Genomic DNA, 48862 nt, shown 5'->3' on the forward strand with positions numbered 1-48862 from the left:
GACGAGGGGTCGATCGAGCTCGACGGTGCGTCGGTCGACCTGCCGCTGTCCGCCGTGGATCGGCGCAAGCACCGGCTGCGGTTCGTCCACCAGGACCTGGCGCTGCTGCCGTCGTTGACGGTGCTCGAGAACCTGCTCGCCGACGACGTCGCGACGGGGCCCGGCATCCGGCCCCGGCGCCGGCGCGCCGAGCTCGCCCGCGCCACCGCGCAGTTCGACCGGTTCGGGATCTCGCTGCGCCCGGACACGCTGGTGCGGGACATCTCGCGCCTGGACCGGGCCAAGCTGGCGATCGCCCGCGCCGTCAGCCACCTCGGTGACGATGACGGTGACGCGGACGGCGCGGGTCGGGGGCTGCTGGTGCTCGACGAGCCGACCGCCTTCCTGCCGCACAGCGAGGTCGCCGAGCTGATCGCGCTGATGCGGGCGGTGGCCGCGCAGGGCACGGGCGTCCTGTTCGTGTCGCACGACCTCGACGAGGTCCTGACGGTGACGGACCGCGTCAGCGTCCTGCGCGACGGCCAGCTGGTCGGCAGCGAGGACACCGCCTCGCTGGCGCGCGAGGATCTCGTCCGGTTGATCGTGGGCCGGCCGGTCTCCGTGCTGAGCGCCGGCTCCGCGCCCGTCTCCGCGAGTCAGGAGCGGCCGCGGCTCCAGGTGAGCGCCCTGCGCGGTGGGGCGGTCCAGCACCTGGACCTGAGCGTGCACCCGGGTGAGGTCGTCGGCGTCACCGGCGTGATCGGGTCCGGGTTCGACGAGGTGACCCAGCTGCTCTTCGGGGCGCTGCGGGCCAGCGGCGGGTCGGTCGCGATCGACGACCTCGAGCTCGAGGCGCGCCGGCTCTCGCCGGCCACGGCGATCAAGGCCGGCGTCGCCTACCTCCCCAGCGACCGTGCGGTCCAGGGCAGTGCCCCGAGCCTGACCGTGGGGGAGAACGTCGCGCTCCTCTCGCTGCGCAAGGGCGGCGGTCCCTTCGCCCTGACCGGCCGGAGGCTCGAGCGGCACGCGGGCAAGCTGCTCCGCGACCTGGACGTACGTCCGCCCGAGCCCGCGCTCGCCTACGCCTCCCTCAGCGGCGGCAACCAGCAGAAGGCGATGATGGCCAAGTGGCTGGTGACCGGCCCCAAGGTCCTGCTGCTCAGCGAGCCCACCCAGGGTGTCGACGTCGGGGCGCGCGAGCAGATCTTCACCCTCATCGCCGAGGCCGCCCGGCAGGGCTGCGCGGTCGTGTGCTCGAGCTCCGATCTCGACCAGCTGGCCCAGATCTGCAACCGCGTGCTGCTCATGCGGCGCGGTGTCGTCTCGGACGAGGTGCACGGTGAGGCCGTCACCAAGGCCGGCCTGACCGAGATGCTGTTCGCCGACGCGGTCGTCAGGTCGCCGCGCGCCACCTCCGACGCCTGATCAGCCCCATCACCGCCCGTGAAGAGAGTCGACATGTCAGTGGGTACAACTACCGGTCACGACACGGACGCCGTCGCGCCGACCCGGCCGGGCGCTCGTCGCTGGACCTCGCGCATCGAGGCCGGCGCCCTGCCCGCGGCCTGGCTCGTCGTCTTCGTCGTCTTCGCCGTGCTGCTGCCGGACACGTTCCTGAGCACGGCGAGCGTCTCGAACATCCTGGGATCGCAGGCGGTTCCGCTCGTGCTGACGCTGTGCCTGGTGCTGCCGCTGGTGTGCGGCGACTACGACATGTCGGTCGCGTCCGTCGCCACCCTCACCGCCATGGTGATCGGCATCTTGAACGTCAACCACGGCTGGTCGATCGGCGCCGCGATCGTGGCGGGCCTCCTGGCGGCCCTGCTGGCCGGGTTGGTGAACGGCGCCGTGATCGTGATCTTCGGGGTCGACTCGCTGATCGTCACGCTCGGCACGGGGACCGTGATCCAGGGCCTGGTCCTCTGGATCAGCGACTCCACGACGGTGAGCGGCATCTCGACCTCGCTGGTCGACCTGGTGATCGGCTACAAGCTGTTCAGCGTGCCGGCGGCGTTCTACTACGGCCTCGCGCTCTGCGTCGTGCTCTGGTACCTGCTGCAGCACACCGCGCTGGGGATGCGCATGCTCTTCATCGGCCGCGGCCGCGACGTCGCCCGCCTGAGCGGCATCGCGGTCCCCCGGGTCCGCATGGGTGCCCTGGTGGCGTCGGCCGGCCTGGCGGGCGTGGCGGGCACCCTGTACGCCGGCACCACCGGCTCGGCGGACCCGAGCTCGGGCACCTCGTTCCTCCTGCCGGCGTTCGCCGCGGTCTTCCTCGGCGCGACCACCGTGATCCCGGGCCGGTTCAACGCCTGGGGCGCGTTCATCGCGGTCTACTTCCTCGCGACCGGCATCACCGGGCTCCAGCTCCTGGGGGCGGAGAGCTTCGTGCAGCAGCTCTTCTACGGCGGCGCGCTGGTCATCGCGGTCTCCCTGGCCCAGCTGGCCCGCCGCCGCGAGGCGACCAGCGCGGGCACCACCTCCTGATGGCGGTGCCGATGCTGCCGGTGGCGGACTGCCACAACGACCTGCTGCTGGGTGTCCTGCACCAGCGCGAGCGGGGCCTCGCCGACCCGTTCGGCGACTTCTGGCTGCCGCAGCTGCGGGCCGGCGGCGTGGCCCTGCAGGTGCTCCCGGTCTTCACCGAGGAGCAGCACGTGGGCGAGGGCGCCCTGCGCCGGAGCCTGCAGGTGCTGGAGGAGGCCCGCCGCCTGGCCGACGTGCACGCCGCCGACGTGGCGATCTGCGAGCGGGGCGACCAGATCCGGCCCACCATCGAGAGCGGCCGCATCGCGCTCGTCCTCGCCCTGGAGGGCTGTGAGCCGGTCGGCCACTCCCTCGAGCTGCTCGACACCTTCCACCGCCTCGGCGTCCGGATCGCCTCGATGACCTGGAACCGCCGCACGATGATGGCCGACGGGGTCGGCGAGCAGGATGCCGGCGGCCGCCTGACGACCCTCGGTCTCGAGGCGGTCGCCGAGATGGAGCGGCTCGGCATGCTCGTCGACGTCAGTCACCTCTCGGAGACCGGCTTCTGGCACCTGGCCTCGGTCGCGACCAGGCCCTTCGTCGCGAGCCACTCCTCCTGCCGGGCCCTGCAGCCGCACCCGCGCAACCTCACCGACGAGCAGATCCGGGCGGTGGCCGACAGCGGCGGCTTCGTCGCCGTCAACGGGTTCGGCCCGTTCCTGTCCGACGCCGCCACGGTGGACTCGTTCCTCGACCACGTCCAGCACGCGGTCGCGCTGGTGGGCCCCGAGCGCGTCGCGCTCGGCCTGGACTTCATGCGGGACCTCGTGGACGCGGTCGACCCCGTGCTCTCCGGTGCGCTCGTCCACCCCGACACCCCGCCCTGGGTCGCCGGCCTCGAACGGCCCGCCGACCTCGCCGCGCTCGCGGCGCGGCTGGAGGAGACGCTGGGACCGCGAGCCGGCCGCCAGGTGGCTGCCGACACCGTCATCGACACCCTGACGCGGCAGCTGGCTCCGGCGCCGCGCTGACCGCGGGCCGCCGGCGGGCACGACCCGCCGGTGGGACCGGGGCGCGCTCCCCGGCGGATGAAACCGGGTTCGGCTTTCGGGGACGTTCTCCTGTCGCGAACGCGACGCTTGAGCCACGGTGGGTGCGATGCGACCTTCCTCACACCGCGTCCGTGAGACTTAGGAGAGCCGCCCATGGCCACAGTCGTCCCCGTCGACGAGTTCGTGACGGATGAGTGGTACCCCGGCTTCAAGCCGGCACTGGACCATGCAGGTTGGGCGGTCGAGCCGTTCCGGACCTTCGACAAGGCCGACGAGGAGCGGTTCTGGTTCCTCGACTTCCACTGGCCGCGGGGCCTGACCCCGATGGGCCTGATCTGGAACGAGGACGGCTACTCCTGGGGGACCCAGCTGGCCGCGGAGTCGCTGCCGCTGCCGCCCGGGCGCGGCATCACCCAGCGGATCGCCGGGACGCACACCTACGCCGCCGCGATCGACGTGACGGACGAGTGGGAGATCGGCGAACGGGCGCGCCGGATGATGCAGAACCTGCCGCGCTTCCTCGAGAACTTCGAGGGCACCTGGGCCGAGCGCCGCGCGGAGGTCGACTCCTGGTGGACGCACCTGCAGTCGGTCGACCTGCGGTCGCTGCAGCTTCCCGAGCTCGGCGGCTACCTCCGCAAGGCGCGCCAGTTCCACAAGCGCGCCTTCGAGATCCACTTCGAGATCATGTACCCGCTCCTCGCCAACTACGTCGGCTTCTACGGCGCCTGCACCGAGATGGGTATCGACCCGGGACAGATCGCCAAGTTCCTCCAGGGCTACGACACCAAGATCATGGAGACCGACCGGGCGCTGTGGGACCTCACCCGCAAGGCGCGGAACGCGGGTCTCGGCGAGGTGTTCGCCGCGCACGACGCGACCGCGATGCGCGCGGCGCTGTCGGCACACGGCGGGGCGGCCGCCGGCTGGCTGACCGAGTTCGACGACTTCCTGCAGGTCTACGGCTACCGCACCGAGGGCTCGTGCGACATCGCGCTGCCGTCCTGGATCGAGGACCCGACCCCGGCCCTGGGCATGGTGAAGACCTTCCTCCTCAAGGACACCGACCACGACTTCGAGGCGGCCCTCGCGAACGCCGTCGAGGAGCGGGAGGCCGCGATCGACGCGGCCCGGTCGTCGCTGTCCCGGGAGGAGCAGGAGGTCTTCGACGCCGGCCTCGCGTCCTGCCAGGCGGCCAACTTCCCCTGGTGGCAGGACGACCACAACTACTACATCGACCTGCGCGTCTCGCTGCCCATGCGATGGGCCACCCAGCAGATCGCCGAGGTGGTCGGTGCGGACGCGTCCGACGACACGATCTTCCTGTTCTGGCCCGAGCTCCTGCAGGTCGTCGACGGCGAGCGGAACTTCGCCGAGTTCAAGGGCATCATCAACGACCGCAAGCAGTACTTCGACCACTGGTACGGACGCCGGGCGAGCATGCCGAAGGTACTCGGCACCATCCCGGAAGCGGTGACCGACCCGATCCTCATCGAGATCTTCGGGCTGAACTCGCACTTCCTCACGGCGGTCCAGGCCGCGGGCGACGACAGTGACGTGAAGACGCTCTCGGGGGTCGCGGCCTCGCGGGGCAGGGCCCGCGGCATCGCGCGGGTGCTGACCGACGCCGACGAGCTCCACCGGGTGCAGCCGGGCGAGATCCTGGTGTGCGAGTCGACGTCCCCGAACTGGACGCCTGCCTTCGCCAAGATCGCCGCCTGCGTGTGCGACGGGGGAGGGACGCTGTCCCACGCCGCGATCGTCGGCCGGGAGTACGGCGTGCCGACCGTGACCGCCGTGGGCCTGGCCACCGTCGTGATCAGCGACGGCGACGAGGTGGAGGTCGACGGGACGAACGGCACGGTGACGGTCTTCAAGCGGGCCGAACACCCGGACGAGGTCGTCTCGGCGTGAGCCTCGTCCTGGACCTCGACGAGCTCCGGCCGGACACGGCGACGTCGGTCGGTGGGGCGAAGATCGGCAGGCTGGTCGAGATGGGCGCCGCCGGCACCGTCGTCCCCGGCGGCTTCGTCCTGGGCGTCGACGCGTACCGCACCCACTTCCGGGCCTCCGGGCTGGACGACTGGATCGGCGGCATCGTCCGGTCCCTGCCGGCGGACCCCTCGGACGACCGGGTCGCGGCGGCGTCCGAGGAGATCGTCGGGGCCATCCGGCAGGTCGCGCTGACCGACGAGCTCTGCGACGCGATCGCCGACCGGTACGCCCAGTTGTGCAAGCGGCGGGGCGACGACGCGCTCCCGGTCGCCGTACGGAGCTCCGCCACCGGCGAGGACGGCGTTCAGTCGAGCTTCGCAGGCATCTTCGAGACCTACCTCGGGATCAGCGGTGCGGTCGAGGTGATCGACGCGGTGCGTGACTGCTGGGCCAGCCTGTTCGGTCCCCGGGCGCTGTGCTACCGCCTGGAACGCGGGATCTCCCACGACGACATGCCGATGGCGGTCGGCGTCCTGGAGCTCGTCGCGGCGAAGGCGTCCGGCGTCGCGTTCTCGGTGCACCCCGTCAGCGGCAAGCCGGACCGGATCGTGGTCGAGGGCTCGTGGGGATGGGGGGAGGCCGTGGTCCAGGGGCTGGTCACCCCCGACCGGGGCGAGGTCGGCAAGTCCGACCTGCGTCCCCTGCGCTACACGGTCGCCACCAAGAAGGTGATCTCGGACTACGACCCGGCCAGTCGGCGGGTCACCGAGCGCGAGATGCCGCCCGAGCTGCGGGACGCGCGCGTCCTGGACGACGAGGAGCTGTGCGCCGTCGCCGACGCCGTCCGGCGCATCGAGCAGCAGTACGGGCACGCCGTCGACGTCGAGTGGGTCCTCGCCCGGGACCGGGCGCCCGGGGGCCCCGTGCACGTCGTGCAGTCGAGGCCGGTCACGGTCGCGGGTCCAGCCCCGGCGCCCGCGGCGTGGAGCCCGGCGTCCTTCGCGCTGAAGTACGCCTTCCAGGGGAACCGGTGACCGGGCACTGGACGGACTCCTCTCGCCACGATGTACTCGGGGGCGTGGACGAGCTCGCCGCCCAGGCCCCCGGCGGCCTGCGGTCGGTGACGATCGCGATGGGCGTGCTCGACTGCTTCACGGGTGCCGACGAGTGCGGTGCGTCCGACATCGCCCGGCAGCTCGGCATCGCCAAGAGCACCGCCAGCCGGATGCTGGCGACCCTGGCAGCAGGGGGACTGCTGGAGCGTCGGCCGAACGGCCGCTACCGGCTCGGCATCCGGCTCTTCGAGTACGGGCAGCTGGCGGCCGACCGACTCCTGCTCAAGGAGCTCGCGCTGCCCGTGCTGGGCGAGCTCCGCGACCGGGTCAGCGAGACCGTCCAGCTGGGGATCCCGCTCGGCTCGGAGGTGCTGTACGTGGACCGGCTCGAGGGAACCCACGGGTTGCGGTTCCACACCGAGGCGTTCCGCAGGGTCCCCGGCCACTCGTCCAGCTGCGGGCGGGCGATCGCGGCGTTCAACCCGTTCGTCGAGCAGGCCGTCCTCAACGCCGGGTTCCGGCGCTACACGCCGCACACCGTCATGGACCCCGAGCGCTACCGGGCGGGCCTCGCCGTGGTCCGGGACCGGGGCTGGGCGAGTGCGGAGGAGGAGTTCGAGATCGGGCTGTCGTCGATCGCGGTGCCCGTGCTCGTCCCGCGGGGCGACGCGCCGCGCGCGGTCGGCGCCGTCTCGGTCGCCGGCCCCACGCAGCGGGTCCTCGGCGCTCGACGCAACCACATGGTCGCGGCGCTGCTGCGTGCGGGGGAGCAGATCTCCCGGGCGCTCCTCGAGATGGCCGACGGGGTGGAGACCGCGTAGGGCAGCCGGGCCTGCGCCCGGGCTCACCCCACGGACTGCCGGAACCCTCGAGCCCACTCGGCGGTCGCGCCGACCCCGCCGAACGTGTAGAAGTGCAGCCGCAGCTCCCCGTGCCGGTGCTCGTCGTAGCCCGCCCCCAGCGCATCGACGAACCGGTCCGGCCCGGCGCTGCTCATCAGGTTGGTGAGCGAGAGCCCGTACTTGGCGGCGATGCTCGCACTCGTACCCACGCCGAACCGGGTGGCGTAGCTCAGCAGCCTCCGGGCGCCGGCCGGCCCCGGCACCCCGACCCGCACCGGAACCGCGACGCCGCGCTGCCGGACCTGCTCCACCCACCCGAGCACCCGGTCCGCGTCGAACCCGAACTGCGTGGTGACGCTCGCCCCGATCCCACGCTCGGCCAGCGCGGACACCTTCTGCTCCAGCGCGCGCCACAGCACGTCGTCGGGGATGTGCGGGTGTCCCTCGGGGTAGCCGGCGATCCCCACCCGGCCGACGTCGTGGTGCTCGAGCACCCCGGACTCGATGACCGCCAACGTGTCGGCGAACGGGCCCGCGGGCGTCCGCGGATCACCCGCGACGAGGAAGAGGTGCTCGGCATTGCCGTCGGCCCGGAGACCGCCGACGAACTCGTCGAGCTCGGCGCGGCTGCCGAGCCGCCGGGCCGACACGTGCGGCACCGCCACCAGCCCCAGCCGGCGCACGGTCCGCGCCGCCGCCACGCGGAGCGCGAGGTCCTCGTGGGCCAGGTAGGTCACGTGCACGCGGGTGCCCGCGGGGATCGCGGCCCGGGCACCGCTGAGGGCGTCGGCGTCCTTGCCGGTGATCTCGAGGGAGAAGTCGTGGAGGAGGTCGGTCGGCGCCGACGTGCCCTCGCGCGGCGTGCGGTACACCGGCGTCTCAGTCGGCGTAGCTCTTGACCACGGTGGCGCGGATCTCCATCTGCCGGTGCGGCTCCAGCCAGGGCGCGCTCTTCGCGCCCCCGTCGGGCTCGCCCCACACCAGGGTCAGCTCCCTCCCGGGTTCCGCGTGCTCCGCCTCGACGACCGCCACCGACAGCATGGCCCGCTCGTTCCAGCTCGCGCAGGTGTAGTTCGCGACCCCGACGGTGCGACCCCGGTCGTCCAGCACCGCGTCGTACTGCCACGTCGAGTAGTTGGCGCGCGGCAGGTCGATGAACTTGCCGGGGGTCTCGCCCGGGGTGAGGTAGGACGCCCAGACGCGGCCGAAGTCCTCGGCGTTCCACTCCAGGGTCACCTTGCGGCGGTGGTCCTCCCCGGCCATCCGCTCCAGCGCCGCTCGCCCGACGAAGTCGTGGTTGAGCTTGATGAGGTGGCCGTAGCCGAGCTCGTACGGGGTGAAGTAGTAGTCCTCGATCCGCGGGGAGTAGAAGCTGCCGCCGATCGACCAGTTGGCCTCCTCGCAGGTGGCGGGCAGCCACTCGCGGAAGGGGCGGAGCGCCTCGTCGGTGAAGATCCCCGGGAGCGGGCGGGCGATCCAGCCGAGCTCGACCGCCGTGGTGAAGTAGGCCATCGAACCCACCTGGCGCAGCTCGAACTCCTCGCCCGCCTCGACGATCGCGGCCTTGACCGCCTCGCGCTCGTCCCAGGGCCCGTAGAGCTCGTAGCCGGGTCCGCCGGCCATCGTGTGCCGCAGGGCCGAGACGCGGTGGCCGGCGATCGTGAGCGGGATGATGTGGAAGGCGCGCGTGTCCGGGAGGGGCTCCCCGGTGAGCTTCTCCAGGAGGTCGAAGGCGTGCGGTCCCTCGAGCTGGAACCGGTACACCTTCCGCCGGCCGGCGGGGTTGGCGGAGAAGATCTCGTCGCGCTCGACCTCGACGTCCCAGCTGCCCGTCTCGGCCTGGAAGGCGATCCAGTTGTGGCCGGCCGCGCGGCCCACCAGCGCGATCTCCTCGGGGTTCTGGCAGTACAGGATGCCGTCGCCGATGACGTGGCCCGCCGGCGTGCAGGGCAGGAAGTGGCGGGCCCGGCCGGGGCCGAAGGTCTTGAACCCGTTCATGCCCAGGGACTCGAAGAAGGCCATCGCGTCCGCGCCCCGCACGTAGGTCTCGGTCATGTGGAAGGACTGGTCGTAGAGCGCCACGGTCTCCCGCCAGGCTCGCTGCTCGTCGCGCCAGTTGGTGAACTCGGGGGCGACGAACTGGGCCGGCTGACGCTGGACCGCGTCGCGCACGACCGAGCCCTTGCGGTTGCCGTACAGGTGATCGACCAGGTTGGGGGTGCTGTCGATCAGGTCCTGGAGCGTCTGGGGCTCGCGATGGTCGCTCATCGTGGTCTCCTCGTGGCAGCGTCTCGGTGGCGGCGCGCTCCTCCCGCCTCGCCTTCCCAGGGGCGGACCGCGTCCCGTCCGGCGACCGTAGGAGCCCACCGCTGCGCAGTGGAAGGTCCACGTTCGGCCAGGACGAACGGCGCTCCCGGATCGCGGCCGGCGTGCCTCAGAGCTTGTAGCCGATGGCGCGGAGCAGCTCCCTGCGGGCGGTGACGTCGGCATCGGTCTCCACGCCGGCGGGAGGGCTCCCGTCCACCACCCCGACGATCGCCCGGCCCAGGTCGGTCCGGGCCACCACCAGCTGGACCGGGTTCGCGGTCGCGCAGTGGATCCCGCACACCTCGGGGACCAGCTTGAGCGCGTTCAGCACGTTGACCGGGTAGCCGTCCGCCAGGAGGACGACGAAGGAGTGGCCGGCGCCGATCGCCAGCGCGTTGCGGACGGCGAGGTCGACCAGGCGGTCGTCGTTCCCCGAGCGGCGCACCAGGCAGGGGCCGGACGCCTCGCAGAACGCCAGCCCGAAGCGCAGCCCCGGACTGGTCCCGGCGAGGGCCTCGTGGACGTCCTCCACCGTCTTGATGAAGTGCGCCTGGCCGACGATGACGTTCATGTCGTCGGGCTTGTCGACGGGTACCAGTGTCAGCTCCACGCTCGCCTCCCGCGCTAGTGGTACGCCGTCATGGTCCGCCCGAGCCCGGGTCCGCGGTCAAGGGGACGAGCGGGTGACCGGGGGACGCGTCGCGTCCGCCGAACCGGGACCAAGGTCCCTTGCGGCGGCCCCGGTCCGGGCGTAGAACGAACCTCACGGACCCCGTACAGGGGCCCGGGACGACTCGGACGAGAAGGTCCACACGGAGGGGCGACCCGCCACGGCGGCACGGTGACGACGCCGCCGGGACCGGACAGGAAGAGTCGCCGACCGGGAGCGTCACCGGCACCGGTCACAGAAGGGCCCTCGCGACTCATACTCTCGAGGGCCCTTCGCCAACGTCGGGCGCGTCGGGTGCTGTCCGGTGGGCGAGAGTCAGGCGGTGCCGGTCACGAGGAGCCGATCCTCAGGGGGCCGGGGTCGGGCAGCCGTCGGCTCGCGGGCCATTCGTCGGTGCGCCGGAGCCGTTCCGGCGCCTTCGGCATGGCCCGGAACTGCTCCATGTCGTGACCGGTGACGATGACGGCGTCCGTGGCATCCGCGAGGGCGGTCAGGCGGCGCATCGAGAGCCCCGCCGCGACGGCGTCGGTCGTGATGCCCGGTGGGACGTTCGAGTCGATGTTCTCGTGGCTGTTGATGGCGTCGCCGGCGAGGATCACGTTGCCCAGGTCCGGCGCCTCCCACACCATGACCGACTGGTGACCGGGGGTGTGGCCCGGCGTGAGGACGAGCGAGATGCCCGGCAGGACGTGCCAGTCGCCGTCGGCCAGACGCCAGGACCTGGGCTCCGCGAGGTCGGACGCGACGTACGCGCCGGCCGCCTGCGGATCCGGGCTCATCGCCCAGCGGTGCTCGGTGCGTTGAACCACGTGCACGGCGTCGGGGAAGAGGCGCCCGCCGCCCGCGTGGTCGTGGTGCAGGTGGGTGTAGATCACCACCTTGACGTCGGTGGGCGACAGCCCGAGGAGCTGCAGCTGCCGCGCGAGGTGGTGGTGGCCGGCCATCGTGGGGCGGGCGCTGTCGGCGAGCTTCTGGCCCCATGCCCCTTCGGGGTCATCGATCACCCGGGGGTCGTTCCCCGTGTCGACCAGCACGTACCCGTGCGTGGTGCCCACGAGGAACATCTGCACCGGGACGGTCAGCCGGGTTCCGTACCTCGTGCTCGGGATGACGACACTGGACTCGACGTCCAGAGTCCCGCCGTCGAGCAGGTGCAGGGAGGTCACCGATGTCTTCATGCCGGCTCAGTGTTCCGCCCGGGACGCGTCATCTCGACGCCGTGGCGACGTGGAGCGACCTGAAGAGCTGGGCCATCGACGTCGCTCCGGCGTCGATGTGGCCGAGGCTCCGGTCGCCCAGGTAGCTGCCGCGTCCCACGCGGGCGGCCATGGCGGCAGTCGCGTCCCGGCCGGTCTCCGCGGCGAGTGCCGCCCGGTCCGTCCCGGTGCCGAGGTCCAGGTGCGCGGCCGACGCCTCCCGCAGGGCTTGCGCCGCCGGGTGGATCGCGTCGAGCAGCGTCTTGTCGCCGGGCGTGGTCCTGCCGAGCTCGCTGACGCCGGCCGCCGCCGAGGCGAAGCCGTCCGCCAGTCGGGAGAGGTCCAGCTCGGTCACCCCGGCGCCCGCGTCGCTGAGCCTGAGGAACACCGTGCCGTACAAGGCGCCGCTCGCGCCGCCGACCGAGTTGACGATGGCCATGCCGACGGACGAGAGAAGCGACTGTGCGTCGGCGAAGGACTGATCGGCGAGCGCGCGCCGCATGGCTGCCACGCCTCGACTGAGGTTGGAGCCGTGTTCGCCGTCTCCCGTTGCGGAGTCCAGCTGGTTCAGCGTCGCCTCCTGGCTCACGACGGCATCGGCGAAGTGCTCGAGCCAGCGGCGGAGGTCGTCGAGCGAGAGTGCTTCCGCCATCTCATGCCCCCCATCGCAGCGCCGGGGTGTGGACCGGCTGGTCCCAGAGATCGATCAGCTCCTCGTCGACCACGAGGACGGAGAGGAGCGCCCCCAGGGAGTCCAGGGAGGTCAGGTAGTTGCCGACGAGCGAACGCTCGACGACGGCGCCGGAACGCGTGAGCCGGTCGTGGATCGCACCGTAGAGGCCGAACAGCTCGATCTCGGGTGTCGATCCGAGGCCGCTCAGCATGGTGATCAGGCGGCTGCCCGTGGCGATGCCGAGCTCGGCCATGATCTTGTCGAGCAGCACGTCCGCGACCCGGTCGGCGGTGGGAAGTGCTGCACGCGCCTGCCCGCGGTCCCCCCCGAGGCCGACGCCGACCTCGTAGTGTCCCGCGGGCAGGTCGAACGTCGGTCGACCGAGCCGCGGGGGAGTGCAGGAGCTCAAGGCGACCCCGAAGGTCCGGCAGCTCGCGACGGTCCGGCGCGCCACCGCGGCCACCTCGTCGAGGCAGCGCCCCCGCTCGGCGGCGGCCCCTGCGATCTTCTCGACCAGCACCGTCGCGCCCAGGCCCCGGCGCTGCCTGCTCAGGTCGGGCGGGAAGGAGGCGTCGTCGTCGACGAGCACCTTCTCGATGCGGGTTCCCTGCCGGGACAGGATCTCGGCCGCGAGGCCGAAGTTCATCACCTCGCCGCCGAAGTTCTTGATGATGAACACGACGCCCGAGCCGTGGTCCGCCGCGCGGGTCGCGGCCATGATCTGCGCGGGAACCGGTGAGGTGAAGACCTCGCCGGGACACGCGGCGTCCAGCATCCCGGGCCCGACGTAGCCGGCGTGCAGCGGTTCGCAGCCCGAACCACCGCCCGAGACCAGTCCCACCTTGCCAGCGGCCGCAGGGGTCGCGCGGACCACGATGCGCTCCTCGGCTCGGAACTCGATCAGCTGCGGGTGCGCGGCCGCCAGGCCGGTCAGGTAGTCCGCGACGACCGTGTCCGGGGCGTTCATGAACTTCTGCATCTCGCTCCTTCGTCGCGCCTGTCTGGTCGGGACCCATGACGCCGAGATCGATGCTTGACAGCGCGGAATGTGATCTCCACCATATTGGTCCTACCACCCGATCACAAGATGACACGACATCGCCGCTGGCGTCCGATCGGTCGATCCGGAAGGGGACGAGGATGGGCACGACGACCACACCGCTCGAGCACGACCCCGCCCTGGCCCCGGCTGCTCCGCTGCTGGAGATGTCGGGGATCTCCAAGCGCTACCTGGGCGTTCAGGCCCTCGACCGGGCGAGCCTCAGGGTCAACCGCGGCGAGATCCACGCCCTCCTGGGCGGGAACGGCGCGGGGAAGTCGACCCTCCTCAACGTGCTGTCCGGCACCGTGAAACCGGACGAGGGGACGATCGAGCTCGACGGGGAACCGGTCAGCGTCGAGCATCCGCGCGAGGCCCACCGCCTCGGGATCGTCACGATCCACCAGGAGCTGTCCACGCTCCCCGACCTGACGGTCCTCGAGAACATCCTCCTGGGGAACGAGTCGGCACTCGGCGCCCGCGGGGGCGTGCTGGTGAACCGGCGGCAGGTGGCCGCCCGAGTCGCCCCCCTGGCAGCGGAGTTCGGCATCACCCGCGCCGAGCTGTGGCGACCGGTGGCGGAGTTCGGCGCCCTGAAGAAGCGTGCGATCGAGATCGTCAAGGCGCTCGCCGCCGGCCCGAAGATCCTCATCCTCGACGAGCCGACCTCGGGCCTGGAGGAGCACGAGAAGACGCTCCTCTTCGACCACATGCGGGGACTGCAGCACCGGGGCGTCGCCCTGATCTGGGTGACCCATCACCTCGACGAGCTCTTCGGCCTCGCCGACGTGGCGACCGTCATGCGCGACGGGAGAACCATGGCCACCGTCCGGGTGGAGTCGGTCAGCCAGCGGGAGCTGGTCTCGCACATGTTCGGAGGCGAGGCCGCCGAGCTCCTCGCCGCTCCCGCCGCCCACCGCCGGTCGGGAGACGACGGCCGGCAGGCGGGTCCTCGGCTGCGGGTCACCAACGTCTCGCGCCCCGGCGTCCTGCGGGACGTCTCCTTCGACCTCTACCCCGGAGAGGTGCTCGGGATCGCCGGCCTGGCCGGCGCGGGACGCACCGAGCTCGTCAGGGTCCTCATGGGTCTGGACAAGGCCAGCTCCGGTCACATCGCGATCGACGGCAAGGTCCGCAAGCTCAACCACCCCCGCAAGGCGTACCGGGCCGGGCTGGCGATGGTGCCCGAGGACCGCAAGCAGATGGCCGTCCTGACCGACTTCTCGGTCGCCGAGACGATCTCGATCTCGCGGCTCCGCGCCGTCTGCGTCGCGGGCCTCCTCAGCGGCCGTCGGGAGCGCACCATGGCGAGGTCCTTCGTCCAGCAGCTCGGCATCAAGACGCCGAGCTCGCGCGAGAAGGTCCGCAACCTCAGCGGTGGCAACCAGCAGAAGGCCATCATCGCCCGCTGCCTGAACACCAAGCCGTCCATCCTGATCTTCGACGAGCCCACCCAGGGCATCGACGTCCACGCGAAGGCGGAGGTGCACCGGCTGGTCCGGGAGCTCGTCGACGGAGGCACCTCGGTGATCCTGATCGCGTCCGAGTTCTCCGAGCTGATCAGTCTCAGCGACCGAGTGATCATCCTCAATCGAGGCTCGTTGGTCGGCGAGGTCGACGACATCGGGCGGCGAGTCACCGAGGACGGCATCGAGGCCGTCAAGGACCGCATCATCGACCGCGCGTCCAGGGCGTCGAAGTGAGCACCGCCGGAGCGCGCCTCTCCCGAGTCCTGGGGATCGAGGGTCTGCCCATCGTCACCGCGCTGGTCGCGGTCTCCGCGTACTTCGCCCTGACCGTCCCGGCGTTCGTCGACGGCGAGGCCATGCGGTACTACCTCAACGAGGAGGTCCCGGTCTTCATCATCACGGCGGGGATGGCGCTCGTCATCATCGCCGGCGGCATCGACCTGTCGGTCGGCGCCGTCCTGGGGCTGAGTGCCGGTACCTCGCTGCTCGCCTCCATGCACGGGGCCGACACCGTGGTGGCGGTGCTGGTCGGGGTGGGGACGGGAGCGGCGTTCGGGCTCCTCAACGGACTCGTCATCGTCAAGCTGAAGCTCAACGACTTCATCGTCACCCTGGGCACGCTGAACGTCGCCGCCGGGCTCCTCGTGGTCCTCACCGATCACGTCCAGATCACCGGGACCCAGGACGCCGGCTACCTCGCGATCGCCAACACGTCGGTGCTCACGGTGACCAGCGCGCTGCTCGTGGCCGGCATCATCGTCGCCGGCCTGCAGTTCGTCCTGGTCAAGTCGGCCTTCGGTCGCATGGTCCGCGCCGTGGGAGGCGGCACCGCACCGGCTCTGGTGGCCGGCATCGATGCGGGCCGGGTCAAGGTCTGGGCGTACGTCATCTCCGGCACCCTCGCCGGCGTCGGCGGCGTCCTGCTCGCCTCGCGCCTGAACTCCGTGCAGCCGGGCATGGCCGGGGGGTACGAGCTGTCCGCCATCGCCGCCGCCGTCCTCGGCGGAGTCAGCCTGGCCGGCGGCCGGGGAGCCATCTGGCAGGCGGCGGCCGGCTGCCTCCTCCTGGCCACCCTGAAGCAGGGCTTCCGGCTGATGGGCGTGGACCCGCTGGTCTTCTCGATCATCATCGGCGTCTGCATCCTCGTGGGCGTCATCGTCGACCGGAGCGTCTTCCGCCTCGCCGTGTCGCTGGGTTCGTCCGCGCGCTCGCAGGCGGCTCTCCCACCCGTCCAGGAGGGTCGAATCTCGTGAACCGTGCCTCCACTCCGTCCCACGCCGCGGGAGAAGCACTCCGCCGCCGCGTGCTGGCCGACCCTTCCATCGGCATCCTCAGCCTGTTGGCCATCGCCTCGATCGTGATGTCGATCGTGGAGCCCACGTTCGCCACCGAGGGCAACGTGACGAACATCGTCAACACGATGATGACGGTCAGCTTCCTCGCGATCGGGATGACGGTGGTCCTCATCGCCGGGGGCCTGGACCTGTCCGTCGGCGCCGTCATGGGCCTGTGCGCCGGGGTCGCGGCCAACCTGTTGACCCAGGGCCTGTCCATGCCCGTCGCCTTCGCCGGCGCCCTGGCCGTCGGCGCCGGGATCGGGCTCGCGAACGGCCTGCTGATCACCAAGCTCGGCATCCCCGACTTCATCGCGACCCTGGCCATGATGGGCATCGCGGGCGGTGTCCTCCTCTACTGGACCGCCGGCGTTCCGATCCTCGGCTACATGAACCAGACCTACTACTACATCGGTGGCCTGACCCGCATCGCCGGGCCGATCACCTTCCCGATGATCCTCGTGGTCGTCATCGCGGTCGCCGTCGGGCTGCTCCTGGGTCGCACCAGGTTCGGCATGATGTTCTATGCCGTCGGCAGCTCCCCCACCGGGGCCCTCCACGCGGGCGTTCGTGTCGACCGGGTGAAGATCGCGGCCTACGTCGTCAGTGGCCTGATGGCTGCCGTGGCGGGCATCCACATCGCCGGACGGACCACCACCGTCCCGCCGCTGATCGGCAACGGCTACGAGATCACGGCGATCGCGGCCGCCGTGATCGGCGGTGCCTCGCTCACCGGCGGCAAGGGCCATGTGTTCGGGGCGCTCGTGGGGGCCCTCACGCTGACCATGACGCGCAACATCATCAACCTGACCGGGGTCGAGTCGAGCTGGCAGGCCGTGGTCACCGGGCTCGTCCTGATCCTGGCCGTGGCCGCGAACCAGGCATGGACCGTGCTCCGCGCCCGCTCGCGGACCAAGGCGCTCGCCAAGGGATCTGCCGCGACGAGCCCTCCCCTCGCTTCTCGGACCTCTCGGGTTCACCACCCATCACCGACCCCAGACGACGGCGTCGGAAGCGACGCACCGGCGGCTGAGCGCCGCCCCGAAACCATCGCGTGAACAAGAAGGAGCCCGAAATGAACCAGAACGGTGGAATGTCTCGCCGCGCGGTGCTGCGAACCAGCAGCCTGGTCGGCGCAGGAATCGGCGCCATGGCGCTGACCGGATGCACCGCCGGCGGCGGCAGCGCCGCAGCGGGCGGCGGAGGCGGCAGCGCGGGCTCCCTGAGCTACGACGACGCGATCAAGAAGGTGGTCGCCGGCCGGGAGATCAAGGTCGGCTTCACGCCTCCCGTGCTCTCCGAGAACTTCACCCAGATCGAGCACGCGGCGTGGCACAAGATGTACGAGTACGAGCAGCGGTTCGGGTGCCGCTGGGTCTGGGAGCGCCAAGCGCCGGTCGGCGACTTCAACGCCGTCCAGGGCACGCTGGGCATCGTCCAGTCCTGGGTGTCCCGGAAGTTCGACGCCATCGCGGTCTGCACGGGTGCGAACTTCGCCACGGTCCAGGCTCTCTACCAGGACGCCTCCGACAAGGGCGTCAAGATCTACCAGTTCAACCAGCCCGCCGAGCTCTACCCGCCGGAGGAGCTGCGCACGGTCACCAACGTCGGTTACGACAACCGGTGGCAGTCCGGCTACCTGGCCGGTACGTACATCGCGGAGAAGCTCGGCGGCAGCGGCAACATCCTGCAGATCTGGGGACCCTCCGGCTCGGACTGGACCCGTGGCCGCAAGATCGGCTTCGACAAGGCGTTGGCCGAGAACCCGGGGATCAAGGTCGTCGGAGAAGCCGACGGTGGCTACGTCCGGGACAAGGGCTTCGCCGCCGCGCAGGACCTGCTCACCAAGAACAAGGACGTCGACGCCATCTACGGCGAGAACGAGGAGATGGCGCTGGGCGCCTCCCAGGCCATCGACCAGGCGGGCCTGAAGCACTGGGACGGCGAGGACGGCATCCTCACGATCGGCGCCGACGGCCTGGTCTCGGGCTACGACCAGATCAGCGCCGGCAAGCTGACGGCGACCGTCGACATCGGCGGCGTCGACCAGGGCCAGAACCTCATCGAGGCCATCTTCGCCACCGCCGTCCTGGGCGAGACGGTCACGCAGATCATCAACAACCCGACCCAGGTCGTCGACAAGACCAACGTCGACTGGCACCGCGCGTACACCAAGTGGGCCCTCGACGTCCCGAAGAAGTACGGCGACTGACGTCCCGCGGTCGGCCACGGCCCACCACATCCCAGACCACCCACCCGCGAGACCCGACGAGGAGGCGAACCAACGATGATGTCGGGTGAGGCACCGACCGCGATCGTCCCGGTCCGGCAGCTCCGTCTCTCCGACGCCGTCGCCGCCCAGCTCGAGGCCCTCATCAACTCGGGCCACTTCGGTGCCGACGGCCGCCTGCCCTCGGAGCGGGAGCTCGCCGAGCGGTTCGCCGTCGGCAGAGGCAGCATGCGCGAAGCCATCCGCAAGCTCGAGGCCCTCGGCATCATCACCCGCGCACACGGCGTCGGAACGTTCGGGGTCGCCGGTGCCGCCTCCGCCCGGATGGGACTCCTCACGGCCGGGGACGTCTCGGCCCTGGAGCTGTTCGAGGTCCGCTACCGGCTCGAGCCGCTCGCTGCCGAGCTGAGCGCAGAACGGAGGACGTCCGCAGACCTCAAGAGGCTCAAGGAGATCCTCGACCACTCCCTGCGCCCCGACCTCTCGGACGAGGACTTCGTGCGCCTGGACTTCGAGTTCCACTCGTTGGTCGTCCACGCCGCGAAGAACAGCCTCCTCGCCCAGATGTACCAGCAGCTCGAACCGCACCACGCCATCTACTCAGCGAAGGTCATCTCGCTGCCCGAACGGCGCTCCCGAGCCCAGGAGGGCCACCACCGGATCCTGGCGGCCGTGTCGCAACGCAACACCGCCGAGGCCCGAGAGCAGGCGCTCGCCCACCTCCTCGAAGCCGAGGGGGACCTGGTCAGCGCCGTCGAGAAATCCGAGTCACCCCACAACCGATAGGAACCGCCATGTCATCGCTCGACTTCACCTACGACCACATCGACGACGTCCTGCCGCGAGGGGCGTGGGTCGCTCCCACGATCGACCCCGCGCGCACCATGCTGCTCGTCCTCGACGTACAGAACCTCATCGTCAGCGAGAGCGGCGCCGCCTACGTCAAGTCAGTCGGCGGCGCGCCGGAGGGCAAGGACACCATCGAGCCCATCAAGCGGGTCCTCGAGGCATGCCGTGACAAGGGGATCCCCGTGGTCTGGTCGCTGTGGGGACTGCGTCCCGACGGGATGGACGCCGGTCTGGCCAAGGCGAAGTGGCCCGGCCTCGACTGCGGGTCACCGGCCTCGCCGGCCAGCTGGGGCAACGAGTCCGGCGACGACCTCCTGCACCCGGAGATGAAGCCCCTCGACGGTGAGCCGGTCATGTACAAGCACCGGTTCAGCAGCTTCTACAACACCCCGCTGGAGGAGTACCTCCGCGAGAACGACCGGGACACGCTGATCATCATCGGCGTCACCTCCGCCAACTGCATGCACGCGACGACGATCGACGGCTGGAACAAGAACTACAAGATCATCTGCGTCGCCGACACCACCACCGCCGTTCCGGCGCCCAACGAGGACCAGCCGCTGGGCTACGGCCAGCACTGGGAGGCGCTGCGCAACATCCAGATGAACTACGGCGATGTGCTGCTCAGCACCGAGCTCATCGAGAAGCTGAAGTAACCCCCTCGGCAAGCCCCGCTGCTGAACCCAACTGAAGGTGGAACTGACGTGAGCATTCAAGGCAAGCGCATCGCCCTCATGATCGAGGACGACTACCAGATCCTCGAGGGCTGGTACCCCTATCTGCGGCTCACCGAGGCCGGTGCGGTCGTCACGGTCGTCGGGAACGGCGAGAAGAAGTCGTTCTCCAGCAAGGAGCACTACCCGATGGAGGCCGACACCTCGCCCGGGGAGGTGACCGCCGACGACTTCGACGGCGTCGTGGTCCCGGGAGGCTTCGCGCCGGACAACATGCGGCTGCACCGCCCCATGATCGACCTGGTCCGAGACATCGCGGCCCAGGGCAAGATGACGGCGTCGATCTGCCACGGCGGGTGGATCCTGGCCTCCGCCGACGCGGTCCGCGGGCGCCGCGTCACCGGCTACGCGCCCATCGAGGACGATCTCGTCAACGCGGGCGCGACCTGGGTCTCCGACGAGCCGGCCGTCGTCGACGGGCACATCATCACCGCCCGGACGCCTCCGGACCTGCCGGACTTCCTCAAGGCGATCGTGGCCTACTTCGACCGATGAAGCGACGGGAGTGACAAGCCATGGCTGAACACAAGAAGCCCGACCCGGTCGACGTGGTCATCGTGGGTCTGGGCGCCAGCGGCGGGACGGCTGCCAAGGTCCTGAGCGAAGCCGGCCTCAAGGTCGTCGGGCTCGAGCGGGGGCCGTACCTCCGGAACCACGAGCACTTCTCCGGAGACGAGCTGAAGTTCGTCAACCGGAGCTACATGTGGCCGGACGCCAAGCTCACGCCGCGAACCCGGCGCGTCGAGGAGGACGAGGAGGCCCAGCCCTACCCGTTCTCGATGACCCCGCAGCTGGTGGGTGGAGGGACGAACCACTGGGCCGGCTGGGTTCCGCGTCCCCGACCCTCGGACTTCCTCCAGCGCACCCTGCACGGCGACGTCGACGGGCTGAGCCTGGCCGACTGGCCGTTCCAGTACGAACACCTCGAGCCCTATCTGACCAAGATCGAGTGGGAGTTCGGGGTGGCGGGCATCGCCGGCGCCGACAAGGGGGAGGGCTTCCGCAGCAAGCCGTTCCCCAGCAAGCCGCTGCCGCCGACGCGATGGGGCAAGAAGTTCTACCAGGCCGCCAACGAGATGGGGATCAACGCCTTCCCCATCCCGCACGCCATGGTGACCAACGAGCACAAGGGACGGCAGCCCTTCAACCGGACGAGCTTCTGGAACCAGTACGGCGACCCCAGCGGGGCTCGCTCGAACACGGCGACGACGTTCATCCCCGAGGCCCTGGCCACGGGCAGGTTCGAGCTCCGCTCCGACTGCTTCGTCCGCGAGGTCAAGGTCGGCAAGGACGGCAGGGCCACCGGAGTGGTCTACGTCGACGGCTCGGGTGCGGAGTTCGAGCAGGACGCGCGCGTCGTGGTGCTGGCCATGGGGGCGATCGAGACCGCGCGGCTGATGCTGCTCTCGCAGTCCGCCCAGTTCCCGGACGGGCTCGCCAACTCCTCCGGCCTGGTCGGCAAGAACGCCACCTTCCACGAGTACCTGTTCGCCATCGGCTTCTTCGACAACGAGATCGACGATCCGCTGTACGGCTGGACGGGCAACTACATCAGTGGCGGCACGATGGACTTCTACGAGACCGACGAGAGCCGCGGTCACATCGGCGGCTGCATCGTGTCGTCCTCCCAGACCTGCCACCCCATCAACATGGTGTTTCCCGGCAGGCCCTCCTGGGGTCAGGCCTTCAAGGACGCGGACCGGACCTTCTTCAACTACGCGATGAAGATCGGGCTGATCCTCCACGACATGCCCCAGGAGCGGAACCGGGTCGACCTCGACCCCACGCACAAGGACTTCATGGGGCTGCCGGTGGCTCGGATCACCCATCGCGCCCACGAGAACGACCGGGCGATGGGTAAGTGGCAGGTCGACAAGAACATCGAGATCCTCGAGACCGCCGGTGCTCGCAAGACCATCCCGGTCTACCTCGACCAGGTCACCGGGAACACCTGCCACCAGCACGGCACCGCGCGGATGGGGTTCGACCCCAGCACCTCCGTCCTCAACGAGTGGTGCCAGACCCACGACATCGACAACGTGTTCGTGGTCGACGGCTCGGGCTTCCCCACGTCTCTGGGCGTCAACCCGACGCTGGCCATGATGGCGAACGCCTGGCGCAGCTGCGAGTACATCGCCGAGAACTACCTGACCGGCCGCGTCGAGCGGCTCGCGGGCGCCCATTCCTGACAGGTCCGGAACGAAAGGCAGTCACGTGAGTTCCAAGGCAGACTGGAAGACGGTCCTCGAGCCCGTCGACCCCGACTCCGACGAGAGACTCTTCTTCAGCCAGCACCAGTGGGACACGGTCGAAGCCCTCTCGGCCCGGATCATCCCCACCGACCACGATCCGGGCGCGCGGGAAGCCCGCGTGGTGGTCTTCATCGATCGGTACCTGTCGGGGATCAACTACATCTTCGCGGCCGCCGACGGCAGCGGGTTCCTGCAGATCGACGGCCCGTACGCCAGCGCCTGGCGCTCGCGGATCACCGACATGCAGCGCACCTACCGGGAGGGGCTCGCCCAGCTCGACGCGCTGTGCACGGCGGAGTTCGGCAGTCCCTTCGTCGCGCTCGCCGACGACGACCAGGACCGGGCGATCGAGATCCTCTCCGGGCGCCCCAAGCCCGGACCGGTGACGCTCGGCACGACGGAGCCCGCTCACACCTTCACGCAGTTCACCACCGACGACGGCCTGTCGTTCTTCGACGCGCTCTGCCTGCACGTGAAGCAGGGCTTCTACGCCGACCCGGTCTATGGCGGCAACAAGGACCGTCAGGGTTGGCGCGTCATCGGCTTCGAGGGACCGGCGAGCCTGAAGGACACCATGGACGGCACCTACTCCACCGACTCCTTCTTCGTGCAGGAGTACGAGTGGACCGACCTCATCCCTCACCTCAAGGTCCAGACGGAGTGGGAGCCCCCGAGCTGAGGTGCGACGGCGGCCGCTCGGGCGGCCCTCGCTCGCCCTCACCCAGCCCATCCCGCTCCACGCCCACGCGCCAGCTCGTCGAACGGTGGACTCCAGCATGAAGATCGAAAGTGTGACGGCCCGTCCGGTCGGCCTGCCTCTTGAGGAGAACCTCCGGTGGGGTGCGATGTCGGTCAGCACCAAGGGCGGGATCCTGGTCACCGTCACCACCAGCGACGGCCTCGTGGGCATCGGTGAGGCGGGGTTCTCCGCGGAGTACTTCCCCACCGTCGGGCCGCTCGTCAACGACCAGCTCGGCCCGATGATCACCGGGCGGGACCCCCGCGACATCTCGGCGCTCTGGCACGACATGATGCGGGCCACGCACATGTGGGGCCGGCGAGGAGTCGAGACCTACGCGCTCAGCGGCATCGACATCGCCCTGTGGGACCTCTTCGGCAAGATCACCGCCCAGCCGGTGCACCGGCTGCTGGGAAGCTACAAGCCCTCGGTCCGAGCCTACTTCGCGCCGTCGTTGAAGGACGTCGAGAGATCGGTGGCCGAGGCGCGGGAGGCGGCGAGCGCTGGATACACCGCCATCAAGCTGCGCGTCGACGGAGACCTCCACGGCGCGGTCCGCCTCGTGGAGTCGGTCCGGGAGGCGGTCGGGCCCGAGGTCGACCTGATGGTCGACGCCAACATGGCGTACGACCGCCGGGGAGCACTCGTCCTGGCCAAGGAGCTCCAGCAGCTGCAGGTCGCGTGGCTCGAGGAGCCGATCCTGTCCCGTTCTCTGTCGACCTACGTCTCGGCCCATGCCTGGCTCGCCGACCGGGTCGACCTTCCGCTCGCGGGCGGCGAGTCGCTCCTGACCCGGTACGAGTACATCGACCTCATGTCCGAGCTGCCGTTCGACATCATCCAGCCCGACGCGGCGAGCGTCGGTGGCATCTCGGAGCTCAAGCGGGTCGCGGACATGGCCAGTGCCTGGAACCTCCAGTGCGTGCCGCACATCGGCTGCTCGTCGGGGACCGGGATCGGCCTCGCCGCCGGGCTCCAGGTGATCCTCAGCTGCGAGAACGCTCCCCTCATCGAGGTCGACGCGTACGGGGGGCTGGGGTGGGAGGGGTTCCTCGAGGACCCGCTGGTCGTCGAGGACGGACGGCTGTGGGCCACCGAGGGCGTCGGGATCGGCGTGACCATCGCCGAAGGCGGCGTCGAGCGGTTCAGCGTCGAGATCGGCTCGCGGGACTGATCGCCCCACCGGATCCCTGCCACCAGGCACCGAGGAAGCGTGACGCGCCGGCCAGCCGTGCCGTCACCCCAGCCGACCCCTGACCGGGGACGAGTCGAGGAAGGCCCGTGACCGAGTTGATGATCAAGGACGCCGGAGACTGCCGGTACGACGCACTCGCGCTCGGCGAGGTGATGCTTCGCCTCGACCCGGGCGAGCGGCGGATCAGGACGGCGCGGAGGTTCGACGCCTGGGAGGGTGGTGGCGAGTACAACGTCGTCCGGGGCCTCCACAAGGTCTTCGGGCTACGGACCGCGGTGGTGACCGCGCTCGCGGACAACGAGGTCGGGCATCTCATCGAGGAGCTGATCGCCCAGGGCGGTGTCGATACGGCGCTGGTGCGCTGGCGCGAGTACGACGACGTCGGCCGGCGCGTGCGCAACGGGCTGAACTTCACCGAGCGCGGGTTCGGGGTGCGAGGCGCCCTGGGCGTCTCCGACCGCGGCCACACGGCCGTGAGCCAGCTGTCGGCGGGGGACATCGACTGGGACCACGTCTTCGGGACGCTCGGCGTGCGATGGCTTCACACGGGGGGCATCTTCGCCGGCCTGTCGGCCACGACCCCTGGCGTCGCCGAGGCTGCCATGCGCGCGGCCCGGCGCCACGGCACCACCATCTCCTACGACCTCAACTTCCGGCCCAGCCTGTGGAGGGAGGCCGGGGGCAGGACGACCGCGCAGGAGGTGAACCGGACGCTGGCCCCGTTGGTGGACGTCATGATCGGCAACGAGGAGGACTTCATCGAGGCGCTCGGCTTCGAGGTGTCGGGAGTGGACCGGGACTTCACGCACCTCGACCACCGTGCGTTCCTCGCGATGATCCAGGAGGTGGTCGACACCTTCCCCAACCTCCGCGTCATCGCCACGACCCTGCGGGGGGTGTCGTCCGCGAGCCGCAACGACTGGTCCGCGATCGCATGGTCGCGGGACACCGGCCTGGTGGCCTCCCGTCGCTGGCACGACATGGAGATCCTCGACCGGGTCGGGGGTGGTGACAGCTTCGCGTCCGGACTCGTCTACGGGCTTCTCAACGCCGAGCCGCTCGACGTAGCCGTGGAGCTCGGAGCCGCACACGGAGCCCTGGCGATGACCACTCCGGGGGACGTCTCCATGGCGACCGCGGCAGAGGTGTGGCGCCTCGCCCAGGGCGCCAGCGCCCGGGTGCGACGCTGAAGGGGTGGATATACTGACGCGGAGGGCTCGGCGTCGGGTCCGGATCTGTCGAGGAAACGTCGTGAAGTCAGGGTCAGTGGCGTCTCGGTTCGCCTTGGACATCTCGGGGAGTTCGCGTGTTTAGTGCGCAGACCGGAATCGAGCCCGTCAGGCAGCTGAAACTGGCCGATGCCGTGGCAGCTCAGCTCGAGGAGCTGATCCAGAAGGGGCACTTCGGCGACGGCGGCCGCCTGCCGGCCGAGCGGAAGCTGGCCGAGCAGTTCGGCGTCGGTCGGGGCACCATGCGCGAGGCCGTCAGCAAGCTGGAGACCCTCGGGATCCTCGTGAAGAACCAGGGTGTCGGAACGTTCGCCGTCTACCCACCCCCTCAGGCCGCCGGGCGCATGCTCATGCTCACCGCGGGTGACGTCACCGCGCTGGAGCTGTTCGAAGTGCGCTACGCCCTCGAGCCGGAGGCGGCAGCGACCGCCGCCGCGCGGCGGACGAAGGCGGACCTGACCGAGCTGCGCGGCATCCTCAAGCGCTCGATGGCGGCGGCGATCGAGGGCGCGGAGTTCGTGAGCCTGGACTTCCAGTTCCACAACCGGATCATCCAAGCGTCGAACAACCGCCTCATGCGTCGTCTGTACGAGCAGATCGGCCCGCACCACGCGGTCTACTCGGAGAAGGTGATCGCGATCCCGGGTCGGATCGAACGGGCCTGCGAGGGCCACCAGCGGATCTTGAACGCCATCGCGCAGGGTGATGCCGAGGGAGCCCGCAGCGCGGCGCTCGACCACCTTCGCTCAGCCGAGCGCGACCTCGCGCTCGAAGCCAGCTAGCCCTACGCGAACGCGTCAGCCGCGAGGATCGAGAGCCGGGCCGGGGACTCGGCGGCGCGGCAGTCGCTGCGGAAGCCCGGCTTCACCGCGGCCGTCGTGACGGTGCGGAGCAGCTTGAGGTAGTCGCTCGCCTGGTCCTCGGGGACGGCGAGCAGGAAGACCAGGTCGAAGTCGTGGCCGTTGGGCGCGTCGACCGGGGCCGGGAGCGTCGCGACGGCGACCGTCGGCTCGAGGACGGCGGCGCTCCGGGCGTGCGGCAGGGCCACCCCGCCCGGGAGGGCGGTCGAGCCCTTGGCCTCGCGGGCGAGCACGTCCGCGACGAAGGCGTCGACGCCCGACAGCCGCCCGGCCTCGTCCAGCAGCGTCGCCAAGCTCCGCACGCAGTCCTCGAGCGTGGCGCCCAGCTCCTGCTGGACGGAGACGGTCCGGACGTCGACGAGGTCAGCCATGGGCAGAAGTCTGTCACGTCGCCGCGAGCACCCACGCGGGGGCGAACGGCTTGACCGTGAACGACGCTCCCTCGGTGAAGAGGATGCGCACCAGCTGCACCTCGTCGGTGTCCAGCCGGTCGTGCTCGACCTTCGCCACGGTGCCGTGCTTCCACTCGCCGTGCTCGAGGACGTAGGCCCACACGAAGACCAGGTCACCGGGCTCCAGGTCGGCGGCCGTGCAGCGGCCGCCGTACGCCGACCGCTCGGCCAGGTCGCGCCAATACCGGACCCGCACCACGCACCAGATGGCCATCCCCACGACCAGCAGACAACCGATCGCGAGGACGACCGTGCCGAGATCCACGGCCATCCTGCTCACCCCCGGCGGGCCCGCCCCTTCTTCCCGCCCCACTTGTTGCCAGCACGGTACGCCGGCGAGCCGCCCGCGGGAAGGGGTCAGTTCCGACCTAGGCGCGGTCGAGCTCGAACCACACGGACTTGCCGTGCCCGGTGAGCGCGGTGCCCCAGCGCGAGGCGAGCGCCGCGACCAGTACCAGCCCCCGGCCGCGTTCGGCGTCGACGTCGACCGCGGGGGCCGCAGGGATGGTGGGGTCCTCGTCCTCGACCGCCACCCGCAGGGCGCGACCGTCCACGACGACGTCGACGACCGCGGGGCCACCGGCGTGCTCGTGGGCGTTCGTCACCAGCTCGGACACCAGCAAGGCCGCCACGTCGGCCGTCTCGTTGCCGACGTGGGCGTGCGCACACAGGTCGTGGACCGCGGCTCGGGCCGTTCGTGCGGAAGATCCCTCCGCGGAGACCACGAGGCTGGTCCTCAGCGGCAGATCGTGCACGTGGGGTCCTCCTTCGTCACTACTCGTCTACCCTCACCCGGGGGTGAGGAAACGGCTCCGGTCCTCCGACTAGGATGCTGTGGTGGATGACACTCCCTATGCGGCGGCCTATGACGACGCCGCCGCCGTGCTGACCGTCAGTGGATCGGTGGACGAGCTGTCCGGTCCGACCTTTCGCGCGGACCTGGAGAAGCACAGCGACGGATTCAGCCGTGACCTCACCGTCGACCTGAGCGGGGTCGACTTCTTCCCGAGCCTCGCCGTCGGCGTCCTCGCGGTCGCCGCGAAGAACGCCCGGAACGCCGGGCACGAGCTCGACGTCGTCGCGGTGCCGGGATCGATCGTGGCGCGGGTGCTGACCATCTCGAGGCTCCCGTACCGCGAGCAGCGCTGACAGCGCCCCCCGCGTGACCGACGTGGCCGGGTCACAGCACACCCCGTCGTACGGCGAGGTCGACCTCACCACCTGCGACCGGGAGCCGATCCACATCCCCGGCGCGATCCAGCCGCACGGCGTGCTGGTGGCGGTCGACCGTGAGCACCGGGTGCGGATGATTTCGGCGAACTCCGCCTCCCTCCTCCGGGTCGAGCCCGCGGACGCGATCGGCCGGACGCTGTCCGACCTGGCGGGCGGCACCGTGGCCCGGGCGGTCGCGGAGCGCGAGGCCGTCGGGCTGCCGGACACGCCGCTGGTGCTCTACCTGGACGACAGCACCGAGGTCGACGTCCGCGTGCACCGGTCGGACACCCGGCTGGTCGTCGAGCTCGAGCCCGTGGGCACCGAGGGCCGGGCGGCGCTGTCGTACCACACCGCGCGGGGCGCGATGGCCCGGCTGGCGGGCGCCGGCTCGGTCCACGACCTGGCGGACCACCTGGCGCACGAGGTCCGGGCGCTCACCGGGTTCGACCGGGTGATGGTCTACCGCTTCGACGCCGACTGGAACGGCGAGGTGATCGCCGAGGAGCGCCGCCCCGACCTCAACCCGTTCCTGGGCCTGCACTACCCCGCCACCGACATCCCGGCCCAGGCGCGGCGGCTCTACACGGTGAACTGGACCCGGCTGATCGCGGACGTCGGCTACGAGCCGGTGCCGCTGCACCCGGTGTTCGACCCGGAGACCGACGCACCGCTGGACCTGTCGTTCGCGACCCTGCGCAGCGTCTCGCCGATCCACCTGGAGTACCTCTCCAACATGGGCGTGACCGCCTCGATGTCGATCTCGATCGTGGTCGACGAGCGGCTCTGGGGCCTGGTCGCCTGCCACCACTACTCCGGGCCGCACCGGCCCAGCCAGGACGCCCGGGCGGCCGCCGAGTTCCTCGGGCAGGTCGCCTCGCAGGTGGTCGTCGAGCGGGAGCGCGCCGATGCGCGCGAGTCGGCGCTCGAGACGCAGGCGACGATGGCCGGAGTGACGGCGCGGGTCTCGGCCAACGCCCTGTCGCCGCTGGAGACGATCGTCGCCGACCCCGACCTGCTCCGCCTCATGGACGCCCGGGGCGCGGCGCTCTGCTACGACGGCATCTTGACGACGTGCGGCGTCGTCCCGGACGACGAGACCCTGCGCAGCATCGCCGCCGCCCTGGAGTCGCCGCTGAGCTACGTGACGCAGACCGACAGCGTCGCGGACCTGCTGCCCGAGCTCGGTCACGTCCCCGAGGCGGCCGGCGTGCTGCGGATCGGATCGGCCCCGGACCGGTGGCTGGTGTGGGTCCGCCCCGAGCAGGAGCGGGTCGTGGACTGGGGCGGCGACCCGACCAACAAGCAGATCGCCGCGAGCGAGGGCCCGGAGGTCCGCCTCAGCCCGCGCAAGTCCTTCGAGAAGTGGCAGCAGGTCGTGCGCGGCCGCAGCCTCCCTTGGACGTCGTGGCAGGTCGACGCCGCGGACGCCCTCGGCAAGCACCTGCAGGGCCTGCTGCTGCTGCGGTCGCGCGAGCAGATCGCGATGGCCGAGTCGCTGCAGCGCAGCGTCGTCCTCGACCGGGCGCCCGGGTTCACGGGCCTCGACGTGGCGGCCCGCTACCAGCCCGCCTCGTCGTACCAGCTCGGCGGCGACTGGTGGGACGCCTTCGAGCTCAGCGACGGCCGGATCGCGCTGGCGGTCGGCGACGTGGCCGGCCACGGCGTCTCGGCCGCGTCGGCGATGACCCAGCTGCGCACCGCGCTGCGGGCCTACCTCTACGAGGGCCACGGCCCCGACGAGTGCCTCGACCGCCTCGACCGGCTCATGGACGGGCTCCTCGACCAGCGCGTCGCGACCGCGGTGGTCGCCGTGCTCGAGCCGGAGACCGGCCGGGTCCGGATCGCGAGCGCCGGCCACCCGCAGCCGCTGCTCGCTCGCGGCGCCGGGGCCGCCGAAGTCGGGGTGACCTCGCGTCCGCTCCTCGGCGTCGGATGGGGCACGTCGACTGCGGCGGAGCTGGTGCTCGAACCGGGGGACACGCTGCTCGTCTACACCGACGGCCTGGTCGAGCAGCGCGGCGTCGACCTGGCCGAGCGGATGACCGCGCTGACCGAGCTCGCCGGCAGCTCCCACCCCGGGCCCGACCTGGACCACTGGCTCGACGGGCTGCTCGCGATCCAGGGGCCGGAGCCGGACGACGACACGACCCTGCTCGCGGTGCGGCTCGCGCGCTGAGCGGGCGATACTCCTCGGCATGACCCGTCGCCACGCCTTGTTCCTCATCGTGCTGCTGGCGGCGGTCGTCAACCTGCCGCTCCTGCACAGCTGGTACGTGGACCAGAAGGTCCGCACGTCGGGGACGGACGTGACCGCCACCGTCGTCGACGACCGGGTCCTGAACGGCGACGAGTACTGGCTCTCGTTCACCTTCCCCGAGGACGTCGACCCCGACCAGCGGACCTGGACGGCCGAGGTCGACGAGGAGGCGTACGACGACGCGGTCGCGAGCCAGACGATCCCGGTGCGCGTGGTCGAGGACGACCCGGCGGCGTACCGCGCCGAGGGCACGGTGACCAGCAGCGTCCCGCTGGTGATGACGCTGGTCGCCGACGCGATCCTGCTGCTGGTCGCGCTGCTGCTGTGGCGGTCCGGCGGCCGGATGCGGCCGCGGCTGCGGGCGGTCGCCCTGGAGGACGTCGAGCGGTGTGCGCCGGAGACCCTGCTCGACCGGATCGGCGGCGAGGACTACCTGATCCGCGGCGAGGTGCTCGAGATCGGTGAGGGCAGCGTGACCCTCGACCTAGGCAACCGCGCGGTCGTCGTCCTGCTGGACGGGCACCAGAACTCGGTCGGCCACCAGCAGCCCGCGCAGGTCCGCGCCCGGCTGATCGACTGACGGCTCGCGGCGGGACAGGCCGGAGACGAGCACCGCGACCATCATCGCGGGCGCGAGGAGCACGAACGCCAGGAGGGCGACCTGGATGATCTCTGCAGCGGACACGTGAGTGAGGTCCCCCGAACGGGGGTCAGGCCAAACCTTCCGGCGGCGTGTCCTGGGCAACACCGACGATCTCCGGGTCGGCGCACGCCTCGGCGTACGCCGCGATCCGCGCTCGGATCTCCCGGCCCAGCAGCCACCGGCCGATCGGGTCGGCCACCGGGCGCAGCCAGGCGGGCTTCGCCGTCCACGTGTACTTCCAGGTCGCGCGGGTGCCCCCCACGCCGTCGCGTGTCTCGGGGACGAACCGCCAGCCGCCACCGAAGGTCGCGAAGAACCACGGTCCCTTCTCCATCGTCATCCCGACCGAGGTGGGCGGGCGGTAGGACACGTAGCGGCTGACCATCGCCGGCCCGACCCGGGCGCGGGTGAACGTGCGGACCCCCGCGGCGGGCCGCTGCGCGCCGAGCAGGTGCTGCTTGCGGATGAACGGGTCCCAGCGCAGCCGCACCTCGCCCGTCGTCTGCGACACCGCGAACGCGGCGTCGGGAGGAAGCGGGACCCATGCCTCCGCCGTCACCTGGGGCATGGCCGCAGCCTCCCACGGGTAGTGCGAGTTCATGCCTCGCTTCTCCGCCGACACCCGCGCCGAGGCCGTCGTCGCCGCCCCGCGGGCCGACATCTGGGCCGCCCTGACCGACCCGGCGCTGGTCGCGGACCTGACGCCGTTCGTGCGCCGGATCACCGAGGACGGCGACCACTGGCGCTGGGAGATGACCGGGCTCTCGGTGCTCGGCGTCGGCATCTCGCCGGCGTTCACCGAGCGGATGACGTACGACGAGCCGCGGCGCATCGAGTTCCGGCACGACCCGCCCGCCGGCACGACCGAGCGCTCCGCGGTCGAGGGGTGGTACGAGCTCGACGAGGTCGACGGGGGCACCCGGCTGGTCACGGCGCTGGAGATCACGCTCGACCTGCCGCTCCCGCGGGCGTCCGGCCGGGCGGTCCGCGGCACCATGCGCAAGGTGATCGACGAGATGGGCGACCGGTTCTCCCGGAACCTGCTCGACCACCTGGGTGCGGAGGAGGTCACACCGACCTGACTTGCCGGTAACAGCGGCCGCGGGGGAAGGTGCAGCAATGGCCGCCACCACCTCGTCGTACTCGATCACCATGCGCCTCTACACGGCGCCCGACCACGGCGTCGTCGGCGCGGTGGCCACGGCAATCGCGCAGGCGGGCGGCATCGTCACCGCGATCGACGTCGCCGACTCCAGCCACGACCGGCTGGTCGTCGACGTCACCTGCTCGGCCAGCGACGCCGAGCACGCCAAGGAGCTCGAGGCCGCGGTCGACGCGGTCGACGGCGTCGAGGTGCACCGGGTCAGCGACCGGACCTTCCTGCTGCACCTCGGCGGCAAGATCGAGGTCACCTCGAAGGTGCCGCTGCGCACCCGCGACGACCTGTCGATGGCCTACACGCCCGGCGTCGGGCGGGTCAGCCAGGCGCTGGCCGACCACCCCGAGGACATCCGCCGGCTGACGGTCAAGGGCAACTCGGTGGCGGTGGTCACCGACGGCTCCGCCGTCCTCGGGCTCGGCAACATCGGCCCCGGCGCCGCGCTCCCGGTGATGGAGGGCAAGGCCGCGCTGTTCAAGAGGTTCGCGGACATCGACGCCTGGCCGATCTGCCTGGCCAGCCAGGACACCGACGAGATCGTGCGCGCGGTCGAGATGATCGCCCCGGGCTTCGGCGGCATCAACCTCGAGGACATCGCTGCTCCCCGGTGCTTCGAGATCGAGCGGCGGCTCCGGGAGTCGCTGGACATCCCGGTCTTCCACGACGACCAGCACGGCACCGCGATCGTCGTGCTGGCGGCGCTCACGAACGCGCTGCGCGTGGTGAAGAAGTCGCTGGAGTCCGTCCGCATCGTGGTGTCCGGCGGCGGCGCGGCCGGCACCGCGATCGTCACGCTGCTGATCGCCGCGGGCGTCACCGACGTGGTGGTGATCGACCGGGACGGCGCGCTGTCGGCCGACGACGAGTCGCTCTCCCCCGCGCACCGCCAGCTCGCCGCGGTCACCAACCCGCGGCGGGTGCGGGGCGACCTGCACACCGTGCTCCGCGACGCCGACGTGTTCATCGGCGTCAGCGCCCCCGGCGTGCTCGACCCGGAGTGGATCCGCGAGATGGCGCCCGACCCGGTCGTCTTCGCCCTCGCCAACCCCGACCCGGAGGTCGACCCCGCCGAGGCCGACAAGTACGCCGCGGTCGTCGCGAGCGGCCGGTCGGACTACCCGAACCAGATCAACAACGTGCTCGCGTTCCCCGGCGTCTTCCGCGGCCTGCTGGACGCCCGTGCGCACGAGGTCACCATCGACATGCTGCTGCGCGCGGCCGAGGCGATCGCGCTGGTGGTCAAGGACGACGAGCTGAACCCGAACTTCATCATCCCCACGGTGTTCCACCCCGACGTCCCGAAGGCGGTGGCCGCCGCGATCCGCGGGACCGAGGGGTAGCCCCGCTCAGCCGCCGCCCTCGCTGGCGTAGAGCGCTGCGCCGACCACGCCCGCGCGGTTGAGCAGGGTCGCCGGGACGATCTCGGTGTCGAGGTCGAGCAGCGGCAGGAACTGGTCCGCCTCCTTGCTGACCCCGCCGCCGACCACGAACAGCTCGGGCGAGAACAGCATCTCCAGGGTCCGGTAGTACCGGGTCAGCCGCGTGGCCCAGTGCTCCCACGAGAGCCCCTCGCGCTCGCGGGCGCTGTTCGCCGCGCGCGACTCCGCGTCGTGGCCGTCCACCTCGAGATGGCCGAGCTCGGCGTTCGGGACGAGGACGCCGTCGAAGACCATCGCCGAGCCGATGCCGGTGCCGAGGGTCGTCACGATCACGAGCCCGGAGCGCCCGCGCGCGGCGCCGTACCGCACCTCGGCCAGGCCGGCCGCGTCGGCGTCGTTCACGACGTGCACCTCGCGGCCGGTCGCCTCGGTGAGCAGCCGGTCGGCGTCGGTGCCGACCCACGACTTGTCGATGTTGGCGGCGGAGTGCACGGTGCCGTGCCGGACCACGCCGGGCACCGTGACGCCGACCGCGCCGGTGCAGTCGGGGAACCGCGCGAGGAGCTCGACGAACACGTCGCGCACGTTCTCGGGCGTGGACCGCTCCGGCGTGCGGATCCGGACCCGCTCCGCCGCGAAGTCGCCCGCGTCGAGGTCGACGGGAGCCCCCTTGATCCCGGTGCCGCCGAAGTCGATGCCGAAGGGCTGCGGGGTCGAGCTCATCCCCCGACCCTAGACGTCCCGCGCCCTACTCGGCCGCCGAGGCCTTCTTCTTCGCGGCCTTCTTCGCGGGAGCGCGTTTGCGCGGCGGCCGCTGCGAGCGCAGCCGGACCCGCGGCTGGCCGCCCTCGGGGTGGTCGAGGTCCAGATAGCTCTGGGCGCCGGCGAGCGCGCTGAGCCGCGGGAAGCCGTAGTGGCGCGGGTCGAACGCGGCGTGCGTCTTGCCCAGGTAGGTGCCCACCGAACCGAGCGGCGCCCAGCCGTCGTCCTGGGCGGTGCTGCGCACCGCGCCCTCCATGATCGTGCGCAGGTCGGGCAGCGAGTCGCCCTCCGCCTCCGCGTCCTCGCCGGCGCCGCCCTCGTCGTCCTCCCGCAGCACCTCGAGGAAGATGAACTTGTCGCACGCGGCCTGCAGCGACGCCGGCGTCTTGCGCTGGCCCAGGCCGTAGACGGTCTTCCCGGACTCGCGCAGCCGGGTCGCGAGCCGGGTGAAGTCGCTGTCGCTGGACACGATCGCGAACGCGTCGAGGTTGCCGGAGTAGAGCAGGTCCATCGCGTCGATGATGAGCGCGGAGTCCGTGGAGTTCTTGCCGACGGTGTTGGCGAACTGCTGGATCGGCTGGATCGCGTGCCGGGCGAGCTCGCCCTTCCAGCCGCCCAGCTGCGAGGTGGTCCAGTCGCCGTACGCGCGCTTGACCGTCGGCGCGCCGTACCGGGCCAGCTCCGCGAGCAGCGCCGCGGCGTGGGAGGAGGAGACGTTGTCGGCGTCGATGAGCACGGCGAGGCGAACGGTGGCGGGCTCGGTGGTCACGCCCCACTCCTACCACCGCGGTAATCCGGATGCCGCGCGCCGCGCGAGGTGCCACGCTCGTGGCGTGCCCACCGAGCTTCCCCTGGCGCGCCACCTCGAGGGCCTGCGGTCCGCGATGGTGGCCTTCGTCCGGTACGCCGACCGCGCGGGGCTGCGCGCCCCGGTGCCGACCTGCCCGGACTGGACGGTCCGCGACCTGGTCGCGCACCAGGGCATGGTGCACCGCTGGGCGACCGCGCTCGTGCGCGGCGAGCGCGACGTCGACCCGGACGCCTTCGAGGCCGAGGGTCGCGACGAGCCGGACCCGCTGGAGTGGCTGCGCGACGGCGCCGTCGAGCTCGCGGCGACGCTGACCCGGGCGCCGGCGGACGCCCACGCGGTCGTGTTCTTGAACGACGCGCCCGCCCCGCGGGAGTTCTGGGCGCGCCGCCAGTGCCACGAGACGACCGTGCACGCCGCCGACGCGCTGTCGGCGGCGCTCGGCCGGCATCCGGACCCGGCCGAGACGTGGATCGACACCGACCTCGCGGTGGACGGGATCGACGAGCTGCTCGGTGGGTTCCTGACCCGCCCGCGCTCCCGGCTCCGGTGCGACGAGGACTCGGTGCTCGTCGTCGCGCCGGACGACGCCGCCGACTGGTGGCTGGTCGAGCTGGGCCCGCAGCCGGCCGTCACGACCCGGCGTACCGGACCCCGGTCGGACGGCGACTGGGTCCTCGGCGGCAGCGCCGTCGACCTCTACCTCTCGCTGTGGAACCGCACCGAGCGGCCCGGGCTGGAGGGCACCTGGCGCGAGCGCGCCGCGGTCGTCTGGCCCTGAGGGCCTCGGGTTTACAAAAACTGCCCCCTTGTCAAGCTGCTTGACATTCCGTATGGTCCTGTCAACCAGCGACCCCACGGAGGCTTGGGCATGTCCGAGATCGCGAACAGCACCGTCCCGACCGGTTCGACCGAGACCTGGAAGGACCGGAAGCGCTACCTGTGGCTGATCGGCCTGGTGGTGCCGTCCCTGGCCTTCATCGGGTACGGCGCCTGGGCCCTGACCGGCTGGGGGGTGTGGTTCTGGATCGGACCGATCGTGATCCTGGGCGTGGTCCCGGCGATCGACCTGCTCGCCGGGCTGGACCGCTCGAACCCGCCCGACGACGTGATCGAGGCGCTCGAGGAGGACCGGTACTACCGCTGGATCACCTACCTCTTCCTGCCGATCCAGTACGTCGGCTTCGTCGGCGCGATGTGGCTGATCGCCGGGGGAGCGGACCTGACCACCCTCGACAAGATCGGCCTCGCGGTCTCGATCGGCTGCATCGGCGGGATCGGCATCAACACCGCGCACGAGCTCGGCCACAAGCGCGAGGAGAACGAGCGCTGGCTGTCGAAGATCGCGCTGGCGCAGAGCTTCTACGGGCACTTCTACATCGAGCACAACCGCGGGCACCACGTCCGCGTGGCGACGCCCGAGGACCCGGCGTCGTCGCGGGTGGGCGAGAGCTTCTACCGGTTCTGGCCCCGCACGGTGCTCGGGTCGCTGCGGTCGGCGTGGAACCTGGAGAAGCGCCGCTACGCCCGCAAGCAGCAGCACCCGTTCCGGCTCGGCAACGACGTGCTCAACGCCTGGCTGATGTCCGCGGTGCTCTGGGGCGGGCTGGTCGCCTGGCTCGGCGTCGGGGTCCTGCCGTACCTGCTGATCCAGGCGGTCGTCGGCTTCTCGCTCCTCGAGGTCGTCAACTACATGGAGCACTACGGGATGCTGCGCCAGAAGGTCGGCGCCGGCGAGCGGCAGCGCTACGAGCGGGTCGACCCGACGCACTCGTGGAACTCCAACAACATCGCGACCAACGTGCTGCTCTACCACCTCCAGCGGCACAGCGACCACCACGCCAACCCCACCCGCCGCTACCAGTCGCTGCGCGACTTCGAGGAGTCCCCGGTGCTGCCGACCGGGTACGCCGGGATGATCGTGCTCGCGATCGTCCCCGCGGTCTGGCGCCGGGTGATGGACCCCCGCGTGCTGGCGCACTTCGACGGCGACATGTCGCGCGCGAACATCAGCCCGCGCAAGCGGGACAAGGTCCTGGCGAAGTACCCGCCGCCCGCCGCGCGCGAGGTCCCGACGAGCTCGACCACCGACGGGATCGCCGTACCCGCCGACGAGGTGATGGCCGCCCGCTGCCCCGGGTGCGGCTACACCTACCGGGTCGAGGAGGGCGACGAGCACGAGGGCTTCGCGGCCGGCACCGCGTGGGCCGACGTGCCGGACACCTGGTGCTGCCCCGACTGCGGCGTCCGGGAGAAGGTCGACTTCGTCCCGCTGACCGAGGCCGTCGCGTGATGCGCATCGAGGTCGACCGCGACGTGTGCGAGGGCGTCGGGATGTGCCAGTCGATGGCGCACGAGTTCTTCGAGCTCGACGACGACGACGTCCTGGAGGTGCTCGACCCGACGCCTCCCGAGGCGCGGCGCGGCGAGGTCGCGGCCGCGGTCGCGTCGTGTCCGGTGCAGGCGCTGCGGCTCGAGGGATGACCCGTTCCTAGACTGGCGGTCATGAGCCCGCTGCCGACGATGCGTGAGCGCATCGTCGAGGCGGCGGTCGCGATGACCACCGAGTCCGGGTGGTCGGCGGTGACGATGGGCTCGATCGCGGACCGGGTCGGGGTGAGCCGGCAGACGGTCTACAACGAGGTCGGGACCAAGCCGGGCCTGGCCGAGGCGATGATCCTGCACGAGCTGGACCGGTTCCTCGGCGTGGTCACCGCGGCGTTCGAGGCGCACCCGACCGACCTGGTCGACGCGATCCGCGCCGCCGCGGGCGACGTCCTCGAGCTCGCGCAGGACAACCTGCTGCTGCACGCGGTGGTCTCGGCCACCCACGGCGCCGACACCGAGCTGCTGCCGCTGCTCACCACGCACGCCGAGTCGCTGCTGGCCGCGGCCAAGCTGGTCGTCCGCGACCGGGTCACGCCGTACGACATCCGGCTCGACGTCGACCACCTCGACGCGGCCATCGACATGGTGGTGCGGGTGGTGCTCAGCCACGTGATGCAGCCGTCCGCGCCGCCGGCCCGCACCGCCGACGACATCGCCTGGATCGCCGCGCGGGTGCTGCGCAGCTAGGCCGGCCGGCGCAGGTGCGCCAGCTCCACCGCCTCGCGGAACGCCTTGGCGACGTACGGCGGCACGCGCAGCCCGCTGCGGTGCGCCCAGAGCAGGTCGCGCTCGACGCGGGAGATCTGCTCGGCGAAGTCGTCCGGGGCGCCGGCGTGGAGGCTGCGCATCACCGCACCGAAGTCGGCCGCCTGCCGGGCGTCGTTGGCGCCGACCGGTGCGAACGACAGGGCTCGCATCCGGCGCACCGTCCAGCGCTGCCAGCCGGCGAGCTGCTGCCAGAGGCCGCGCGCGGACAGCATGTAGAAGGCATAGTGCCCGGGTTCCTGGCGGCGGATCGGCGCGATCACCGTCTGCGCGACCGCGGTCTCGCCCATTGCCGCGACGCCGTCGTGCAGCAGGTTGTAGGCGAGCACCGCCGAGCGCTCGGTGGCCATGCCGGTCAGGTAGTAGAGCATCCGGCAGACGTCCTGGAACGCCGTGAGGTGGGCGAGCGCGCCGAGGACGCGCAGCTTCGCCCCGACGGTCGTCAGGTCGGGTGTCGCCGCCGGCCGGCCCAGCTGCACCTGGAGCTCGTCGAGGATCAGCCCGTGCCGGATCTCCTGCGGCTGCCACACGTCGGCGTAGAACCGCCGGTCGATCGCCGGCGGGTCCGGCAGCAGCGTGGTCAGCTCGAGGACGTTGCGGTCGACCTCGAGCTCGACCCGCGCCATGTAGTCCAGGACGTGGCCGTAGCGGTGGTTGAGCTCGTCGGGCCGCCGGACCGTGAAGTCGACGGACGCGAGGTCGATGGGCGGGTGCTCCGCCCCCAGCCGGTCGACGTGGTCGGCGAGCCGCGCCTCGGAGTACGTCGCTCGAGTCATCGCAGAATCCTAGGAATCGGTATCGGCCAGGGCATCGGGGTTTCCCCTGATCTCTCCTAGGCTTTCGGAGTGAGCGACTCCACCGGATTTGCCGGCGTCCGGCTCGGTACGGCGGCCGGCCGGGCGGTCGTCCTCGCCGCGGTCCTCGGGTCCGGCATGACGATGCTCGACGGCACCGTCGTCAACGTCGCCCTGCACACCATCGGCGAGGAGCTCGACGCTTCCCTCGCCGAACTGCAGTGGGTGACCAACGGCTACCTGCTCTCGCTGGCCAGCTTCATCCTGCTCGGCGGCTCGCTCGGCGACCGGTTCGGCCGGCGGCGGGTCTTCGTGGTCGGCACGGTCTGGTTCGCCGCCGCCTCCCTGCTGTGCGGCATCGCCCCCACCCCGGGGGTGCTGATCGCCGCGCGCGTCCTCCAGGGGATCGGCGCCGCGCTGCTGACGCCGGGCAGCCTGGCGATGATCCAGGGCGCGTTCGTCCCCACCGACCGGGCGAAGGCGATCGGCGCCTGGTCCGGCCTGGGCAGCATCGCGGCCGCGATCGGTCCGTTCGTCGGCGGTGGCCTCGTGCAGTACGCCAGCTGGCGCTGGATCTTCCTGATCAACCTGCCGCTCGCGGTGGTCACCGTGGTGGTGGCGCAGCGGGCCGTACCGGAGACCCAGGACCCGAACGCGCCGCGCCGGTTCGACGTCCTCGGCGCCGGGCTCGTGGCGCTCGCGCTGGGCGGGCTCACCTACGCGCTGATCGAGTGGGGCAGCCCGCTCGCGCCCTGGGCGCTGGTCGTGATGGCGCTCGCCGCCGTCGGCTACGTCGCCGACGAGCGGCGCAGCGACCATCCGATGCTGCCGCTCGGCATCTTCCGGGACCGCACGTTCACCGCCGCGAACGCCATGACGCTCGTCGTGTACGCCGCGCTCGGCGCCGTGCTGTTCTTCCTCGTGCTCCAGCTGCAGACCGTGAGCGGGTACGGCGCGCTCGAGGCCGGCCTCGCGACGCTGCCGATCACGGTCTGCATGCTGCTCCTCGCCGCGAAGGGCGGGGAGCTGGCCACCCGGATCGGGCCGCGCGTCCCGATGACGGTCGGTCCCCTCGTGATGGCCGCGGGCACCCTCCTGCTGGTCCGGGTCGGGGCGGACGTGAACTACTGGACCGACGTGCTGCCCGGCCTGACCGTGTTCGGGCTCGGCCTGGCGCTGATGGTCGCGCCGCTGACCGCCACCGTCCTGGCCGCCGCGCCCGACGAGCACGCGGGCATCGCCAGCGGCGTCAACAACGCCGTGGCCCGGGCCGGCTCGCTGCTCGCCGTGGCCGCTCTGCCGATCGCGGTCGGCCTGATGGGGGACGACTACGCCGACCCCGCGGTCTTCGACGCGGCCTACCAGCAGGCGACCACGATCTGCGCGGTGCTGCTCGCCCTCGGGGGCGTCATCTCGTGGGTGACGATCCGGGATCCGGGGGTCTAGACTCGGCGGCAGTCGATGCGCATCACGAAACGAGTTCCATCATGCGCAACAAAGCCTCGACCGCCCAGACCATGGTCCGGCTGCTGGAGCACTCTCGGTACGAGGTGCTGCCCACCGCCACCACCGAGGACAAGGTGCTCGCCCACGTGCCGCGCGACGTCACCGTCACGGTGACCGCCTCGCCGAGCAAGGGCCTGGAGGCGACGCTCGACCTGGCCGAGCGGCTGACCGGCCACGGGTACGCCGTCGTACCGCACCTCGCCGCGCGCATGGTGTCCGGCCGCGCCGAGCTGACCGAGATCGTCGCGCGGCTGACCGGGAAGGGCATCACCCGGGTCTTCGTGCCCGGCGGCGACGCCGACCCGGCCGGCGACTACCCCGACGCGCTGTCGCTGCTGGAGGACCTCGCCGCGCTCGGCCACCCGTTCGCCCAGGTCGGGATCACCGGGTACCCGGAGTCGCACCCGACGATCCACGACGACCTGACCGTGCAGTCGATGTGGGACAAGCGCCGCTACGCCACCCACATCGTCAGCAACCTGACCTTCGACCCGGCCGTGATCCGCGACTGGGTGCGCCGGCTGCGCAATCGCGGCGTCACCATGCCGCTGCTGCTGGGCATCCCGGGGCCGGTCGAGCGCACCAAGCTGCTCGCGATGGCGACCAAGATCGGCGTCGGCGAGTCGACCCGCTTCCTCGCCAAGCACAAGGGCACCTTCGCCCGGCTGGCCGCGCCCGGCGGCTTCACCGGCGAGCGGTTCCTCGAGAAGTGCGCACCGGCGCTCGGCGAGCCCGGTGCGCTGGTCGAGGGGCTGCACGTCTTCACGTTCAACCAGATCGCCGAGACCGAGGCCTGGCGCCAGGACCTGCTCGGCCGGCTGCGGCGTTGAAGGGTCGTGTGCCTGAGAACGCGCCATGGCGCGTGCTCAGGCACACGACCCGTCACTCGGACCGTTCGGTCAGCGGCCGGACCGACGGCGGCACCGGCAGGTCCTCGGCCCAGGGCGCCGGTACCGGCGGCGGCTGGGGCCCGTCAGTCGAGCGGGAGCGTCATGAAGGTGCTCCACGGGCTGAGGACGTAGTCACCGAACGGCCCGCACTCGGTGAACCCGTGGCGGGCGTAGAGCCCGCGCGCCGCGGCGAACCCCTCCGGCGTACCGGTCTCCAGGCTCACCCGCGTCAGACCGCGCCGTCGGGCCAGGTCGACGAGGTGGAGCACGAGCGCCCCGCCGATGCCGAGCCCGCGCGCGGCGGCCGCCGTGTGCATGGACTTCAGCTCGCCGTGCCCGTCGCCGAGGTCCTTGAGCGCCCCCACCGCCAACAGCTCGCCCTCGACCCGGTAGCCGACGAACGTGATCGCGGGGTGCACCAGAGCCTCGACGTCGAGGGCGTGCACCTCCGCGGGCGGGCTGAGCGCGTTCATCAGCTCGAGGTGGCTGTCGAGCAGCGCGACGACGTCCGCGGCCCGCGGGTCCTCGGCGGCGATCACTCCCTCCACGCGGAGGAGGCTAGTGGGTCGGAGTCACCGCACGAAGATGCAGAACGGGTGGCCGGCCGGGTCGGCGAACACGTACAGCGGCTCCTCCTCGTCGTCGCTGCGGTCGTAGAGCTCCGCGCCGCCGAGGTCGAGGACGCGCTGCCGCTGGGCCTCCAGGCCGGCGACGTCGGAGACACACATGTCGAGGTGGACCATCATCTGCTGGTCGCCGGGCCGGTCCGGCCCGGGCGTCCACACGGGCGGGACGTACTCCGGGTTCTTCTGGAACGCCAGACCGTGGCCGCCGTCGCCCGGCTTGAGCACCAGCCAGTCCTCGCCGTCGGTCGGCGTCTCGTCGCCGGAGCGGTACGGATAGCCCACGAGGTCGCGGTAGAAGTCGCCCAGCACGCGGGGGTCGTGGCAGTCGAGCACGGTCTGGACGACGAGCGGGTGGGTGTCGGTCACCGGGCGACGGTACGACGCAGCGCGTCCTCCAGACGAGCGGTTCCCGTCTCGACCACGGTCAGCGGCAGCCCGATCCGGGCGGCGGCCTCCGCGGCCAGCCGGCGCAGCTCGTCGTCGGGCGTCTGGGCCAGCCACACCACCCGCGTGTAATGGCCGAAGTACGCGTCGCGCAGCTCCGGCCAGCGGTCCAGGCCGAGCTCCTGCTCGACGGTCCGCGCGAACGACCGGACCAGGAAGTCGGTGAGCAGGTACGTGCCGGGCTGCTCGTCGAAGAACGTCTCGATCCGCGACGCTCCGGCGTACAGGTCGTAGCAGTGCAGCCCGGGCAGCCGCTCGAGGCCGAGCTCCACGCAGACCGAGTCGAGGGCGCCGTACGTCCCGCAGTCGGCGTACCCCACGACGACCGACGAGTACGACGGCGCCAGCGAGGCCGCCAGCGCGCGAACCTCGGCGGCGATCCGCTGGGGCTGGTTGTGCAGGAGCGGCGGCAGCGGGTGCACGTCGACCGGCCAGCCGCGGCGGTCCACGATCTCCTTGCAGGGCTGGGCGATCGCGCCGCAGGCGATCAGGGCGACGCGGTCAGAAGCCGAGCTGGTCGACGAAGCGGTCGTTGAAGTCGGTGCGGTCGGAGAGCTCGACATACGTCACCTCCTCCAGCAGTGCCTGGGCGCCCGCGCGCTCGCGCACCGAGAGCAGCGCCATCTTCGCGCCCTCGCCCGCGACGTTGCCGGCGGCGACGATGCGCAGCACCGGCAGCTTCGGCACCAGCCCGATCCGGACGGCGGACGCGGCGGAGAGGTACGACCCGAACGACCCGGCCAGCAGCACCTGCTGCACGTCGCGGTGCTCGAGGCCGAGCTCCTCCAGCAGGAGCGTCCAGCCGGTCGAGATCGCGGCCTTGGCGAACTGCAGCTCGCGCACGTCGCGCTGCGACAGCACCACGCAGTCCCCGGGCTCGGCGTCCGGCGTCGGGCGGTGCAGGACGAACACGCGCTCCTGTGCCCCCTTGGAGTTGGAGAGCATCGTGAGCCGGTCGGCGAGCGACGGGGCGACCTCCTTGGCGACCTCGTCGGCGACGTACCGCCCCGACGCGTCGAGCAGGCCCACCTTGACCAGCTCGGCGACCGCGTCGACCAGGCCCGAGCCGCACAGCCCCTTCGGCTCGACGTCGCCGATCACGCCGAGCTCGACGTCCTCGCCCAGCTTCACTACCTCGATCGCGCCGTCGGCCGCCCGCATGCCGCACCGGATCGCGCCGCCCTCGAACGCCGGACCCGCCGGCGCCGCCGTCGAGAGGATCCGGTCCCCGTCGCTGACGACGATCTCGCAGTTGGTGCCGACGTCGATGAACAGCCGGGTCCGCTTGTCGCGGTCCATGCCGGTCGCCAGCATGCCGGCGACGATGTCGCCGCCGACGTACGCACCGAGGGCGGGGAAGAGCGTGACCCGCGCCCGCGGGTGCAGCGCCAGCCCGAGGTCGGCCGCGAGCAGGTCCGGCGGCTGGGCCGTCGACATGATGAACGGCGCGACCCCCAGCGGCTCCGGGTCGATCCCGAGCGCGAGCGCGGTCATCGTGGCGTTCCCGGCGATCGCGACCTCGTAGACGTGGGCCGGGTCGACACCACCTTCGTCGCAGACCTGGGCGGCCAGCGTCGCCAGGGTGTCGCAGGCCGCGGCCTGCAACCGGCCGAGCGCCTCGGGGTCCATCATCGTCGCGCTGATCCGCGTGATGACGTCGCCGCCGAACGGCTGCTGCCGGTTGAGCATCGAGGCGACGGCGACCGGCGTGCCGGTGCCGACGTCGAGGAGCGTCGCGACCACGGTGGTGGTGCCGAGGTCGAAGGCGATGGCGTACTGCTGCTTCGTGGTGTCCCCGGGCTCGACGTCGACCAGGGCCTCGTCGACGACCACCGCGGTCACCTTGAAGTCCGCCTGCCGGAGCACGCTGGGCAGGCGGCGCAGCACGTGCAGGTCGGCGGTCGGCTCGAGGTCGTCGATCGCCTCGAGCAGCCGGGCCAGGTCGGTGCGCTGGTCGGCGAGGGTCGGCTCGTCGAGCTCGACGTACCGCTTCTGGATCGCCGGCCGCAGGATCACCTGCCGTCCGACGCCGACGGTCGCGGCCTTGGGCCGCGTGGTCAGGGGAGGTACGTCGACCGTCAGGTCGCGCGTCGCGTTGACCAGGCAGGCCAGCCGCCAGCCGGCGTCCAGCTGCTCGCGCGTGAACGTCTTGACGTCGTGGCGGGTGATCGGCGTCGACCCCTCCACACGAACCTTGCACTTGTGGCAGGTGCCGTGGCCGCCGCAGGTGGAGTCGATCGCGATGCCGTTCCACGACGCGGCGTCGAAGACGGTGACGCCGGGGGGCACGCGCACCTGGCGGTGCGCGGTGCGCTCCGGGTCGGTGTCGAGGACCGTGAACGACAGCCCGACCCGGCCGGTCCCGTCGTGCTGCGCCGGCTCGGCGCCGGGCGTGGGCAGCAGGCCCTCGCGCCGGAACGCGTCCAGGTCGACGTCGGGCAGCTCGTCCGTCACGCGGTGCTCACGCGGTCGCGGCCGCCTTCGCCCGGTGGGCCGCGATCCACGCCATGCCCCAGTCGTCGTGGTTCAGGAACACGTCGGCGGCCTTGACCGCATCGACGATCTGCGGGGTGCGGGTGTCCATGATCGCGCTGGTGAGCCCGGCGGTCATCGCCATCGGCAGCCAGGCGGCGCCGAGGGTGTGCCGGTCGGGCATGCCGAACGACGTGTTCGAGGCGCCGCAGGTCATGTTCACGCCGTGCTCGTCGCGGATCCGGCGCATGGTCTCGAAGGTGACCAGCGAGGTGGTGGTGTCCGCCCCGATCGGCATCGCCAGCGGGTCGATGACGATGTCGGCCTTCGCGATGCCGTACTCCTCGGTCGCGACCCGGATGATCTTCGCGGTGAGGTCGAGGCGCTTGTCGGCCTCCATCGGGATCTCGTCGTGGTCGTTGGGCAGCGCGATGATCGCGGCGTCGTACCTCTTGACCAGCGGCAGGATCGCGGCCAGCCGGTCGTCCTCGGCGGTGACCGAGTTGACCAGCGCCCGGCCCTGGTAGACCGAGAGCCCGGCCTCGAGCGCCTCGACGACCGAGGAGTCGATGCAGATCGGCAGGTCGGTCAGCGACTGCACCAGCTGGATCGCCTTCGCCAGCAGCTCGGGCTCGTCGGTGAGCGGGACGCCCATGTTCACGTCGAGGACGTCGGCGCCGCCCTCGACCTGTGCCTGGACGTCCCTCTCGATCGCGGACAGGTCGCCGGCGCGCAGCTGCTCCTGGAAGGTCCGGCGTCCGGTGGGGTTGATCCGCTCGCCGATCAGGCAGAACCGCTGGTCGTGGCCGAGCACGACCTCCCTGCTCGCCGACCGGAGCACGGTGTGCAGCGGCTCGCTCATCCGGGGTCCCCTCGAAAGTGCGGGCTGGAGGAGCGAAGCGGGGGAAGCTCGCAGTTTCGTGGGGTGGTCATGCCGGCACCTTCGCGCGGCGCGCCTCGAGCAGCGCCTTGGCCTTCTTGACGGTGGCGGAGGCGTCGGCGGCGTACCCGTCGGCCCCGACCGCGTCGGCGTACTCCTGGGTGACCGGTGCGCCACCGACCATCACGACCACGCTGTCGCGGATGCCGGCCTTCTCGAGCGCGTTGATGTTCGCCTTGAACATCGGCATCGTCGTGGTGAGGAACGCCGAGAAGCCGACGATGTCGGGCTGGTGCTCCTCGATCGCGGCCACGAACTTCTCCGGCGCGACCTGGACGCCGAGGTCGATGACCTCGAAGCCCGCGCCCTCGAGCATGATGTTGACCAGGTTCTTGCCGATGTCGTGGACGTCGCCCTTGACGGTGCCCATGAGGAACTTGCCGACGGTCTCGACGCCGGTCTCGGCGAGCAGCGGCCGCAGCCGCTCCATCGCACCGGCCATCGCGCGGCCGGCGATGAGCATCTCCGGGACGAAGAAGTCGCCGCGCTCGAAGCGGGCACCGACCTCCTCCAGCGACGGGATGAGCGCGTCGAAGAGCAGCGTCTGCGGCTCCATCGAGAGCGACAGCCCCTCCTCGGTCAGCTCGAGCACGCGCGGGGCGTTGCCGACCAGGGTCTCGTCGTACAGGCCCTGGAGAATCTCCTCTGGAGTACTCATGCCACACCCTCCTTGGGTGCTCGGCCGCGCAGCAGCGTGGACAGCTGCGTGGCGTGGGACGACAGGTTGGTGCCGAGCTCGTCGAGGCGGTCCTCGAGGCGAGTCGTGGGGCCCGAGACGCCCAGGGCGGCGACGACGTCGCCGCGCGGCCCGTGGACGGGGACGGCGATGCCGGTCAGCCCGATCTCGAGCTCCCCGTCGGTGACCGCCCACCCGCGGCTGCGGGTCCGGCGTCCGTCGCGGGCCAGGGCGTCGGGGTCGGTGATGGTGTTCTCGGTCAGCGCGGCCAGCGGCCCGGGCGGGATCGGCAGCGCGTCCCAGGCGTAGAAGACCTTGCCGAGCGCCGAGGTGTGCGGCGGCACGTCGACCTCGGTCCAGTCCCGGGTCCCGAGCAGGTAGCGGCTGTCGACCTGGGCGACCTGGACGACCCGGTCGCCGCGGGTCACCGACAGGTGGACGGTCTCGGAGGTCTCCTCGCCGATCCGCTCCATCGCCGGGCGGGCCAGCCGGACCAGCTCCTCCCAGGGGTCGTGCCGGGCGGCGTAGAGCCAGAACAGGCTGCCCGCGACGTAGGACCCGCCGGCGTCGCGTTCGAGCAGACCGCCGCGCTCGAGGGCGGCGAGCATCCGCGACGTCGTCGACTTCGCGAGCCCGCTCGCCTCCTGGAGGTCGGCGAAGGTCAGCGGCGCGTCGGCGTGCACGACCGTCGAGACCAGCGCGGCCGCGCGGTCCACGGCCTGGGTTCCGGTGCTCGCCTCGGGCATGTGCTTCCGTCCTGTTCCATGTTGTGGAACTGTGGTCCCACATCATGAGGTTAGGCAGGAGGAGCGATGTTCCGCAACCGGATGCCGCGTTACGAGGTGCTGTCCGAGGACGCGATGGCCACGCTGGACGCCGGGTGGCGCCGGCTGGTCAGCGAGATCGGCGTCGAGTTCATGGACGCCCGCGCTCGTGACCTGTTCGCCGCGGCCGGCCAGAAGGTGGAGGACAACACGGTCTTCCTCGACCCCGACTTCGTGCTGGAGCAGGTGGCGAAGGCGCCGAAGGAGTTCGACCTCCAGGCCCGCAACCCCGAGCACTCGGTGCACATCGGCGGCGACGCGATGGCGTTCGGCGCGGTGTACGGGCCGCCGTTCGTGCGGGAGGGCGACGTTCGCCGCGACGGCACCATGGAGGACTTCCGCAACTTCGCCAAGCTGGCGCAGTCCTTCGGCGTCCTCGACTCCGCCGGCGGCGTGATCACCGAGCCGAACGACACCCCGCTCGACAGCCGCCACCTGGACATGACGTACGCGCTGCAGACGCTGACCGACAAGGTCTACATGGGCAACGTGGTGTCCGGCGTCAACGCCCGCGACACGATCGCGATGACCGAGATCCTGTTCGGCTCCCGCGAGACGATCGAGCAGACGCCCGCGACGATCTCGCTGATCAACTGCAACAGCCCGCTGCGCTGGGACGACCGGATGCTCGAGGCACAGTTCGAGTACTCGGCCGCGAACCAGCCCGTCGTGCTGACGCCGTTCATCCTGATGGGCGCGATGTCACCGGTGACGATCCCGGCCGCGCTGGTCCAGCAGATGGCCGAGGCGCTGTCCGGCATCGCGCTGTCGCAGCTGATCCGCCCCGGCTGCCCGGTGGTGTTCGGATCGTTCCTCTCCAACATCGACATGCAGTCCGGCTCCCCGACGTTCGGTACGCCGGAGTCCGGCATCGGGCTGCTCTGCACCGGCCAGATCGCGCGGCGGTTCGGCCTGCCGTTCCGCACCGGCGGCGGGCTGACGTCGTCCCAGGTGCCCGACGCCCAGGCGGGCTACGAGGCGATGATGACGCTGCTGCCCACCTTCCTCGCCGGCGCCAACTGGGTGATGCACTCCGCCGGCTGGCTCGAGGGCGGCCTGGTGTCGGGCTACGAGAAGTTCGTCATCGACTGCGAGCTGGTCCAGATGCTCGAGCACGAGTTCACGCCGCTGGAGATCGACGAGGCGTCGCTCGCCTTCGACGCGCACCAGGAGGTCGGCCACGGCGGCCACTTCCTCGGCGCGATGCACACGATGGAGCGGTTCCGCACCTGCTTCTACCGGCCCTTCCTCTCGTCCTCGGAGAACTACGAGCGCTGGATGCGCGGCGGCGCCAAGGACACCGCGGTCCGCGCCGGCGAGATCTGGCAGAAGCGGCTCGAGGAGTACGAGCAGCCGCCGCTCGACGACGCGATCCGCGAGGAGCTCGAGGCCTACGTCGTCCGGCGGCGGGCCGAGCTCGGCGACTGACCGGTCTGGACCGCGCGCGGGATCGGGATTGTCGGCGGGTACTGCACGGGAACGGTGCCGGTGGGTACCGGGCCGGTACGACAGGCCCGAGACGGGGAGACGACATGACGACTCTGCAGGAACGGCCGGCGCGGGTACGCCGGCCGCGTGCGTGCCCTCCGCCACCGCCGGCGCGCCGGGAGCCGGCCGAGCCGCGACGGGGGCCGACCGTCGGCATCACCGAGCTGATGGGCCGCCGCCCGGACCTCCAGGACGTCTACACGCCCGCCACGATCGCCGCCGACTCGGTCCTCTGGTCGGCGTGAGGGGTTCGGCTGCTGGCAGCC

At 71.4% G+C, this 48862-nt stretch carries 51 protein-coding genes (1 of these 51 only partly in view); 31 read left to right on the plus strand and 20 right to left on the minus strand.

Translation table 11 applies throughout. The annotated features are described in order from the left end of the window. The 6 genes from ABD086_RS00815 to ABD086_RS00840 form a co-directional block, all read left to right on the plus strand. Positions 1-1404: the 3' portion of a sugar ABC transporter ATP-binding protein gene (locus ABD086_RS00815; protein WP_343904774.1), read on the plus strand. It extends 180 nt beyond the left edge of the window; the window shows 1404 of its 1584 coding nt (coding positions 181-1584); its start codon lies off the left edge, out of view; the stop codon is at positions 1402-1404. 18 nt (positions 1405-1422) lie between these two features. Next, entirely contained in the window at positions 1423-2466 is a 1044-nt protein-coding gene (locus ABD086_RS00820; protein WP_343904776.1) for an ABC transporter permease, read from the plus strand. After that, positions 2466-3479 carry a dipeptidase gene (locus tag ABD086_RS00825; RefSeq protein WP_343904778.1) on the plus strand — a complete coding sequence of 338 codons (1014 nt, stop codon included), beginning with the start codon at positions 2466-2468 and terminating at the stop codon, positions 3477-3479. Before ABD086_RS00820 ends, ABD086_RS00825 begins: the two co-directional genes overlap by 1 nt. A 174-nt stretch (positions 3480-3653) precedes the next feature. Continuing rightward, the gene (locus tag ABD086_RS00830; RefSeq protein WP_343904780.1) at positions 3654-5414 is read left to right on the plus strand and encodes a PEP-utilizing enzyme; all 1761 of its coding nucleotides are present in this window, start codon (positions 3654-3656) and stop codon (positions 5412-5414) included. Then, positions 5411-6469, plus strand: coding sequence for a PEP/pyruvate-binding domain-containing protein (locus ABD086_RS00835; protein ID WP_343904781.1), 1059 nt, complete (start codon positions 5411-5413; stop codon positions 6467-6469). The genes ABD086_RS00830 and ABD086_RS00835 overlap by 4 nt, the downstream gene beginning before the upstream one ends. Positions 6470-6513: 44 nt before the next feature. After that, the gene (locus tag ABD086_RS00840) at positions 6514-7311 is read left to right on the plus strand and encodes an IclR family transcriptional regulator (protein WP_343904783.1); all 798 of its coding nucleotides are present in this window, start codon (positions 6514-6516) and stop codon (positions 7309-7311) included. A 23-nt stretch (positions 7312-7334) separates the two neighbouring features. On the opposite strand, the gene ABD086_RS00845 is transcribed toward ABD086_RS00840, so the two are convergent. From ABD086_RS00845 to ABD086_RS00870, 6 genes are all read right to left on the minus strand, one after another. Continuing rightward, positions 7335-8204 (minus strand): methylenetetrahydrofolate reductase, encoded by an 870-nt coding sequence (locus ABD086_RS00845; RefSeq protein WP_343904785.1) that lies wholly within the window; start codon positions 8202-8204, stop codon positions 7335-7337. A 7-nt stretch (positions 8205-8211) separates the two neighbouring features. Continuing rightward, positions 8212-9600: a hypothetical protein gene (locus tag ABD086_RS00850; RefSeq protein WP_343904786.1), complete on the minus strand. Its 1389-nt coding sequence runs from the start codon at positions 9598-9600 to the stop codon at positions 8212-8214. 166 nt (positions 9601-9766) lie between these two features. Continuing rightward, on the minus strand, positions 9767-10249 hold the full coding sequence (locus ABD086_RS00855; protein WP_343904787.1) for an adenosine-specific kinase: 483 nt from the start codon (positions 10247-10249) through the stop codon (positions 9767-9769). A gap of 389 nt (positions 10250-10638) precedes the next feature. Continuing rightward, the gene (locus ABD086_RS00860) at positions 10639-11487 is read right to left on the minus strand and encodes an N-acyl homoserine lactonase family protein (protein ID WP_343904789.1); all 849 of its coding nucleotides are present in this window, start codon (positions 11485-11487) and stop codon (positions 10639-10641) included. A 28-nt stretch (positions 11488-11515) separates the two neighbouring features. Further along, positions 11516-12157, minus strand: a complete 642-nt coding sequence (dhaL, locus tag ABD086_RS00865) for a dihydroxyacetone kinase subunit DhaL (protein WP_343904790.1) — start codon at positions 12155-12157, stop codon at positions 11516-11518. Position 12158: 1 nt separating this feature from the next. After that, entirely contained in the window at positions 12159-13157 is a 999-nt protein-coding gene (locus ABD086_RS00870) for a dihydroxyacetone kinase subunit DhaK (RefSeq protein ID WP_343904792.1), read from the minus strand. Between the two features lie 161 nt (positions 13158-13318). Between ABD086_RS00870 and ABD086_RS00875 the strand changes: the two genes are divergently transcribed. The 12 genes from ABD086_RS00875 (at position 13319) to ABD086_RS00930 (ending at position 26030) form a co-directional block, all read left to right on the plus strand. After that, entirely contained in the window at positions 13319-14920 is a 1602-nt protein-coding gene (locus tag ABD086_RS00875; RefSeq protein ID WP_343904794.1) for a sugar ABC transporter ATP-binding protein, read from the plus strand. Next, positions 14917-15939 carry an ABC transporter permease gene (locus ABD086_RS00880; RefSeq protein WP_343904795.1) on the plus strand — a complete coding sequence of 341 codons (1023 nt, stop codon included), beginning with the start codon at positions 14917-14919 and terminating at the stop codon, positions 15937-15939. Before ABD086_RS00875 ends, ABD086_RS00880 begins: the two co-directional genes overlap by 4 nt. Continuing rightward, positions 15936-17078 carry an ABC transporter permease gene (locus ABD086_RS00885; RefSeq protein WP_343904797.1) on the plus strand — a complete coding sequence of 381 codons (1143 nt, stop codon included), beginning with the start codon at positions 15936-15938 and terminating at the stop codon, positions 17076-17078. Before ABD086_RS00880 ends, ABD086_RS00885 begins: the two co-directional genes overlap by 4 nt. Positions 17079-17170: 92 nt before the next feature. Then, a complete protein-coding gene (locus ABD086_RS00890) occupies positions 17171-18232 on the plus strand; it encodes a sugar ABC transporter substrate-binding protein (protein WP_343904799.1) in 1062 nt (353 codons plus the stop codon). A 75-nt stretch (positions 18233-18307) separates the two neighbouring features. Continuing rightward, positions 18308-19036, plus strand: a complete 729-nt coding sequence (locus tag ABD086_RS00895; protein ID WP_343904801.1) for a FadR/GntR family transcriptional regulator — start codon at positions 18308-18310, stop codon at positions 19034-19036. A gap of 8 nt (positions 19037-19044) precedes the next feature. Next, on the plus strand, positions 19045-19755 hold the full coding sequence (locus ABD086_RS00900) for a cysteine hydrolase family protein (RefSeq protein WP_343904803.1): 711 nt from the start codon (positions 19045-19047) through the stop codon (positions 19753-19755). A 48-nt stretch (positions 19756-19803) separates the two neighbouring features. Further along, the gene (locus tag ABD086_RS00905) at positions 19804-20328 is read left to right on the plus strand and encodes a type 1 glutamine amidotransferase domain-containing protein (protein WP_343904805.1); all 525 of its coding nucleotides are present in this window, start codon (positions 19804-19806) and stop codon (positions 20326-20328) included. A 20-nt stretch (positions 20329-20348) separates the two neighbouring features. After that, a complete protein-coding gene (locus ABD086_RS00910) occupies positions 20349-22022 on the plus strand; it encodes a GMC family oxidoreductase (RefSeq protein WP_343904807.1) in 1674 nt (557 codons plus the stop codon). 25 nt (positions 22023-22047) lie between these two features. Further along, on the plus strand, positions 22048-22764 hold the full coding sequence (locus tag ABD086_RS00915; protein ID WP_343904809.1) for a gluconate 2-dehydrogenase subunit 3 family protein: 717 nt from the start codon (positions 22048-22050) through the stop codon (positions 22762-22764). 97 nt (positions 22765-22861) lie between these two features. Then, the gene (locus tag ABD086_RS00920; protein WP_343904811.1) at positions 22862-23998 is read left to right on the plus strand and encodes a mandelate racemase/muconate lactonizing enzyme family protein; all 1137 of its coding nucleotides are present in this window, start codon (positions 22862-22864) and stop codon (positions 23996-23998) included. 119 nt (positions 23999-24117) lie between these two features. Further along, on the plus strand, positions 24118-25209 hold the full coding sequence (locus ABD086_RS00925) for a sugar kinase (protein ID WP_343905306.1): 1092 nt from the start codon (positions 24118-24120) through the stop codon (positions 25207-25209). A 173-nt stretch (positions 25210-25382) separates the two neighbouring features. Further along, positions 25383-26030, plus strand: coding sequence for a FadR/GntR family transcriptional regulator (locus ABD086_RS00930; protein WP_343904813.1), 648 nt, complete (start codon positions 25383-25385; stop codon positions 26028-26030). Positions 26031-26032: 2 nt separating this feature from the next. Here the strand turns inward: ABD086_RS00930 and ABD086_RS00935 are convergent, their stop codons facing one another. From ABD086_RS00935 to ABD086_RS00945, 3 genes are all read right to left on the minus strand, one after another. Then, on the minus strand, positions 26033-26479 hold the full coding sequence (locus tag ABD086_RS00935; protein WP_343904815.1) for a PTS sugar transporter subunit IIA: 447 nt from the start codon (positions 26477-26479) through the stop codon (positions 26033-26035). Positions 26480-26492: 13 nt separating this feature from the next. Further along, positions 26493-26825, minus strand: a complete 333-nt coding sequence (locus ABD086_RS00940; protein ID WP_343904817.1) for a hypothetical protein — start codon at positions 26823-26825, stop codon at positions 26493-26495. Between the two features lie 103 nt (positions 26826-26928). Then, positions 26929-27315: an ATP-binding protein gene (locus tag ABD086_RS00945; RefSeq protein WP_343904818.1), complete on the minus strand. Its 387-nt coding sequence runs from the start codon at positions 27313-27315 to the stop codon at positions 26929-26931. Between the two features lie 82 nt (positions 27316-27397). Between ABD086_RS00945 and ABD086_RS00950 the strand changes: the two genes are divergently transcribed. From ABD086_RS00950 to ABD086_RS00960, 3 genes are read left to right on the plus strand one after another with little or no spacing between them, the layout of a single operon-like run. Further along, the gene (locus ABD086_RS00950) at positions 27398-27709 is read left to right on the plus strand and encodes an STAS domain-containing protein (RefSeq protein WP_343904819.1); all 312 of its coding nucleotides are present in this window, start codon (positions 27398-27400) and stop codon (positions 27707-27709) included. Positions 27710-27722: 13 nt separating this feature from the next. Next, positions 27723-29951 (plus strand): SpoIIE family protein phosphatase, encoded by a 2229-nt coding sequence (locus ABD086_RS00955; protein WP_343904821.1) that lies wholly within the window; start codon positions 27723-27725, stop codon positions 29949-29951. Positions 29952-29970: 19 nt separating this feature from the next. Then, positions 29971-30612, plus strand: a complete 642-nt coding sequence (locus ABD086_RS00960; protein WP_343904823.1) for a hypothetical protein — start codon at positions 29971-29973, stop codon at positions 30610-30612. A gap of 130 nt (positions 30613-30742) precedes the next feature. On the opposite strand, the gene ABD086_RS00965 is transcribed toward ABD086_RS00960, so the two are convergent. After that, positions 30743-31276: an SRPBCC family protein gene (locus tag ABD086_RS00965; protein ID WP_343904824.1), complete on the minus strand. Its 534-nt coding sequence runs from the start codon at positions 31274-31276 to the stop codon at positions 30743-30745. Here ABD086_RS00965 and ABD086_RS00970 point away from each other — a divergent pair. Both ABD086_RS00970 and ABD086_RS00975 read left to right on the plus strand, forming a co-directional pair. Then, complete coding sequence (locus tag ABD086_RS00970) at positions 31275-31757, plus strand: SRPBCC family protein (RefSeq protein WP_343904825.1); 483 nt, start codon at positions 31275-31277, stop codon at positions 31755-31757. The two genes, ABD086_RS00965 and ABD086_RS00970, sit on opposite strands and share 2 nt — an antisense overlap. Positions 31758-31794: 37 nt before the next feature. Beyond that, positions 31795-33174, plus strand: coding sequence for an NAD-dependent malic enzyme (locus tag ABD086_RS00975; protein ID WP_343904826.1), 1380 nt, complete (start codon positions 31795-31797; stop codon positions 33172-33174). A 6-nt stretch (positions 33175-33180) separates the two neighbouring features. On the opposite strand, the gene ppgK is transcribed toward ABD086_RS00975, so the two are convergent. After that, the gene (ppgK, locus tag ABD086_RS00980) at positions 33181-33936 is read right to left on the minus strand and encodes a polyphosphate--glucose phosphotransferase (RefSeq protein WP_343904827.1); all 756 of its coding nucleotides are present in this window, start codon (positions 33934-33936) and stop codon (positions 33181-33183) included. A gap of 25 nt (positions 33937-33961) precedes the next feature. After that, positions 33962-34744 (minus strand): NYN domain-containing protein, encoded by a 783-nt coding sequence (locus ABD086_RS00985; RefSeq protein WP_343904829.1) that lies wholly within the window; start codon positions 34742-34744, stop codon positions 33962-33964. Positions 34745-34808: 64 nt separating this feature from the next. On the opposite strand from ABD086_RS00985, the gene ABD086_RS00990 reads away from it, so the two are divergent. The 4 genes from ABD086_RS00990 (at position 34809) to ABD086_RS01005 (ending at position 37858) form a co-directional block, all read left to right on the plus strand. After that, positions 34809-35564, plus strand: coding sequence for a maleylpyruvate isomerase family mycothiol-dependent enzyme (locus ABD086_RS00990; RefSeq protein WP_343904830.1), 756 nt, complete (start codon positions 34809-34811; stop codon positions 35562-35564). 90 nt (positions 35565-35654) lie between these two features. Then, positions 35655-37076: a fatty acid desaturase gene (locus ABD086_RS00995; protein ID WP_343904831.1), complete on the plus strand. Its 1422-nt coding sequence runs from the start codon at positions 35655-35657 to the stop codon at positions 37074-37076. Further along, entirely contained in the window at positions 37076-37267 is a 192-nt protein-coding gene (locus tag ABD086_RS01000) for a ferredoxin (protein ID WP_343904832.1), read from the plus strand. The genes ABD086_RS00995 and ABD086_RS01000 overlap by 1 nt, the downstream gene beginning before the upstream one ends. A 21-nt stretch (positions 37268-37288) precedes the next feature. Further along, on the plus strand, positions 37289-37858 hold the full coding sequence (locus tag ABD086_RS01005; protein ID WP_343904833.1) for a TetR/AcrR family transcriptional regulator: 570 nt from the start codon (positions 37289-37291) through the stop codon (positions 37856-37858). Here ABD086_RS01005 and ABD086_RS01010 read toward each other — a convergent pair. Then, a complete protein-coding gene (locus ABD086_RS01010) occupies positions 37855-38712 on the minus strand; it encodes a GTP-binding protein LepA (protein ID WP_343904834.1) in 858 nt (285 codons plus the stop codon). The two genes, ABD086_RS01005 and ABD086_RS01010, sit on opposite strands and share 4 nt — an antisense overlap. Positions 38713-38781: 69 nt before the next feature. Here ABD086_RS01010 and ABD086_RS01015 point away from each other — a divergent pair, with 69 nt between their 5' ends. Both ABD086_RS01015 and ABD086_RS01020 read left to right on the plus strand, forming a co-directional pair. After that, positions 38782-40176, plus strand: a complete 1395-nt coding sequence (locus ABD086_RS01015; protein ID WP_343904835.1) for an MFS transporter — start codon at positions 38782-38784, stop codon at positions 40174-40176. A gap of 41 nt (positions 40177-40217) precedes the next feature. Then, positions 40218-41066 (plus strand): methylenetetrahydrofolate reductase, encoded by an 849-nt coding sequence (locus tag ABD086_RS01020; RefSeq protein ID WP_343904836.1) that lies wholly within the window; start codon positions 40218-40220, stop codon positions 41064-41066. A gap of 143 nt (positions 41067-41209) precedes the next feature. Here the strand turns inward: ABD086_RS01020 and ABD086_RS01025 are convergent, their stop codons facing one another. The 7 genes from ABD086_RS01025 to ABD086_RS01055 all read right to left on the minus strand — a co-directional run bounded on the left by ABD086_RS01025 (position 41210) and on the right by ABD086_RS01055 (position 47030). After that, positions 41210-41674 (minus strand): GNAT family N-acetyltransferase, encoded by a 465-nt coding sequence (locus tag ABD086_RS01025; protein WP_343904837.1) that lies wholly within the window; start codon positions 41672-41674, stop codon positions 41210-41212. A 24-nt stretch (positions 41675-41698) separates the two neighbouring features. Beyond that, positions 41699-42118 (minus strand): VOC family protein, encoded by a 420-nt coding sequence (locus ABD086_RS01030; RefSeq protein ID WP_343904838.1) that lies wholly within the window; start codon positions 42116-42118, stop codon positions 41699-41701. Beyond that, positions 42115-42759, minus strand: coding sequence for a DUF1638 domain-containing protein (locus tag ABD086_RS01035; RefSeq protein WP_343904839.1), 645 nt, complete (start codon positions 42757-42759; stop codon positions 42115-42117). Before ABD086_RS01035 ends, ABD086_RS01030 begins: the two co-directional genes overlap by 4 nt. Further along, positions 42698-44650, minus strand: coding sequence for an ASKHA domain-containing protein (locus ABD086_RS01040; protein WP_343904840.1), 1953 nt, complete (start codon positions 44648-44650; stop codon positions 42698-42700). Before ABD086_RS01040 ends, ABD086_RS01035 begins: the two co-directional genes overlap by 62 nt. A 7-nt stretch (positions 44651-44657) precedes the next feature. Further along, positions 44658-45530 carry a dihydropteroate synthase gene (locus tag ABD086_RS01045; protein WP_343904841.1) on the minus strand — a complete coding sequence of 291 codons (873 nt, stop codon included), beginning with the start codon at positions 45528-45530 and terminating at the stop codon, positions 44658-44660. Between the two features lie 67 nt (positions 45531-45597). Further along, the gene (locus ABD086_RS01050; protein ID WP_343904842.1) at positions 45598-46266 is read right to left on the minus strand and encodes a corrinoid protein; all 669 of its coding nucleotides are present in this window, start codon (positions 46264-46266) and stop codon (positions 45598-45600) included. Then, complete coding sequence (locus tag ABD086_RS01055; RefSeq protein WP_343904843.1) at positions 46263-47030, minus strand: IclR family transcriptional regulator; 768 nt, start codon at positions 47028-47030, stop codon at positions 46263-46265. Before ABD086_RS01055 ends, ABD086_RS01050 begins: the two co-directional genes overlap by 4 nt. A gap of 66 nt (positions 47031-47096) precedes the next feature. On the opposite strand from ABD086_RS01055, the gene ABD086_RS01060 reads away from it, so the two are divergent. Beyond that, positions 47097-48536 carry a trimethylamine methyltransferase family protein gene (locus tag ABD086_RS01060; RefSeq protein ID WP_343904844.1) on the plus strand — a complete coding sequence of 480 codons (1440 nt, stop codon included), beginning with the start codon at positions 47097-47099 and terminating at the stop codon, positions 48534-48536. 104 nt (positions 48537-48640) lie between these two features. After that, positions 48641-48841 carry a hypothetical protein gene (locus ABD086_RS01065; protein ID WP_343904846.1) on the plus strand — a complete coding sequence of 67 codons (201 nt, stop codon included), beginning with the start codon at positions 48641-48643 and terminating at the stop codon, positions 48839-48841. Positions 48842-48862 lie beyond the last annotated feature (21 nt).

This window comes from Nocardioides aquiterrae (assembly GCF_039526625.1).
GTDB classification, from domain to species: Bacteria; Actinomycetota; Actinomycetes; order Propionibacteriales; family Nocardioidaceae; genus Nocardioides; species Nocardioides aquiterrae.

Excerpts from the sequence above, each read along its gene's own strand:
- ABD086_RS00825 (WP_343904778.1), top strand. The coding sequence starts at position 2,466 with ATGGCGGTGCCGATGCTGCCGGTGGCGGACTGCCACAACGACCTGCTG.
- ABD086_RS00830 (WP_343904780.1), top strand. The coding sequence starts at position 3,654 with ATGGCCACAGTCGTCCCCGTCGACGAGTTCGTGACGGATGAGTGGTAC.
- ABD086_RS00850 (WP_343904786.1), bottom strand. The coding sequence starts at position 9,600 with ATGAGCGACCATCGCGAGCCCCAGACGCTCCAGGACCTGATCGACAGC.
- ABD086_RS00860 (WP_343904789.1), bottom strand. The coding sequence starts at position 11,487 with ATGAAGACATCGGTGACCTCCCTGCACCTGCTCGACGGCGGGACTCTG.
- dhaL (WP_343904790.1), bottom strand. The coding sequence starts at position 12,157 with ATGGCGGAAGCACTCTCGCTCGACGACCTCCGCCGCTGGCTCGAGCAC.
- ABD086_RS00870 (WP_343904792.1), bottom strand. The coding sequence starts at position 13,157 with ATGCAGAAGTTCATGAACGCCCCGGACACGGTCGTCGCGGACTACCTG.
- ABD086_RS00875 (WP_343904794.1), top strand. The coding sequence starts at position 13,319 with ATGGGCACGACGACCACACCGCTCGAGCACGACCCCGCCCTGGCCCCG.
- ABD086_RS00890 (WP_343904799.1), top strand. The coding sequence starts at position 17,171 with ATGGCGCTGACCGGATGCACCGCCGGCGGCGGCAGCGCCGCAGCGGGC.
- ABD086_RS00895 (WP_343904801.1), top strand. The coding sequence starts at position 18,308 with ATGATGTCGGGTGAGGCACCGACCGCGATCGTCCCGGTCCGGCAGCTC.
- ABD086_RS00900 (WP_343904803.1), top strand. The coding sequence starts at position 19,045 with ATGTCATCGCTCGACTTCACCTACGACCACATCGACGACGTCCTGCCG.
- ABD086_RS00910 (WP_343904807.1), top strand. The coding sequence starts at position 20,349 with ATGGCTGAACACAAGAAGCCCGACCCGGTCGACGTGGTCATCGTGGGT.
- ABD086_RS00920 (WP_343904811.1), top strand. The coding sequence starts at position 22,862 with ATGAAGATCGAAAGTGTGACGGCCCGTCCGGTCGGCCTGCCTCTTGAG.
- ABD086_RS00925 (WP_343905306.1), top strand. The coding sequence starts at position 24,118 with ATGATCAAGGACGCCGGAGACTGCCGGTACGACGCACTCGCGCTCGGC.
- ABD086_RS00935 (WP_343904815.1), bottom strand. The coding sequence starts at position 26,479 with ATGGCTGACCTCGTCGACGTCCGGACCGTCTCCGTCCAGCAGGAGCTG.
- ABD086_RS00960 (WP_343904823.1), top strand. The coding sequence starts at position 29,971 with ATGACCCGTCGCCACGCCTTGTTCCTCATCGTGCTGCTGGCGGCGGTC.
- ABD086_RS00970 (WP_343904825.1), top strand. The coding sequence starts at position 31,275 with ATGCCTCGCTTCTCCGCCGACACCCGCGCCGAGGCCGTCGTCGCCGCC.
- ABD086_RS00965 (WP_343904824.1), bottom strand. The coding sequence starts at position 31,276 with ATGAACTCGCACTACCCGTGGGAGGCTGCGGCCATGCCCCAGGTGACG.
- ABD086_RS00975 (WP_343904826.1), top strand. The coding sequence starts at position 31,795 with ATGGCCGCCACCACCTCGTCGTACTCGATCACCATGCGCCTCTACACG.
- ppgK (WP_343904827.1), bottom strand. The coding sequence starts at position 33,936 with ATGAGCTCGACCCCGCAGCCCTTCGGCATCGACTTCGGCGGCACCGGG.
- ABD086_RS00995 (WP_343904831.1), top strand. The coding sequence starts at position 35,655 with ATGTCCGAGATCGCGAACAGCACCGTCCCGACCGGTTCGACCGAGACC.
- ABD086_RS01000 (WP_343904832.1), top strand. The coding sequence starts at position 37,076 with ATGCGCATCGAGGTCGACCGCGACGTGTGCGAGGGCGTCGGGATGTGC.
- ABD086_RS01005 (WP_343904833.1), top strand. The coding sequence starts at position 37,289 with ATGAGCCCGCTGCCGACGATGCGTGAGCGCATCGTCGAGGCGGCGGTC.
- ABD086_RS01010 (WP_343904834.1), bottom strand. The coding sequence starts at position 38,712 with ATGACTCGAGCGACGTACTCCGAGGCGCGGCTCGCCGACCACGTCGAC.
- ABD086_RS01020 (WP_343904836.1), top strand. The coding sequence starts at position 40,218 with ATGCGCAACAAAGCCTCGACCGCCCAGACCATGGTCCGGCTGCTGGAG.
- ABD086_RS01035 (WP_343904839.1), bottom strand. The coding sequence starts at position 42,759 with ATGTCGAGCTCTCCGACCGCACCGACTTCAACGACCGCTTCGTCGACC.
- ABD086_RS01045 (WP_343904841.1), bottom strand. The coding sequence starts at position 45,530 with ATGAGCGAGCCGCTGCACACCGTGCTCCGGTCGGCGAGCAGGGAGGTC.
- ABD086_RS01050 (WP_343904842.1), bottom strand. The coding sequence starts at position 46,266 with ATGAGTACTCCAGAGGAGATTCTCCAGGGCCTGTACGACGAGACCCTG.
- ABD086_RS01055 (WP_343904843.1), bottom strand. The coding sequence starts at position 47,030 with ATGCCCGAGGCGAGCACCGGAACCCAGGCCGTGGACCGCGCGGCCGCG.
- ABD086_RS01060 (WP_343904844.1), top strand. The coding sequence starts at position 47,097 with ATGTTCCGCAACCGGATGCCGCGTTACGAGGTGCTGTCCGAGGACGCG.
- ABD086_RS01065 (WP_343904846.1), top strand. The coding sequence starts at position 48,641 with ATGACGACTCTGCAGGAACGGCCGGCGCGGGTACGCCGGCCGCGTGCG.